We start from the raw sequence: 56896 nt of genomic DNA on the forward strand, positions 1-56896 counted from the left end.
TCCTTTTCCTGGACCGTGGGCGACATGGGCATGTCGCGGTTCACGGGCACATCGCGCCAGCCCAGCAGGACCTGGCCTTCGGCCTTGATGGCGCGTTCCATCTCCTGCTCGCAGGCCAGGCGCGAGGCGTGTTCCTTGGGCAGGAAGATCATGCCCACGCCGTACTCGCCCGCGGGCGGCAGGGCCACGCCCTGCTTTGCCATCTCTTCGCGGTAGAGCTGGTCGGGAATCTGGATCAGAATGCCCGCGCCATCGCCCATGAGCTTGTCGGCGCCCACGGCGCCGCGATGGTCGATGTTTTCGAGGATCTTGAGCGCGCCGGTGACGATGTCATGGCGCTTGACGCCCTTGATATGCGCAACAAAGCCGAGGCCGCAGGCGTCGTGCTCGTTGCTCTTGGAGTACAGACCGTGGTCTTGGAGATGCTTGATCTCGGCAGCCGTCGTCATGGCGGAATCCTCAAATTTTTCGCAGGGAACGCAAGATTAAGGCAAGGCATCACCTCATGCAATAAATTTATATAAGGGTCAGATCCCAATTAATTCCAGAACAAAAAAATCGGAAATTAATAAGGGACATATTTATTTCACAGAGGCCTGCGATGAGGAATCAAGCACTTGCAGGCCATCAGTGGGTACTAACGCACTGTTGTGGTGCGCTCATTGGTCCGTCCTGGCGGACGGCCGGCGCGCTGGCGGGTCACGCGGCGCTCGGTGCGCTGTTGTAAATCGGCAATGAATTGCTCATCGCCCAGCGCCCAGCCCCGCAGCGCCGACTGGCTGATGCGTTCGCCGTCATCGCTGCTGACGCCCTCTTCCACGGCCGACACATACGCCGCGTCGCGCGCAAACGGGGTGTTGCCCAGTTCCCAGAACACGGCATGCGGCTGGATCAGCGCGTCGCTGCGCAGGCCGGCGTTGTGCGCGTAGCTGGACCAGGGCCAGTCGGCTGGCCGCTGGACCAGGCCGGCGCGCACGGGGCTGTCGTCCATGAAGACCATGGTGGGCAGCAGCCAGCTGGGCTGCAGCACCGTGCCGCGATAGCGGCCTTCCCACAGCGTGCCGCTGCGGCCGTGGCGGTCGTTGAAGTAGCGCACATAGCGCCGGCCCACGGCCTGCATGAACCTGGGCAGGCCATCGTCGGTGCGCGGCGTGGCCAGCAGGTGGAACTGGCTGGGCAGGAGCACGTAGGCATGCACGGCCAGCTCGCAGCTGCGCGCCATCTCGCGCAGCAGCCCCAGCATGGTCTCCCGGTCCTGGGCATCGATGAAGATGTCCGCGCCGTTGTTGCCGAGCTGGATGATGTGGTGCGGCAGATCCGCAATGGTGAGTCTGGGCAGGCGGGCCATGGTGCTGGGTGCAGGCAAGCGGGTGCAGGGCGTGGAGCGGCAATTATGGAGCGCCCCGCCCCGCGCTGCCGCACTGCGCCACACTCCGTTTTACAGGGAAAGACGCGACGAGGCCCTCAGCAGCTGGCTCACCAGCTGCGTGGCGGCCAGCAGCCGGGGCAGCAGTTGCACGCGCATCATCTCGGCGCTGTTGCGGTTGGCCTGGCCGCTGATGTTGAGCGCGGCCACGGTGCGCCCTGCCGCGTTCTTCACGGGCGCCGCGATGGAGATCAGGCCTTCGGCCAGTTCCTGGTCCACCAGGGCCCAGCCCTGGGCGCGCACCTCCAGAATGCGCTGGCGCAGGCGCTCGTCGTTCTGCTCGGTCAGCGCCGTGAACTGGCGGCGCTCGCGTGCATCCAGCAGGGCCTGCAGGGATTCATCGCTCTCGCCGGCCAGCAGCACGCGCCCCATCGAGGTCCAGCAGGCCGGCAGGCGCGAGCCCACGCTGAGGTTGGTGCTCATGATCTTGTGGGTGTGCACGCGCAGCACATAGACGATGTCGCCCCCATCGAGCACGGCAGCCGAGCAGGACTCCTTGACCTCGTCGACCAGGTTTTCCATCACGGGCTCGGCCAGGTTCCAGACCGGGGTGGAGCTGAGGTAGGCAAAGCCCAGTTCCATGATGCGCGGCGTGAGCTGGAACAGCTTGCCGTCGCTCTTCACATAGCCCAGCGTCTGCAGCGTCAGCAGGATGCGCCGGGCCCCGGCGCGCGTGAGCCCCGTGCGCGCCGCCACCTCGCTGAGCGTCTGCGCGGGCGCCTCGGCGCTGAACGAGCGGATCACGCCCAGGCCGCGCGCAAAGGACTGCACATAGCTGTCGCCGGGGCGCGGCGTGCCGCCCTCTTCTTCAACCCCACCTGTGGAAATTACGGAAGCGGCTTTTTTTTCCATGGCTCTATAATTCTTTCTGCGAACTTTTGTTCTACATACGAACATTTTAGCGCAGCGCCAGCGGCCTGCATACCGGAGACAAGCAAGTGATCAACAAAATCACCGACACCATCGCCGAGGCGTTGTCGGGCGTCCAGGACGGCTCCACCGTGCTGATCGGGGGCTTCGGCACCTCGGGCAATCCCACCGAACTCATCGACGGCCTGATCGCCCAGGGCGCACGCGAGCTGACCGTGGTCAACAACAACGCGGGCAACGGCGACCAGGGCCTGGCCGCGCTGCTCAAGAGCGGCCAGGTGCGCAAGATCATCTGCAGCTTCCCCCGCCAGGTGGACAGCTGGGTGTTCGACGACCTGTACCGCAGCGGCAAGATCGAGCTGGAACTCGTGCCCCAGGGCAACCTGGCCGAGCGCCTGCGCGCCGCCGGCGCCGGCATCGGCGGCTTCTTCTGCCCCACGGCCTATGGCACGGAGCTGGCCAACGGCAAGGAAACGCGCGAGATCAACGGCAAGCACTATGTGCTGGAGCATCCCATCCACGGCGACGTGGCACTGGTCAAGGCCGAGAAGGGCGACCGCTGGGGCAACCTCACCTACCGCATGTCGGCCCGCAACTTCGGGCCCGTGATGGCCACGGCGGCCAAGCACACGATCGCCACCGTGCACGAGATCGTGGAGCTGGGCGCGCTGGACCCCGAGGCCGTGGTCACGCCCGGCATCTACGTGAGCCAGATCGTGAAGATCGACCGCGTGGCCACCCAGGCCGGCGGCTTCAAGAAAACCGCATGAGCGCCCCAACCGCCGAAAGCAAGAGCATGAGCAGCTACCAGAAACGCAGCAAGCAAGAGCTGGCCCGGCGCGTGGCCGAAGACATCTTCGACGGCGCCTACGTCAACCTGGGCATCGGCATGCCCACCCAGGTGGCCAACCACATCCCGGCCGGCCGCGAGGTCATCCTGCAAAGCGAGAACGGCATCCTGGGCATGGGCCCGGCGCCCGCCGAAGGCCAGGAGGACTATGACCTGACCAATGCCGGCAAGCAGCCCGTCACCCTGCTGCCGGGCGGCTGCTACTTCCACCATGCCGACAGCTTCGCCATGATGCGCGGCGGCCACCTGGACATCTGCGTGCTGGGCGCCTTCCAGGTCTCGGCCACGGGCGACCTGGCCAACTGGAGCACGGGCGAGGCCGGTGCCATTCCCGCCGTGGGCGGCGCCATGGACCTGGCCGTGGGTGCACGCCAGACCTGGGTGATGATGGACCTGCTGACCAAGACCGGCGAATGCAAGGTCGTCGAGGCCTGCAGCTATCCGCTCACGGGCCTGTCCTGCGTCAAGCGCATCTACACCGACCTGTGCACGCTGGAATGCACGCCCGAGGGCCTGCGCCTGATCGACACCGTGCCCGGCCTCTCGCACGCCGAGCTGCAGTCCATCGTGGGCCTGCCCATCAAGGACGCGACGGCCACGGCCTGATCCCTCCGCTCCCCCAGTGGGTGCGCTGCGGCGCACCCCGGCACCTCTTCATTCTTTTCCCAGGAGACACCATGAGCCAGTCCAACCAGGCCTTCATCTGCGACGCCATCCGCACCCCCTTCGGCCGCTACGGCGGCGCCCTGTCCCCGGTGCGTGCCGATGACCTCGGCGCCGTGCCGATCAAGGCGCTGATGGAGCGCAACCCCGGCGTGGACTGGACGGCCGTGGCCGACGTGCTCTACGGCTGCGCCAACCAGGCCGGCGAAGACAACCGCAACGTGGCGCGCATGTCCGCCCTGCTGGCCGGCCTGCCCATCGATGTGCCGGGCGCCACCATCAACCGCCTGTGCGGTTCGGGCCTGGACGCCGTGGGCACGGCCGCGCGCGCCATCAAGGCGGGCGAGGCCCGCCTGATGATCGCGGGCGGCGTGGAAAGCATGAGCCGCGCCCCCTTCGTCATGCCCAAGGCCGAAAGCGCCTTCAGCCGCAGCAACGCCGTGTACGACACCACCATCGGCTGGCGCTTCGTCAACAAGCTGATGAAGCAGCAGTACGGCGTGGACTCCATGCCCGAGACGGCCGAGAACGTGGCCGACGACTTCAGGATCGAGCGCGAAGCCCAGGACCGCATGGCCCTGGCCAGCCAGCAAAAGGCGGCCGCCGCCATCGCGGCCGGCTACCTGGCCAAGGAAATCGTGTCCGTGTCCATTGCCCAGAAGAAGGGCGACGCCATCGTGGTGAGCCAGGACGAACATCCGCGCGCCACCACCATCGAGGCGCTGGCCAAGCTCAAGGGCGTGGTGCGCCCGGATGGCACGGTGACGGCCGGCAATGCCAGCGGCGTGAACGACGGCGCCTGCGCCCTGCTGCTGGCCAACGAGGAAGCCGCCAGGCAATACAACCTGGTGCCCCGCGCCCGCGTGGTCGGCATGGCCGTGGCCGGCGTGGCCCCGCGCATCATGGGCTTCGGCCCCGCGCCTGCCGTGCGCAAGGTGCTGGCCCTGACCGGCCTGACGCTGGAGCAGATGGACGTGATCGAGCTGAACGAAGCCTTCGCCGCGCAGGGCCTGGCCGTGCTGCGCGATCTGGGTATTGCCGACGATGACCGCCGCGTTAACCAATGGGGCGGCGCCATTGCGCTGGGCCATCCGCTGGGCGCCTCCGGTGCCCGCCTGGCTACCACGGCCGTGAACCAGCTGCACACGCTGGGCGGCCGCTACGCGCTGTGCACCATGTGCATCGGCGTGGGCCAGGGCATTGCCGTGATCCTGGAAAAGGTCTGAGACAGCGATGAGCACCGTGGACAACAAGACACCCGTCACCGTGGTCAGCGGCGCCAGCAACGGCATCGGCCGCGCCATCGCCGAGGCCCTGCTGGCCCAGGGCCGCACCGTGGTCAACCTCGACTACGTGCTGCCCGAATGGAGCCATCCGCTGCTGGTGAGCTACCAGGCCGACCTGACCAGCGAGCAGGCCACCGCCGAGGCGGCGGCCCGCATTGCCGCCGCGCACAACGTGGTGGCCCTGGTCAACAACGCGGGCACCACGCGTCCCGGCACCATCGACAACGCCAGCACCCGGCATCTGGACGATGTGGTGGGACTGCACTTGCGCGCGCCCATGCTGCTGGTGCAGGCCTTCCTGCCCACGCTGCGTGCCTGCGGCGAGGGCCGTATCGTGAACATGTCCTCGCGCGCCGCGCTGGGCAAGCCCGACCGCATCGTCTACTCGGCGACCAAGGCCGGCCTGATCGGCCTGACGCGCACCCTGGCCATGGAGCTGGGCCGCGACCGCATCACGGTCAATGCCCTGGGCCCCGGCCCCATCGCCACCGAGCTGTTCACCAAGAGCAACCCCGAAGGCGCGCCGCAGACCCAGCGCATCCTCAACAGCATTGCCGTGGGCCGCATGGGCACACCGGAAGACGTGGCGCGCGCCGCGCTGTTCTTCCTGTCGCCCGACAACGGCTTCGTCACCGGCCAGGTGCTCTACATCTGTGGCGGCACCACGCTGGGCGTGGCGCCCGTCTGAACGAACGTCGGACCAACCGTTTGACCGAACGCCTTCCCAGGCACAACCCCCTTCAAGAAGAACCACTGGAAGCGCCCGCCTGCACAGGCGTGCGCCACACAGGGCATTGCCCTGGCCCAGCCCGGCGTTGCCGGGCCCGGCCATCCACCTTATTGCCGAATCAGGAGACCTCTCGATGTTTGATCAAACCACCCGTTTCACCCGCCGCCGTGGCCTGCAGGCGCTGGCCGCCGCATCCCTGACCGCGCTCGGCGCCCTGTCCGGCCCCGCCGCCCTGGCCCAGGACGGCTTCCCCAGCAAGCCCATCACCATCCTCGTGCCCTTCGCCGCTGGCGGCACCACCGACATCCTGGCGCGCATCGTCGCCCAGGCGCTGCAGCAGGAGCTGGGCCAGACCGTGATCGTGGACAACAAGCCCGGCGCGGGCGGCAACATCGGCGCCGTGGCCGCCGCACGTGCGCCGGCCGACGGCTACACGCTGTTCATGGGCACCGTGGGCACGCATGCCATCAATGCCGCGCTCTACGCCAAGCCCGGCTTCGACCCCATCAAGGACTTCTCGCCCCTGACGCGCGTGGCCAACGTGCCCAACCTGCTGGTAGCCCACCCCAGCCAGCCGTTCAAGACCGTCAAGGAAATGATCGCCTATGCGCGTGCCAACCCCGGCAAGCTGAACTACGGCTCCTCGGGCAGCGGCAGCTCCATCCACCTGTCGGGCGAGCTGTTCCGCTCCATGACGGGCCTGGACATGGTGCACGTGCCCTACAAGGGCAGCGCCCCGGCCATCACCGACCTGCTGGGCAACCAGATCGCCGTCATGTTCGACAACATGCCCTCGGCCATCCAGCATGTGCGCTCGGGCAAGCTGCGTCCCATCGCCGTGACCACGGCCAAGCGCTCGCCGGAACTGCCCGATGTGCCCACCGTGGCCGAAGCCGGCGTGCCAGGCTACGAGGCCACCTCCTGGTTCGGCCTGTGGACCCAGGCCAAGACGCCCGCCGCCGTGCAGCAGCGCCTGTACACGGCCATTGCCAAGGTGCTCAAGGATCCGGCCGTGGTCAAGAAGATCAACGACCAGGGAGGTGATGTCGTGATCGACACGCCGGCCGAATTCCTCGCCTACATCAAGGCCGAATCGACGAAGTGGAGCAAGGTCGTCAAGGACTCCGGGGCGCAAGTCTGACCTTCGTTTCCGTATAAAAGAGCTGCTGCGTGCAGCTCTTTTTCATTGGAGCACCGACCTATTGCTAAGCACCGCCCACATCGCACGAACGAGCGCGGCCCAACTCAGGGACACCGAGGAAGGGCCTGAGCCGGCCGCGCCGCCCCGCACCGAGGGTGTCGTCCCCCTTCAGGGGCGCCGTGCAACGGGGAAGGCGCGAAGCGACTCAGGGGGTAATCATTTCAATCCAGCAGATCGGAGTAGTCACCCTTGTCGTAGCCTTCGATGGCCTTCCAGGGCTGGGCCAGCGGTGCGGGCAGCTTGGTGGCGGTGACGACGATGCGCTCGGTGCCGTGGGAGTCGCTGCGCTCCACGCGGCGGGCGAACTGGTTGGCCACGTCCCAGTCGATGACAGTGGTCTGCTCGCCTGCCTTGCCGCGGTAGCGCTGCACGCCGTTGTGCGGCTTGCCCACGCGCTCCATGCCCTGCAGCGCGGTGGGAGGCACGATCCAGTACACGTTGTCGAAGGAGCCGCCGTAGCCCACGTTGCCGTGGTGGGCCAGGTCCACGCTGATGACGCGGCGCAGCTTGGCCAGGATGACTTCCACGCCCACCTTGCCGTCATCGGCGCGGCGGATGGACAGGGGTGCGGCGCGGGCTTCGTCATGGGCGTGGCCGGCGTGCGGGCCGTGGGCGTGGTCATGGCCGTGCTCCTGGCTCTGGCGCAGGGCGGCGGGCATTTCCCGCTCTATCCATAGCTGGGCCTTGCGGCGGTAGACGCGGTTGGTATAGACGCTGCTGCGCTGCACGCCGTCGCTGCCCACGCTCATGGCTTCGTAGGTGATGCGCAGGTCGGCCTCGGGCGTGGCCTGTACGGCGGCCGTGGTGCGCGCCACGGAATCCGCAGGGACTGCGGCCGTGGATACGGGTGCCGCCGCCTTGGCCGGCTCGGCGGCCCATGCTGCGGAGACGGAACAGGCCAGCAGCGCGGCCGCGTAGATGGGGCGCGCCGCGCGCGGCGCCGGAAGGGAAAGCGTCATGGAATCCAGCCAATGCGAAAAAACCGGGGCCGGGCACACGCATGCGCCACGGCTCCGGCCAGGGGTTGGCAAGCAGCCAACGAAGGAGAAAACAATTACAGGCCAGCGGCTTCGCGGACCTTGGAGAACACCTTGGTGTTGTCCATCGTGCCCTTGAAGATCCTGGCGCCCGCGCCGCCGGCGAACAGCATCACGTCGCCGCCGCCATGGGTCTCGGAGCCCGGCGTGCCCAGGTTCAGGCCCACCTCCTGCAGGTAGTTGTCGTCCGTGGTGTCCACGCCGCTGAGGTCCTGGCGCTCAGCGCCGCGCGTGGGCGCGATCCAGGGCTTGTTGCCATCTTCGGCATTGACCTGGCTGGAGGCCGTGGCGTTGGGACGTCCGCCATTGCCGAAGGCCAGCGTGGTGTAGGGCTTGCCGTCCTGGGCCTTGGCCATCTGGCCGCTCTGGTAGTCCTGCACCTTGCCCAGGATGGGGTTGCCGATCCTGGAGTAGCCGTTGAACACCATGTTGTGGTCGTGATCGGCGGTGACGACGATCAGCGTGTTCTTCAGGCCCGGATCCTTCTTTTCCATGTAGGCCATGGCGGTCTCGATGGCGCGGTCGAAGGCCAGCGTGTCTTCCAGCGCACGCTTGGCATTGGTGCCGTGCAGTGCGTGGTCGATGCGGCCGCCTTCCACCATCAGGAAGAAGCCCTTGTCATTGCGGCTGAGCACGTCCAGCGCCTTGCCGGTCATGTCGGACAGGCTGGGCTCATCCAGCCTTTGCTTGACGCGGTCCAGCTCGTAGGCCATTTCGCTTTGCGTGAACAGGCCCAGCAGCTTGGGCGCCTTGGTCGCGTCCAGGGCCGCCAGCTCGCTGCCCTTGGCAACATAGGCGTAGCCCTTGGCCTTCATCATGTCCACGAGGTTGGCCGTGTCCGTGCGCTTGCTGCTGGGGTTGACCGACTTGGGCAGGTAGTTGCGCTGGCCGCCACCCATGAGCACGTCGATGCCGTCGCCCAGCCTGGCGTTGTAGTTGGCATGGCCGGGCACGGACTGCTCGGCAATGCTGTTGTAGCCATTGCGGTTGCAGATATGGGCATAGGTGGCCGCAGGCGTGGCATGGCCCACGCGCGTGGTGGAGATGGCGCCCACGGCGCGGCCCTTGGCCTTGGACAGCTCCAGCAGGGTCTGCGCGGGCTGGCCGTTGCCGGCCGGGCAGGTGGTGTCCTCGCCGTTGATGTACTGCTGGCCGTTGGCCGCGTAGGCCATGGTCTCGGCCGACATGGAGATGACTTCGTTGTTCATCTTCACGCCGGTCATGTAGGCGGCCATCGAGGGCGCGCTGTCCGTGGTCTGGCCATCGCGCGAGAAGGTCTTGATGCGGCTGGCGTAGGGCAGGGACTGCATGGTCAGCGTGGCGCGTTCGCTGCTGGCCAGGGAGCCGGCCTTTTCGGCCAGCTGCTTTTCACCCTTGTAGATGCGCGCGGCGGTCACGGTGACCGGGCCCATGCCGTCGCCAAGGAAGAAGATGACGTTCTTGGCCTCGCCAGCCGCATGGGCTGCAGGCGCCAGCAGCGCCAGCGCGCCGGCCGCCGCCAGGGCGAGGGAGGTCTTTTGGAGGATCGGATGCATGTGGAATTCCTTGAGTGCCTTGAATGCAGCGTGCGGCATCACAAGCCGATGCTCTTCTTGATCAGGTTGAACACGGCCGTGTTGTCGATCACGCCCGAGAACGTATCGGCACCCATGCCTTGAGCCCCCAGGAACACGTCGCCGCCGCCGTGGGTTTCGGAGGCCAGGGGCACCACGGCCTCCTGCAGGTAGTCGGGGCTCTCCAGCGTGGCCGCGTCGATGGGACCCCGCGTGGCCAGGCGCTTGGGACCGTTGCCGAAGCCCAGGATGGTGTAGGGATTGCCGTCCACATCGGTGGAGGCCTTGCCGTCCACGTAGTTCTTGACCAGGCCCAGCACGCCGGGCTTGCCGGCCTCGGTCTTGCCGGTGCGCGCGGCATAGCCGTTCAGGTGCAGCGTGTGGTCATGGTCGGCTGTGACGACGATCAGCGTGTTCTTCAGGCCCGGATCGAGCTTGGCCATCTTGTCCAGCGCGGTCTGGATGGCGTTGTCGAAGGCCACGGTATCCTGCAGCGCGCGGCGCGCGTTGGTGGCGTGCAGTGCATGGTCGATGCGGCCGCCTTCCACCATCAGGAAGAAGCCCTTCTTCTTGGCCGACAGCGCGTCGATGGCCTTGCCCGTCATCTCGGCCAGGCTCGGTTCCTTGGTCGCATCGCGGTCCAGGTCATAGGCCATGTGGTCCTTGGTGAACAGGCCGGCGATCTTGCTGCCGTCCACGGGCAGCTTGTCGAACTCGCTCTTGTTGGCGGCGTAGCTGTACTTTTGCGTCTTGAACTCGGCGATCAGGTTGCGGCTGTCGTTGCGGCGGCCGCCGTCGGCCTTGGGCGTGAAGTAGTACGAGCCACCGCCCAGGATCACGTCCACGCCGTCGCCGAGCTTGCTGTTGTAGCCGGATCCGCCGGGCACCAGGGCCGCGGCGATGGTGTTCTCCGCATCGCGGTGGCAGACATGCGAATAGGTGGTTGCCGGCGTGGCATGCGTGATGCGCGCGGTGGAGACCACGCCCGTGCCGTAGCCGGCGGACTTCATCTGCTCGAGCAGCGTGGGAACGGCCTGGCCGTTGCCGCTGGGGCAGGTGCTGTCGTAGTTGGTGTGATAGGCCTTGCCGCTGGCATCCGTGGCCTTGGTGTCGGGCGTCATGGAGATGACTTCGTTGTTCATCTTCACGCCGGTCATGTAGGCGGCCATCGAGGGTGCGCTGTCCGTCACCTGGGCGTCGTTCGAGAAGGTGTGGACGAAGGCCGTCTCGGGCAGCTTGTCCATGGTCAGCTCACCGTCTTCGCCCACGCTGTAGATGCGCGCGGCGGTCATGGTGGTGATGCCCATGCCGTCACCCAGGAAGAACAGCACGTTCTTGGTCGGGGTGGCAGCGGACGATCCATCGCTGCCGCCACAGGCGCTCAACAGCAGCGACGCACCGGCCAGCGCGCTGCACAACATCTTCAGTTTCATGCGGATATCCCTCTGTAGGCAGGGGACCCCGCGGCAAGGCCGCGCCCTCCCCCTGTTGATTGATTTGTGCACTGTAGGAACAGCCCGTGACGAGCCAGTGACAGTCAGCCCAGGCCGGCAGGCGTATCGTTGCAGGCAAGGCGCTGAGGGCCGGATAGCATTGCGGCCAACCCAGCGACGGAACAAGGAACCCCATGAACCAGACAGCCCAAGACCCGATCGCCTCGCAGGCCCCGGAAGCGCCGCCCAGGCCGGTGCTCGACTACCCGTTCGAGGCGCCGCCGCAGCACGGGCAGACGCTGGAGGTGGCGCCCGGCGTGCTCTGGCTGCGCATGCCCCTGCCCTATGCGCTGGACCACATCAATCTCTGGGCCATCGATGACGGCCAGGGCTGGGCCATCGTCGATACGGGTGCGCGCACCGACGAAGGCGTGGCCACCTGGCGCGCGCTGTTCTCCCAATCCACCGATGGCCGCTCGCTGACGCGCGTCTTCGTCACCCACATGCACCCCGACCATGTGGGCCTGGCCGGATGGCTGACGCGCAAGTTCCATGTGCCCCTGTACATGACGCGCCTGGAGTACCTCAACTGTCGCGTCGTGGTCTCGGACTGCAGCCGCGAGGCCCCGCCCGACGCCATCGCCTTCTACCGCCGCGCAGGCTGGAGCGACAGCGCACTGGAGTCCTACCGCGCCCGCTTCGGCAACTTCGGCAAGCACATCCATGCCCTGCCCGACAGCTACCGCCGCCTGCACGATGGAGAGGAACTGCGCATAGGAAAACACCTGTGGCGCGTGGTGGTCGGCAGCGGCCACTCGCCCGAGCACGCCAGCCTGTACTGCCCCGATCTCAAGCTGCTGATCTCGGGCGACCAGGTGCTGCCGCGCATCTCGTCCAACGTCTCGGTCCACCCCATGGAACCCGACGCCAACCCCATGGCCGACTGGATGGAGTCTCTGGAAAAGGTCAGGCGCGAAGTGCCCGACGATGTGCTCGTCCTGCCCGCGCACGGCGATTGCTTTCGCGGCCTGCATGCGCGCATCGATTCGCTGGTGGCAGGCCAGGAGCGTGCCAGCGACCGGCTGCTGGCAGCCCTGGCCGAGCCGCGTCGCGCCGTCGATGTCTTCGGCGCCCTGTTCTCACGCCCCATCAGCGAATCCAGCCCAGCCCTGCTGGGCATGGCCACGGGCGAAAGCCTGGCCTGCCTGAATCATTTGATGCATGCAGGGCAGGTGGAGCGCAGCATTGATGCCGATGGCATCGCCTGGTACCACGCCGTGGCGGGGGTCTGAGACTGCTGCAGGCAGCCGGCTCAGGCCGCCTGCAGCAGCGGATAGCGCTGTGCCATCGCATCCTGCAGGCCGAACTCCGCCAGGATGGCGCGCATGCGCTCAACCGCACTGCGCTTTTTCTGCCCCGTGTAACGCGCAATGATCAGCTCGTTCTTCATGCTGTGCTCCCAGCCGACCAGCTCGGTCACGGTGACCTGGTAACCGCAGGCTTCCAGGTACAGGCAGCGCAGCACGTTGGTGAGCTGGCTGCCCATTTCGCGCGTGTGTATGGGATGGCGCCACAGTTCGGCCAGCGGCGTGCGCGTCAGGCTCAGCGCCTTGGTCTGGCGCAGGCAGGCAGCGACCTCGGCCTGGCAGCAGGGCACCAGCACCATGGCCTTGGCCTTTTTCTCCAGGCCGAAGGCGATGGCATCGTCGGTGGCGGTGTCGCAGGCATGCAGGGCCGTGACCACGTCGAATTGCGCAGGCATGAAGTCGGCATGCGTGGATTCGGCCACCGACATGTTGAGGAAGCCCATGCGGTCGAAGCCCAGCTCGGCGGCCAGCTTCTGCGAAGCCTCCACCAGCGGCGCGCGCGTTTCTATGCCGTAGATATGGCCGCGCCCCAGCGGCTTGAAATACAGGTCGTAGAGGATGAATCCCAGGTAGGACTTGCCGGCGCCGTGGTCGGCCAGGGTGACCGCATGGCCGTCGGCCGACAGTTCTTCGAGGATGGGCGCGATGAACTGGTAGAGGTGGTAGACCTGCTTGAGCTTGCGGCGCGAATCCTGGTTGATCTTGCCTTCGCGCGTGAGGATATGCAGTGCCTTGAGCAGTTCAATGGACTGGCCGGGCTTGAGGCCCAGCTGCGCGGTCACATCCTGCTCGGGCTTTGCGGCAGGCTTGCCCTGGCGCGCCTTCATTCGGCAGCGTCCGGCTTGGCTGCGTGCGCCATAGGGCAGCGCGCGCCCACACCCAGGTCCAGCCAGCCTTCGATGCCGATCTTCTCCAGCGTCTCCATGTTGCGCTCGTAGATGGATTCGGCTTCGGGGAACACCTCGACCGCCTTGTCTATGCTGTCCTCGCGCAGCAGGTGCAGCGTGGGATAGGGAGAGCGGTTGGTGCAGTTGGTGACGTCGTCGGCTTCGGTGCCCTCGAACTGGAACTGCGGGTGGAACGAGGCCACCTGCAGGATGCCGCCCAGGTCCAGCTCCTCGACCATGGCGTCGGCCACTTCGAGAAAGTCGTTGAAGTCCAGGAAGTCCTGCAATGCGTGCGGCAGGATCAGCAGCGTGGTGTCGCGCTTGTCCGGGGAGGCCTCGGCCAGGGCTTCCAGCTCGCGGTGCAGGTCTGCCGCCACGCCTTCGGCGTCGGTGGCCTGGCTGACCGTGTAGTGGATCTGGCCCTTGATGTGCACGCCCTTGGCGAAGGGGCACAGGTTCAGGCCGATCACGGCCTTTTCGAGCCAGTGCACCGTATCCTCGATCACGGTGACAGGCGGAAACTCGGCCGCGCGAATCTCGTGGTTGGTATCGGTCATGGCTGTGCCCTTCAAAAATGCGAACGGGGGCACTGCGCCCCCAGACATTGCGAAACCGTCCAGGAACCCTTCCCTGCCCTGTCACGCAGGGTCCGCATTCTAGCCGCGCCGCCCCGGCGACGCCGTTGCTCGGATTTCTCAGCCCAGCAGGCGCAGGCCTGTCAGCAGCTCATGCTCGCGGGCCGCGTAGCGGTCCGTCATCCCGGCGATGAAGTCGGCCACCACCCGCGCACGCGCCGATACGTCCTCGGCCAGCATGGCCCGCTGCACGAAGCGCGGCTTCATGCGGTCGGGCTCGACCATGTAGGCCGCAAACAGCTCGGCCACCACCTGCTGCGCGCCTTCCATGGTCTTCACCACCTGCTCATGGCGGTAGAGATTGCGGAACAGGAATTGCTTGAGCTGCTGCGACTGCTGCCTCATGGTATCGCTGAAGCCCACCAGAGGGCCAGGCTGGGCGCGCACCTCGTCCACCGAACAGGGCCGCGCCTGCGCAATGCGCTGCTGCGTGGCGGCGATCACGTCATAGACCTGATCGCTGAGCATGCGGCGGATGCTTTCGTACAGCAGGCGCCGCTCGGCCAGGGGCATGCCCAGTTGAGGATGCTCGGCCAGTGTTGCGTCGTGATAGCGCGCGAACAGGGGAACAGCCTCGCACAGCTGGGGCATGGTGATCAGGCCGGAGCGCACGCCATCGTCCACGTCATGGGCGTTGTAGGCAATGGCATCGGCCAGGTTGCACAGCTGGGCCTCCAGCGAAGGCTGCCGGCCCAGCAGAAAACGCTGCGCCACCCCGCCGGGCTCGCGCGCCTCCAGGTGCTCGGCATTGGTGCGCGAGCAGTGCTTGAGAACGCCCTCGCGCGTCTCGAAGCTCAGGTTCAGGCCGTCAAAGGCTGGATAGCGCTCTTCCAGCCGGTCCACCACGCGCAGGCTTTGCAGGTTGTGCTCGAAGCCGCCATGCGGCTGCATGCAGGCATTGAGCGCATCCTGGCCCGCATGGCCGAAGGGGGTGTGGCCCAGGTCGTGGGCCAGACAGATGGCCTCGACCAGATCTTCGTCAAGTTGCAGCGATCGGGCCACCGAGCGGCCCAGCTGGGCCACTTCCAGCGAGTGCGTCAGGCGGGTGCGGAACAGGTCGCCCTCATGGTTGACGAAGACCTGGGTCTTGTAGACCAGGCGCCGGAAGGCCGAGGAATGGACGATGCGGTCCCGGTCGCGCTGGAAGTCGCTGCGCGTGGGCGCAGGCGCCTCCGGGAAACGCCGCCCCCGGCTGAACGCCGGGTTGCAGGCATAGGGGGCCAGGGCCTGTTTCTGCATTCGATCGCCTCATCATGCTGACAAGGGCACTCTAGCAGTTCTGGCTTGCCCCCCAGCGCCGCGCGTCAGGCGCAGCAGGCGTCTATGACTTCGCGCACCAAGGCATCGGGCGCCGAGCGCATGACGGCCTTTCCCGGCCCGTCAATGAGAACGAAGCGGATCTCGCCCGCCTCGGACTTCTTGTCCACGCGCATCAGCTCCAGATAGCGGCCAGCGTTGTCACGCTCATCCAGCACGGCGCCGCGCACCGGCAGGCCCGCACGTTCGATCAGCACGCGCAGCCTTTGCACAAAGGCGGCATCCACCAGGCCAAGGCGCTGCGACAGCTCGGCCGCCATGACCATGCCGGCGCCCACGCCTTCGCCGTGCAGCCAGTTGCCGTAGCCCATGCCGGCTTCGATCGCATGCCCGAAGGTGTGGCCGAAATTGAGAATGGCGCGCAATCCGGCCTCTTTCTCGTCCTGCCCCACCACCCAGGCCTTGATCTCCACGCTGCGCTTGATCGCGTGCGCCAGTGCAGTGCGGTCGCGGGCAAGCAAGGCATCCATGTTCTCCTCCAGCCAGGCCAGGAAGTCCATGTCGGCGATGGGCCCGTACTTGATGACCTCGGCCAGGCCGGCGCTCAGCTCGCGCACGGGCAGCGTGTCCAGCGAGGCCAGATCGCAAACCACCAGCTGCGGCTGGTAGAAGGCGCCGATCATGTTCTTGCCCAGCGGATGGTTGATGGCGGTCTTGCCGCCCACCGACGAGTCCACCTGCGACAACAGCGTGGTGGGCACTTGCACGAAGGGCACGCCGCGCATGTAGCTGGCGGCAGCAAAGCCCGTCATGTCGCCGATGACGCCGCCGCCCAGCGCGAACAGCACGGTCTTGCGGTCGCAACCACCGGACAGCAGGTCATCGAAGATCAGATTCAGCGTCTGCCAGTCCTTGTGGGCCTCGCCATCGGGCAGCACCACGGTCCGCACGCTGCGGTAGCGCTGCTCCAGCACGCGGCGCAGTGCGGGCTCATAGAGCGGTGCGACCACATCGTTGCTGACGATGACGGCCTGTGCCGCAGAAGGCAGCGCGGCATAGGTGGCTGCCTGGTCCAGCAGGCCGGTGCCGATGGCAATCGGATAGGAGCGCTCACCCAGGTCAATGGTCACGACCTGGGCAGCAGGCGAGGAGGAGGCGTGGGGCAAGATGATGTCGCTCCAGGGGAGAAAGAATGAAAAGGTTTCCGCGACACGGCAGCGCGCCCGGCAACTGCCGATCTTAAAGAAAAAGGCCCCGGCAAGTGCCGAGGCCTTTGGTGTTCCAGCAGGCAGCGTTCAGGCCAGTTCCGCCTGCATGCGTATGCGCTGGGCGGCCTGCGCCACAGACAGGCCGGATGTCTGGATCACGAAGTGCGCCGTCTCCAGATACAGGGGCTCGCGCTGCAGCAGCAACTCGCGCAGGCGCAACGCCGGATCCTCCACCTGCAGCAAGGGCCGCGTCACATCGTTGCGCAGCCGTGCGGCGATATCCTCTGGCGTGCAATCCAGGTAGAAGACCTGGGTGCGCTCATGCAGATGGCGGCGGTTTTGCTCGCGCAGCACCACGCCACCGCCCGTGGACAGCAGCAGGCTGGATGTGGAGGCCGACAGCTCATCAATGACCTGCGACTCCATGTCTCGAAAAGCCTGCTCGCCCTCGCGCTCGAAAAACTCCCGGATGCTGCAGCCTATGCGCTGCTCGACCACATGATCCGCATCCACAAAACGCATCGACCACAGGCGCGCCAGCTGGCGCCCTATGGTCGATTTGCCGGAGCCGGGCAGGCCGATCAGGGCCACCCGGGTTACCAAGCCTGAAACATCCATTTGCTGTTACCGCACGGGCCATGGGAAATCAAAATTATCTCCCATGGCCGTGAACGGCATCGCCTTTACGGCGTCGTGGTTGCCGGCTTGGCCACCGTGATGGTCATGTTCCTCGTGATCGCCGTGTTGTCGGCATCCGTGACGCGCACAATCATGTTGAAGGTGCCATCCGCCGTCGGAGTACCCGACAAGATGCCGTCGCTGGACAACGCCAGCCCTTCGGGAGTGCCACCCAGACTCACCCACGTGTAGGGAGCGGTACCGCCGGTTGCCGACAGTGCGTACGCCAGGGCCACACCACGGACGCCAGAGATGGTCGGTGCAGTGAAGGCCAGAGGTGCCTTGGCCGCAATGGTCACGGTCACGGTCTTGTCGACCACGGTGCCCTGTGCGTCCTGCACACGTACCAGCATGTTGAAGGTTCCGACCACCGTCGGCGTACCGGAAAGCACGCCGTCGCTGCTCAGGCGCATACCGTCTGGAACACCGCCCAGTGTCGACCAGCGGTAAGGAGGAATGCCGCCTGTTGCTGCAAAGCCGTACACCAGAGGCTGGTCCTTGACACCCGTGATGCTCAAGCCATCAGGCAGGGCCAGAGGCGTCTTGGCGATCTCATGGTAGACACCCACAACGGTATAGGCCCTGATGGGATCCTGAATGCCATTGCTGACATCATTGTCCCGGCGGTCCACGGTCGTTTCCAGCACGATGGCGCCGCTATCGGGGCCACTGGAAAGCGACAGCTGTGCGATGCCGTTGAGCGAATTGACTTGCAACGAAGAGCCAGCCTTGGATCCAGAGATCAGGCGCGCACCTTCATAAGCCGAGCTGGGCAAAATCCGAACCTGCACATTGGGGCTGGTACCAGTGACCGGTTGATTGCGGTCGTCGACCACCTTCACTTCCAGTGCTACGTTATTTCGCAGATTGGAGAGGTTGTCGCGGGATCCCAGATAGCCAGGCGTCTGGGTCACGGCCAGCGTGCTGGCAGGAATGCCCTGCGCAGCGCCACCGACATTAACACTGGTCACAGCACTCACCTGGCGCTTATCGCGGGGATCGGTCACCGTGCAAGTCACGCTTGCTACACCAGCCTTGTCGATTGCGTGCAAGTGGAAAGTGGCACTACCAGAGTTGGAGCCCAGCACAATGGAACGACTGGCTGAGATATTTCCTTTATCGTCTTTTTTATCCGTTCCATCAAGATAATACAGAACTGCCGAATCAAGACCTGCAGTTACGGCGCATTGAAAAATGCCATCCCCACCAGGAATAGGCATATTTCCTTGACGAGCCTCGACATACATTGTTGTCGTATATGCCGCATCAGCACCAATACCAGGACCGGCATTTCCAATATTCACCGGCAGCTGCGTCTTATCTGCGCGCAGCGAAATGGTATACGGCTGATTTGTCTCACCAGCACTCCCTCCACCACCACCACACCCGGCCAGACCGAGTGCCAGCATGGCACCGAACATGATTTTTTGCATGATTATCTATCTCCTACTACATTCAACGAGCACTTCTGATGTCAGCCAACATCTTCGGTGTAATAAATACCAGCATTTCCCGCTTCTGGGACTCTCTCACGCGACTTTTGAAAAGATGCCCCAGAACAGGGACATCGCCCAATAGCGGAATCTTGTTTTCCGTATTGGTCTCCTCCATCTCGAAGATACCGCCGATCACTACAGTTCCACCATTCTGGACAAGAACCTGGGTACGCACATGCTTGGTATCGATGGCAACGCCTTGCAACGTGCTCTCACCACGTGAATCCTTGTTGACATCGAGGTCCAGAATGATATCGCCTTCGGGAGTGATTTGAGGCGTCACCTCCAGTTTCAGAACAGCCTTTTTGAAAGCAATGGTCGTCGCACCGTTAGGCGCAGTCACAGAGTAGGGGTACTCAGTACCCTGCTCAATCAATGCCTTGGTTTGATCAGCCGTTACCAACCTCGGGCTGGAAATGATCTTTCCCTGGCCATCGGACTCCATGGCAGAAAGCTCAAGAGTCAGGAATCGATTTGCAGCCGCATTGAAAATAGACATGGCAAACGTCCCGGAGTTCGCCACGTTTGACAGCTTCCCAGGCAGATTGACAAAATTTCCCGAGGTATTCACAGCCTGCCCGCTTGCCCCAGCTGAAGCATTGGCATTGTCAAAACCCGTACCGATGGCCACGCGGTTATCCCCACCAATGCTGTATCCCCCATCGCCACCGCGTTGAGCCCGCAAATCCCCGCCGCCTAGACGGACGCCCAGTGCACGGCCAAATGTGTCACGGGCTTCAACGATACGAGCTTCGATCAGCACTTGGCGAACAGGCACGTCCAGTGTCGCCAGCAGCACCTTCACTTCTTCCAGTTTCGTGGCTGTGTCGGTCACGAACAGCTGGTTGGTTCGGGGCTCCGAAATCGCAGATCCGCGCTCAGACAGAAATCTGGTGGAGGTTCCGCCAGTCCCGCCGCCACCACCGCTGCTTGCGCTGATCTGTTGAAGAATATCGGCTGCCTTCGCATAGTTCAGCTGAAAGCTCTGGGTCCGCAGCGGCTCCAGTTTCTGGATTTCCATGGCGGCTTCATAGTCACGCTTGGTGCGCGCATCGATCTCATCCTTGGGCGCAATCCAGAGCACCGAGCCCGACTTGCGCATGCCCAGGCCCTTGGCATCCATGATGATCTGCAGCGCCTGGTCCCAGGGAACATCCTTGAGACGCAGGGTCAGCGCCCCGGAAACCGTATCCGAGGTCACGATGTTGAAGTTCGTGAAGTCGGCAATCACCTGCAGCAGGGACCGCACTTCGATGTTCTGGAAATTCAGGGACAGCTTTTCACCGCTGTAGCCGGGGCCCTGCGTGAGCTTGCTCACATCCACCTTTTTCTGGCGGACCTCGATCACAAACTGGCTGTCGCTTTGGTAGGCACTGTGCTCCCAGTCACCGACGGGAGCGATACGCATGCGCACGGATTCCCCCTGCTGCACCGATGAGATTGTCTGCACCGGTGTTCCGAAATCCGCAACATCCAGCTTGCGGCGCAAGCCTTCAGGCAGGGAGGAACGCAGAAAATCGACGACCAGTTCCTTGCCTTCGCGGCGCAGGTCCACGCCGACCTGGCTATTGCTCAATCCCACGACGATGCGGCCCGAGCCATCGCTGCCACGACGGAAATCAACATCCCGAATGGGTTGGACATCGCTACCGACGGCTGTCTTGGCTTCGAACACACCCTGCTGTGCAGAAGGCTTCACCGCAGCAGACGCAGCTACAGGATCCAGCAGGATCAGCAACGCCTTGCCTTGGCGCTCAGTGCGGTAGGAAGTCGCCGTTTTCAAATTCAGCACCAGCCGGGAACGGCCCGAGGCCTCCACGATATTGATGGAACGCAGGTTGCCCTGGTTGAGCTCGACCATCGATTTGCCCGTCGCATTGGTTGCGCCAGGAAAATCCAGCGCGATCCGTGCAGGCGACTGGATCGCAAATCCGGTCGGGTCCGCAGCCAGCGCTTCGGAAAGCTCGATGCGCACCACCTCGGTGCTCCCCTGGAGGGAACCGGAGACCGACTCTATCGCGGACTGCGCCCATGCAAAAGAGCCCAGCAACCAACCGCCCAAGGCGATTCCCCAGCGAGCTTTATGAGACATGCTGCGATGTGTACCCATCATTTCCTTCCCTCCTGCAACTCCAGTGTGCTATTTCTTTCTATCCAGTCGCCGCTGCCATCCTGGACGATTTCCCGCAACTGGATGGAAGTCTCCGTGATCCGGGTGATCTTTCCGTAGTTCTGTCCCAGGTAATTTCCTGCACGAACCTGATATAGCAAGGCTCCTACCTTGATCAGCGCCGTAGGCACACCCTTCTTGTCCAGGCTGCCCACCATGGTCATTGCATCCAGGGGCTCTGCTTCCAGCGGCTCCTTGCGGCGGTTGAGTTCTGCGGCAATCAGGCTGGTATTCGCATTGGTCTGGGCCGATTCCTTGCGCAGCACCTGCATCAGTTTCAAGGGATTGAAGGGGTCCATGCCATCAGCCCCCAGGTAGGCTTGGGGCGTAAACGCTTTGGGCTCTTCCAAAGGCTTGACCCGAGGCTTTGCATTGGCTTTCTCCTGAGCCATCCAGGTTTGCAACTCCTCTTGATCAGAAGAAGTGCAGCCCGAGACGGCCAAACAGCCAGACAACATAAGCAAGACGCTGCAGCGCATGTGTCTCATTTCTTCTTGCCCTTCCCGGCAGCCGCGCGCTGCGCCTGCACTTCATCGGCATCCAGATAGCGGAAGGTTCGCGCCGTCGCCTCCATGCTCAGGACCTCGCTTCCGTCCTTGCCCACAGGGACAATCGACAAGTTGTTCAAGGTCACGATGCGAGACAGGTAGGCCACATCGGAAGCGAATGAACCGATGTCATGAAAGCGTCCTGTGACCTTCAAAGCAATGGGCAGCTCGGCGTAGTACTCCTTGACCACCATCGCCCCGGGGCGGAACGTTTCAAACTGAAGGCTGCGCCCCAGTCCGGCCTGGTTGATGTCCGAGAGCAGCGCAGCCATTTCCGCCTTGCTGGGCAACTGCTTTTCCAGCTGTGTCACATATTGCTGGACCTGTTCACGCTGCTTCTTCAGGCCATCCAGGCTGACCGCCTTGGACAGCTTCTGGCTGAAGTCCTGGCGCAGCGTGACTTCGGTGTTGCGCTCTTGCTCCAGCATGTCCTCATAGTCCTTGATCAGTACGTACCAGAGCAAGGCGGCAACGCCCAACGCAATGGCAACGCACAACAGAAAACGCGGCAGCAAGGGCCACCGCGAAGGATCATTGGGATCAAGACCACGGAATTGGCGCTGGATGTTCTCCTGCAGTGCGGAGAAGTCGATGTCGTTCTTTTTCTTCTTGGCCATCACTGGGACTTTCCTGGGTTGGCCGCCGTCGGAAGGCCTTTCTCCGCAACGCTGGCGCGCGTGAGCTGGAAGCGCAGATTGAACGCTGCAGCACGGCGCTGGTCCTTGGGCGTGACGTTGACCGTCTTGGCCACGATCTCCACCAGTTCCGGCTTGGAGATCCAGGGCGTTCCCTCGGACAGATTGCGCAGCATCTCGGACACCCGCTCATTGGACTGCGCCGTGCCCTGCATGGTCACGGCCAGACCTTCCTGCTTGATGCTGGTGATGTAGACGCCATCGGGCAGTTGGGACACCAGCTCGTTGAGCATGTGCACCGGCAGATTGCGATCGGACTGCAGGTCTTCCACGGCCTTCTGACGTGCACGCAGGGCAGTGATCTCATCCTCCAGCCCGGCGATTTCCTTGATCTGGGACTCCAGCACCGTGATCTCGGCGCGCAGCATGCTGTTCTTCGCCTGCTGGGCTTCGATCATCATCTGGTACCACCAGTAGACAGCACCAATGATCAAAAGCCCTATCAGGGCCGAAAGGACCATCGTGGCCTGGAATGCTTCCTTGCGTCGCTTGCGTGTGGCTTCTCTGTGAGGAAGCAGATTGATCAGGATCACGACACAAACCTCCGCATGGCCAGACCGCAGGCGGTCAGGTAGGCGGGGGCCTCGCGCGACATGCGCTTGAGGCGCACGCCGCTGCCGACTTCCATGCCATCGAAGGGATTGGCAAGGCTGCAGGCAAATCCGGTCTGCTGCGTGATGGCCTCGGACAGGCCGGAAAGCGGTGCCGAGCCGCCAGCCAGCAGGATGTGGTCTATGCGGTTGTGGGGCGTGCTGGTGAAAAAGAACTGCAGTGCGCGCGACACTTCCTGCGTCATGCTCTGCACGAAGGGCTTGAGCACGGCGGAAGCGTAGTCCTCCGGCAGTTCGCCGTTGCGCTTCTTGGACTCGGCCTCTTCGAGGGAAAAACCATATTGGCGCGCGATCAGCTGCGTCAGCTGGGCGCCGCCAAAGGCCTGGTCACGGTCGTACAGCACCTCGTCGTCACGCAGGATCTGCATGCTGGTCGTCATGGCGCCTACCTCGAACAGCGCCACCAAAGCGTTGTTGCCCTGATTGGGCAGGCGCTCGATCAACCGTCCGGCGGCCATGCGGGAGGCATGGGGCTCGATGTCGATGACCATCGGCTTGAGGCCGGCCGCCTCGGCCAGGCCCTGGCGGTCCTGCACCTTCTCGCGACGGGAGGCGGCAATGAGCACATCCACGTCGCCAGGCGAATTCGATGACGGGCCTATGACACAGAAGTCCAGACTCACTTCGTCGAGCGAAAAAGGAATGTACTGATTGGCCTCGGATTCGACCTGGACCTCCAGTTCCTGCTCGCTCATGCCGTCGGGCAGCGAAATCTTCTTGGTGATCACGGCCGAAGCCGGCAATGCCATGGCCACGTTCTTGGTCCGCGTGCCGCTTTTTTTGACCAGCCGCCGTACAGCCTCTGCCACTTCGTCGAACTTTTCGATGTTGCCATCCGTGATCCATCCCCGCTCCAGCGGCTCGATGGCACAGCGCTCCAGCAACAGTTCGCCCGACCTGGCACGAGACAGCTCAACGAGCTTGGCGCTCGAAGAACTGATGTCGATGCCTAGCAAAGGTGCGGGCTGGCGACTGAATAAGGATCCCATAGCAATCAACTTGCCCTCCCTCTTCTTGTGTATGTAAAGAACGCAACAAACCTTCACATATAGGTTGAATGCTATCAGCAAGACTGCGCGCAACTCACCATGCCTGCCGGAGCACGGTTGACGGTAGTGGCCAAAAACAGACATTGTTGCGGGCCATCAAATGCGACAGGAATGCACCCCTGCTTGCATGTCGGCCTGTACGCCTGGCTTAGGATGCGAGGCTTGCGGCCATGCTGGCAACCGTGTGCAGCCGCCTCCTACCGACCCCCTGGGGAACGCATTTTTATAATGCGGCACTCCTCAGCACTCCCTGCGACATGCCGTCCTCAGACTCCCGAGAACCCCAGGCTGGAAAGCCTCGCTCCGCTCCGTCCAAGCCCATGCATTGGTTTCCCAAGGCCTTGCTATGGCTGACGGGCATCGCCGTCGCCGGCGCGCTGGCCCTGATGCTGACCGTGGCCGTGGCCCTGGCCATGGCCTACCCCAACCTGCCCGACGTGTCCGAGCTGGCCGACTACCGGCCCAAGCTGCCGCTGCGCGTGTACTCCAGCGAAGGCGCCCTGCTGGGCGAGTTCGGCGAGGAGCGGCGCACGCTGACGCCCATCCAGGACATCCCCAAAGTGATGACCGACGCGGTGCTGGCCATTGAAGACACCCGCTTTTTCGAGCACGGTGGCGTCGACTACAAGGGCATGGCCCGCGCCGCGCTGGCCAATCTGGGCCGCGTGAAAAGCCAGGGCGCATCGACCATCACCATGCAGGTGGCACGCAATGTCTATCTGTCTTCCGAGAAAACTTTTACACGCAAAATTTACGAAGTCTTACTGACTTTCAAGCTAGAGCATCTGCTGAGCAAAAACCAGATTCTCGAGATCTACATGAACCAGATTTATCTGGGAAATCGGGCCTATGGCTTTGCCGCCGCCTGTGAAGCCTATTTCGGCAAGCCACTGAAGGACATCACCGTCGCCGAAGCGGCCATGCTGGCCGGCCTGCCCAAGGCGCCCTCGGCCTACAACCCGATCAGCAACCCCAAGCGCGCCCGCTCGCGCCAGCTCTACATCATCGAGCGCATGGAGGAAAACGGCTTCATCACGGCGGCCCAGGCCACTGAAGCCAAGGCCGAGCCGCTGAAGATCCGCACAGGCTCCTTCAACACCCGGGTGCATGCCGAGTACGTGGCCGAAATGGCGCGCCAGCTGATCTTTGCCCAGTACGGCAACGAGGCCTACACGCGCGGCCTGAACGTCTACACCACCATCAATGCCGGCGAACAGGAAGCCGCCTACGCCGCGCTGCGCCGCGGCATCATGGACTACGAGCGCCGCCAGAAGTACCGCGGCCCCGAGAAGTTCGTGGCCCTGCCCGCCGACGCCGAGGACCGTGAAGACGCCATTGACGACACCCTGGCCAACCACCCCGACAACGGAGACGTGCTCGCCGCCGTGGTGCTGGATGCCAACCCGCGCAAGATCCTGGCGGCCCGTGCCGACGGCGAGCAGATCGAGATCACGGGCGAAGGCCTCAAGCCTGCCGAATCGGGCCTGAACCCCAAGGCACCGCCCAACATCAAGATACGTCCCGGCGCCGTGATCCGCGTGGTCAAGACGCCCAAGAACACCTGGGAAATCACGCAGCTGCCCGAGGTGGAAGGCGCCTTCGTGGCCCTGGTTCCCCAGACGGGCGCCTTGCGCGCCCTGATCGGCGGCTTCGACTTCCAGAAGAACAAGTTCAATCATGTGACCCAGGCCTGGCGCCAGCCCGGCTCGGCCTTCAAGCCCTTCATCTACTCCGCGGCGCTGGAAAAGGGCTTCTCGCCCTCCACCATGATCAATGACGCGCCGCTGTTCTTCAGTGCGGGCGTGACGGGGGGGCAGCCCTGGGAGCCCAAGAACTACGACAGCCGCTACGACGGGCCGATGACCATGCGCACGGGCCTGAACAAGTCCAAGAACATGATCTCCATCCGGCTGCTGCAGGCCGTGGGACCCAAGCAGGGCCAGGAGTGGGTCACGCGCTTCGGCTTTGACGCCGCCAAGCACCCGGCCTACCTGACCATGGCTTTGGGCGCAGGTGCCGTCACGCCGCTGCAGCTGGCGGCAGGCTACTCCGTGTTCGCCAACGGCGGCCACCGCGTCAATCCCTGGCTGATTTCCCGCGTCACCGATCACAAGGGCCGCATCCTGTCCGAATTCACACCGCCCCCGGTGCAGGAACTGCCCCAGGCCATCGACGCGCGCAACGCCTTCATCATGGACAGCCTGCTGCAGGACGTGGCGCGCGTGGGCACTGCAGCGCGCGCGCAGTCCACGCTCAAGCGCCCCGACCTGTATGGCAAGACCGGCACGACCAACGATTCGGTGGATGCCTGGTTTGCGGGCTTCCAGCCCACGCTGGCCGCCGTATCCTGGATCGGCTACGACACGCCGCGCAACCTGGGCAGCCGCGAGACCGGCGGCGGCCTGAGCCTGCCGATCTGGATCAGCTTCATGCAGCACGCGCTCAAGGGCGTTCCCGTGGCCGAGATGCCCGTGCCGCCTGGCGTCGTGAACATGGGCGGCGAGTGGTACTACGAGGAAAACGCGCGCAACGGCGGCGTCAGCAGCCTGGGCATGGACAGTGCATCCACGGGCAGCGCCGCAGGCGCCACGCCCCCGCCCGCCACCGAGGAGCGCAACCGCATCCTCGACCTGTTCCGCAACTGAGGCGGTCGACCACGCAAGAAAGCCCGGCCATGCCGGGCTTTTCTTTTGGAGCCAGCCGAAAGCCGGGGTCTCAGCGTGCCGAGAACTGCAGCGCCAGGCCCGATTGCTCGGTGGCGTAGCGGCTCAGGTTGGCGAAGAACTCGCCCGCGCCCTTGGTATCGAGCCAGGCGCCCTGCGACGCGTCGTAGCGGTAGTGGAAGCCGCCGGCCTTGGCGGCCAGCCAGATCTCATGCAGCGGCTTTTGCTGGTTGATCACGATCTGGCTGCGGTTGGCAAAGACCAGGGTCACCATGCCTCCCACGCGCTGGGCATCGAGGTCGGCATCGGTTTCATCGTTGATGCGATCGCAGTCTTGCTCCACCGCCAGCAGCAGTCGTTCGGCAAGGTCCAGAAATTCTTGGTCGGTCATTACAATTCGCTTATGTTGAAAGCCTCGCAAATTCTAGTCAGGTGCATTGCCCTTGGGGCCTGTGCGGCGTCCCTTGCGGCCTGTGGGCAGAAGGGGCCTCTGTTCCTGCCCAGCTCGCCAGCCGCCAGCCACCGCGCCACGCTGCCGCAGACCCTGGGCATCTCCAGCCCGGCCGAGCGGGCAACGCCCGCACCGGCGCCCACCACCTTGCCGACCGGCCCCTCCAATGCAGCCGTCGAGGAAAGCTCCACGCCCACGGGCGCCTCGGACTCCCGCAGGCCACAGGCCGACTGACGCGGCAGCCGCACTGCGGCTTGATGCACGTCAACCCCGCTGCATGGCATGGCGCTTAGAGTGACCGCATCTTGTCCCTCGACAACCCGCCATGCCCGTAGAGCTTTACCGAGACAAAAACCACGCCTGCCTGATGTTCACCGACCTCATCGAGGAAGATGGACAGGCCATCCAGGCCAACCAGTTCCTCATCGTCGATGACGACACGGGCGCCATCATCGATCCGGGCGGCAATCTCGCGTTCAACGAGCTGTTCATGGGCATGTCTCGGCATTTCGCGCCGCACAAGCTTTCCTATCTGATTGCCTCCCACGCCGATCCCGACATCATTGCCTCGCTGGATCGCTGGATGACCAGCACCAAGGCCCAGTTGGTGATCTCGCGCATCTGGGAGCGCTTTGCGCCCCACTTCACCAAGGTCGGCAAGACCGAGAACCGCGTGATCGGCGTGCCGGACGCCGGCGGCCGGCTGCCGCTGGGCCGCCATGAGCTGCACCTGCTGCCCGCCCACTTCCTGCATGCCGAGGGCAACTTCCACTTCTACGACCCGGTCAGCCGCATCCTTTTTACGGGCGACCTCGGCGTGTCCCTGATGAACGGCATCGAGGCACAGGTGCCGGTGACCGATCTGGTGCCGCACATCGCGCGCATGGAAGGCTTTCACCGCCGCTACATGGTCTCCAACAAGATCCTGCGGCTGTGGGTGCAGATGGCGCGCCAGCTGCCCATCGACATGATCGTGCCCCAGCACGGCGCGCCCATCATGGGCGCCAAGGCGATTGCCGACCTGTTCAACTGGCTGGAAGGCCTGCAGTGCGGCATTGATCTGTTCGACCAGCGCAACTACCAGTTGCCCATGGCGGACATCGACCCCGTCACCCGCCAGCTGCGCCCTGCCCTGCGCGCCGTCGCCGGCTAGCTTCTGGCGCGCCGGCGGCGCAGTGCATGGGCCACACGCCAGCCCAGCAGCAGCGCAAGAATGGCGGCGTATACGCCGACCTCGGCGAAGTTGTTCTTGCCCGCGCGCATCCAGAAGAAATGCAGCAGGGCCAGCGGCGCCACCGCATAAATGCAGCGGTGCAGCCATTGCCAGCGCTTTGCGCCCATGGCCCGGAGCACACGGTGCGGCGATGTGGCGGCAAGCGCGGTCAGCAAGAGCAGGGCCGCAAAGCCCACGAGGATGAACGGGCGTTTGGGGATGTCGAGCACGATCTCGCCCCAGTCCAGCCCCATGTCGAACCACGCATAGCACAGCAGGTGCAGCACGGCGTAGAAGAACACATACAGGCCCAGCATGCGCCGAAAGCGCGCCAGCGCCGTCAGCCCCAGCGCCTGGCGCAGCGGTGTCACGGCCAGCACCACGCAAAGAAAGCGCAGCGTCCAGTCGCCCGTGGAGCGCAGCAGGGCCTCGGCCGGATTGGCGCCAAGAGTGTTCAGGATGGCTCCGGCCAGCAGCCACGCAAACGGCAACAGGCACACAAGAAACACCAGCGGCTTGGCCGCCCGGTGCAGCAAAAGGCGCTGTAACACCGTCATTGCATGGGCCGCATCAATAGAACTTCTTCAGATCCATGCCCGTGTAGAGCTGGCCGACCTGGGCTTCGTAGCCGTTGAACAGCAGCGTCTTGCGCTTCTTGGCGAACAGGCCATCCTCGCCAATGCGCCGCTCCGTGGCCTGGCTCCAGCGCGGGTGCGGCACGTCCGGATTCACATTGGAATAAAAGCCGTACTCGTTGCGCGCCGCCTTGTTCCAGGCCGTGCCCGGCTCCTTGTCGGTCAGGCGGATGGCGACGATGCTCTTGGCGCTCTTGAAGCCGTATTTCCACGGCACGACCAGCCGCACGGGCGCGCCATTCTGGTTGGGAAGCACTTCGCCATACATGCCGAAGGCCAGCAGCGTCAGCGGGTGCATGGCTTCATCAAGGCGCAGCCCCTCGGTGTAAGGCCAGTCCAGCACGCCGCTGCGCAGGCCCGGCATCTGCGCCTTGTCGGCCAGGGTCACGAATTCCACGTACTTGGCACTGCCCAGCGGCTGCACCTTGCGCAGCAGCTCGGCCAGGGAATAGCCGACCCAGGGAATCACCATGGACCAGCCTTCCACGCAGCGCAGCCGGTAGATGCGCTCTTCCAGCGGTGCGAGCTTGAGCAGCGCATCCAGGTCCAGTGTCTGCGGCTGCTGGACCAGGCCTTCGATCTTCACTGTCCACGGCCGCGTCTTGAGCGTGTGGGCGTTCTTGGCAGGATCGTCCTTGTCCAGGCCGAATTCGTAGAAGTTGTTGTACTGCGACGCATCGGCATAGGCGGTGACGCGCTCCATGGAGTTCGCACCCGGCACCTGCGAAGGCACGGAAGCCAGCGCCGCCAGCTTGCCGGGGCGCTGCACGCCTGCCGCCCAGCCTGGCAAGGCGGCACCGGCCGAACCTGCGGCCAGGTACTGCAGCCAGGCCCGGCGCTGCAGGTAGCTCGCCCGGGGCGTGATTTCGCTGCCTTGCGGATGTTGGAAGCCGTTGTCGTGGGAGCGGATCAGCATGGGAATCTCCGAAAGTGCCTGCTGCGGCAGGGGTGCCGGGCGGCATGACGATTGGGAGCCTTGCAGGCCCGCGCAAGTTCCATGCTACGCCCCAGCCTCAACTGCCATGAAAAAGAGCCGGATACAAAAAGGGCTGCATGCGCGCCGGCGCATGCAGCCCTTTGTTCGGCGGCGGTCCGAATCAGCAGCGGATCACAGCTCGCCGTAGCTGTGCAGTCCCGACAGGAACATGTTCACGCCCAGGAAGGCGAAGGTGGTGATGGCCAGCCCGCCCAGCGCCCACCAGGCGGACACGGTGCCGCGCAGCCCCTTGACCAGGCGCATGTGCAGCCAGGCCGCGTAGTTGAGCCAGACGATCAGCGCCCAGGTCTCCTTGGGGTCCCAGCTCCAGTAGCCGCCCCAGGCCTCGGCCGCCCACAGCGCGCCCAGCACGGTGGCGATGGTGAAGAAGGCAAAGCCCACGGCGATGGACTTGTACATCACATCGTCCAGCAGCTCGAAGCTGGGCAGCCGCTCGGCGATGCGCTTGCGCGCCAGCAGGATGCCGGCCACGATCAGCGCCGAGACGCCGAAGTACACCATCCAGTAGCTGCCGCCGTTGTCGGTCGCACCCTTGCGGAAAACGATGGGCTCGAAGCACAGCACCACGCCCAGCATCCACAGCGGGGCGAGCTTGTACCAGCGCGTCTCCGCGGCCTGCTGCTTGATGAGGTAGGCGAAGGAGACCATGGCAGCCAGCGCGAAGGTGCCGTAGCCGATGAAGTTGGCCGGCACATGCAGCTTCATCCACCAGCTCTTGAGCGCCGGCACCAGGGGCTGGATCTCGTGCGCCTCGCGCACCAGCGTATACCACAGCAAAAAGCCCACGGCCGCGCTGACCACCAGCATCACGAAGCCACCCAGGGCGCGCGTGTCGTAGTGCTGTTCGTAGTACAGATAGAACAGCGCCGTCATCCAGCAGAACATGACGAACACTTCATAGAGGTTGCTGACCGGGATGTGCCCCACGTCAGGGCCGATCAGATAGCTCTCGTACCAGCGCACCATGGTGCCCACCAGCGCCAGCGTCACGGCCAGCCAGGCCAGGCGCGAGCCCAGCAGCGACAGCGCCGTGCCCTCGCCCCGCGCAAACATGCCGATCCAGTAGAAGACGGTGCTGATGAAGAACACCATGCTCATCCAGAGGATGGCCGACTGGCTGGACAGGAAGTACTTGAGGCCGAACACCGTGTCCGAGCGCGCCAGCTGCGCCCCCTCCGGCCCCTGGTACAGCGCAATGGCCAGCAGCGACAGCCCGGCCACCACCAGCATCAGCGCCCGCAGCGAGCGCCAGAACCAGCCCAGCCAGATGGCCGCGGGAATGGTGCCGACCAGGATGCACTTCTCGTAGACATCCATGTACTCGCCATAGCGCTGCAGCGCATAGAGCAGCCCCGCCGCCACGAGGGCCGCAAACACCCAGTCGAACCAGTTGCGGCGGGCGAAGAAGCCCTCGTTGAGCGTCAAAGTCGTCGTGGTGGCGGTGTTCATGCGGAACCTCCGGGGGGTTTCTTGTGGATGGGCTCGGCGCCTATCAGCTTGCCGGCCAGCATGGCGAATTCTCTATCACCATCGAGCGTTTTGCGATTGGTGGACAAGGCCATTTCGGCATGGCTTTGACCATCGCGGGGCGTGAGCCAGATCCAGATGCGGCGGTCGCGCACGTACAGCATGCAGAACACGCCGATGATGAGGAACAGGCAGCCCAGATAAACCACGTTCTTGCCCGGCGCACGCGCCACCTGGAACACGCTGGCCTGCACCTGCTTGAAGTCCTGCAGCATGAAGACCATGGGCACGGGGTAGAACTGCGCGTCGCTGAGCGAGAACACGGCCTGTGTCATGAAGGACTGTGTCTGCTCGCTGGGCTCCAGCGGTGCCTGGCCGGCCTGGGCCCGCACGATCTGGGCCATCTCGAACAGCACGCCATTGAGAATGCGCACCAGCACCTCGCCCGCGCGTTCACGCTCGGCCGCGGGCACATTGCTTTCCATGAAATCGGAGATGGCCTGCAGCCCGCCCAGCGGCTTGCCATCGGGACCCTTCTTGTCGGTCTGTCCCGCGAACAGCTCCAGCGCCTTGGTGGCCGACTGCGCCAGCGCACCGCTCAGCTCGGAGCGCGAGGAATCGATGGCCTTGGCCACATAGGCCCGGGCCGCCTGCTCGCGCAGTTTGGGATCCTGCAGCGCGCTGCGCAGGCGCAGGAAGGTGTCCATTTCGCTTTCTGGGTCGGCGGGAATGCGCAGATAGCGCATGGCGTCGGCCTGGTTGTCGCGCACGCCCAGCAGGAACACGCGCTGGCCGTCGCCCGTGTCCACGGGCAGCATGTAGTTCTGGAACTCGCGCGCCTGGCCCGCGGCATCGCGCAGCTTGTAGCGGATGCTGGGGCCGATGTTGCGCAGCTCCTTCTTGGTCACGGTCTTGTGGGCCGCGCCCAGGCGCTCGTCGATGGCCTGCTTCAGGTCCACCTTGCGCACATCGGTGGCGCTGCCACTGGCGCCGCCCGCACCGCCGAAGTTCTCGACGTTGATGGTGCGCAGCTCGGCAAACTCCAGCGTCAGCGCCTCGTCCTTGCCGTCGGCGAGCTTGCGCGTGAACTGGCTGGAGCCGCCAATCACGCCTTCGACATCGAAGGGCTTGGTCCCGGCCTCCAGCGGCACGGCATGCAGCTTCACCGACGAGCCGCCGTCATCAAAGCTGGACTGGTAGATCTCGATGCCGCGGTAGCTGGCCGGGTGGTTGACCTCGATGCGCTTTTCCAGCTTCTCGCCCGTGGCCTTGTCGTGGATGACGACCTCGCTGGCAAACAGCTTGGGCATGCCCGTGGAGTAGTACTCGACGATGAACTTCTTGAGCTCCACCGCAAAGGGCAGCTCCTGCAGCAGCACGCCATCGGACTGCGACAGGATGGCCGTGCCCGCCGTGCCGCCCTCGGTCACCAGCAGGTTGCCGCGGAAGGTGGGGTTGCGTTCGCTCAGCCGGTGCTGCTCGGACACCTCGGAGATCAGGCCACCGCCGGTATAAGGTGTTTTGCCTCCCAGCCACATCTGCGCACGCACGATAAGGTCACCGTCGAACAGCCCCCCCAGGCAGATCAGCACGATGGCGCCATGGGCGGCGATGTAGCCCAGCTTGTGGGCCGCGCCCGCCTTGGCCGCCAGCATCCAGCCCGTGCCGGGACCGGCCGCCGTATCGCGCTGCTGCAGCCGCACCTTCCAGCCGCCCGACACCAGCTGCTGGCCCAGGCGCCTGGCGGCTTCCTCGGTGCTGCCGGGCACCACATTCTGCGCACGGTGGCTGAAGGCCTTGAGGCTTTGCTCGCGAACGTTTTCCTTGAAATTGCGCAGATCGGCCAGGTACTTGGGCGCATGGCGTGCCACGCACAGCGAGGTGCTGATCACCAGAAAGGCCAGGATCAACAGGAACCACCAGGCGCTGTAGACCGCATTGAGCTTGAGCGCAAGAAACAGCTGGGCCCAGAACGGTCCGAACTGGTTGACGTAGTTGCCCACCGGCTCATGCTGCTTGAGCACGGTGCCGATCACCGAGGCAATGCAGATGACCGTCAGCAGCGAGATCGCAAAGCGCATCGATGCCAGCAGCTCCAGCATCGCGCGCGCGGCCTGCGGGCGGGGGGAGGCAAGAGCGGCACCGGAAGAGTTGTCTGACATGAAGAGCGAAAAACCAAAACCCGAATGAAAAAAGCGGGACCATCTGCATTCATGCGATGGACCCGCCTGGCTTGGGGCGTCTATAGGGCAATAGGTTCCCGGTGATTACCCTGGGAACCGCATCGGTTCCGGGAGCACATCAACGCAGGCCAGCGATGTAGTCTGCCACGGCCTTGATTTCGCGATCGTTAAGCTTGGCAGCAACCTGCGTCATCTGAATGCTATTGCCGCGCTTGCCGTCACGGAAGGCCGTGAGCTGGGTGGTGGTGTAGTCGGCGTGCTGGCCGGCCAGACGCGGGTACTGGGCCGGGATGCCGGCGCCGTTGGGGCTGTGGCAGCCTGCGCAGGCGGCGATGTTGCGCTCCTGGATGCCACCACGGTAGATGCGCTCGCCCATGGCCACCAGGTCCTTGTCCTTGGCAAAGCCGTCCTTGGGCTTTTGCGCATGCAGCCAGGCGGCGATGTTCTTCATGTCAGGTTCGCTGAGCATGCTGGCAAAGCCCTTCATCACCGGGTCCTTGCGCTTGTCGTCCTTGAACTCCAGCAACTGCTTGACCAGGTACTCGGGATGCTGGCCGGCCAGCTTGGGCTGGATGGGCACCGTCGAATTGCCGTCAGCCGCATGGCATGCCGCGCAGACGGCGGTGTAGCTGGCCTCGCCCTTCGCCAGATCGGCCTTGGCCGCCTTCGGCTGAGCCGGGGCAGCAGGTGCCTCGCCAGCGGAGAAAGCGGGAAAGGCGGGGGCTGCAGCAAGAATGGCAGCCGTCAGCAAAGAGGCAAGCAACTTCATATCGAGGGCGTGGTTCTGTTGTTGAAAGCGCAAAATTCGGCGGATTCTACAATGGGGCCCCCTGTGATTGATATCGTCAGGAACCCTGCTTTCGCCCCTGCGCGCAGAGGAAGACACATTCCTTGATCGTGGTCACAAACTGGCCACGGATCCGGTGCGGAACATGTGTTTTTCGCAACCCAGCATATCGATCTGTGCCAGGGCGGCAATAAGGGCTCTACCCATGTGGCGCGCAATACCACACCCCTTCTTTCCCGGATTCCAGGTCCCTCGCCCGCCTCAGCCCGCGCCGAAGCGGCTTTCGGCCTGCCTGCGGAATTCCGAGGGCGTCATCCCCTTGATTTCAAGGAAGCGCCGGTTGAAGTTGGCCAGATTGCTGAAGCCGACCTGAAAACAGATATCGGCGATGAAGCAATCGGTCTGCATGAGCAGATGGCAGGCACTGTTGATGCGCACGCGGCTGACAAAGTCGGTGAAGCTGTTGCCTGTGGCACGGCGAAAGAAACGGCTGAAGCGGCTTTCGCTCATGCCCAGTTCGGCCGCCACGTCCGCCAGGCTCAGCGGCTCGTTCACGCGCGCCATGATGCGGTTGACCACCTCGTTGATCTGGTCCACCTGGGCCTCGGCCTGCACGCCCTGCATCTGCACGGCCGACAGCAGCCGGTAGTCGGTGCATTCGGAAAGATCAGACAGCAGATCACAAAAGGCCGCGAAGCGGCGCATGCCGCGCGCACCCCGGACCGCCTCCCAGTGCACGCGCGCTGCCTCGGCCATGCCGAAGAACTCGATGCCGTGGCGCGCGCGGTCCAGCAGCTGCAGCACCTCGCGCATCTCGGGGATCTGCTCGGCCGCACGGGCAATGGGATCGTGGTTGAACAGGATGACGAGATCGCGTTCGGGCGCGCCGGCCTCGGGCACGTCGAACGATATCCAGTTGTGCGGCAGGCGCGGCCCGCACAGCACGAGATGGCCCGGCTCGAACGGCCCTATCCAGTCACCCACGAAGGCACGGCCCGAGGTGTGGGTGATGAGGTGCAGTTCGTACTCGTCATGGAAATGCCAGCGCACCAGCGGACTCGGGAAACCATGCGCCAGGCAGCGCACCAGGCCACTGCCCTCCACGTCTTCATAGCCCAGGGCAGGCGTGCGGACAAAGTCGCGCTCCAGTTCGGGATGGCGCTGGCGCGGCGGTCGGCGGCGTGTGCTGGGCATGGCAGTCGGTCAATCAGGGACGATGGAGACGGGCACAGGGCGCACGGTAACACCGGCGGCCGCTACGCCCTGTGGTGCTGCTGCGCCTGCGCAGCATCCAGGCCCGCAAGCGCGGCATCCAGCTCCGCACGCCAGGGCGGCTGGGCGCCGGCGCGCGTGCAGTTGAGCGCGGCAGCCGTGGCCGCAAAGCGCAGCACCTCGCGCCACGCGGCATCTGGCAGGGACTGCAACTGCTGCGCCTGCTCCACGCCGCGCTCAAGCAACGCCACGGACAGTGCCGCGCCAAAGGTGTCGCCCGCGCCGATGGTGTCCGCCAGCGGCACTGCAGGCGGGCGCACCGACAGCGGAGCGCGACCTGCGCGCAGCAAGGTGGCGCCCTCGGCCCCCTGCGTGAGCACCACGGCCCTGGGCCCGCGCGACAGCCAGCTCCCGGCAGCCTCCAGCACCGGCTGACCGGGCGCGATGAAGGCCGCATCCTCGTCGCTGAGCTTGACCAGGTCGGCCAGGGCCAGCCAGGCCAGGCAGTCGCGCCGGAAGGCCTGCGCATCGCGGATCAGCGTGGGACGCACATTGGGGTCGAAGACGATGAGGCGCCGACCGCGCTGCGCGGCCACCAGATCCAGGATGCGCGGCCCCGCCGGCGCATGCAGCAGCGCGATGGAGCCGAACTGCAGGATGCGGCATTCGTCCGGCAACTTCGGCAGCTCGGCAGGCGCCCACAGCGTGTCGGCCGTGCCCTGCATGTAGAAGGCATAGCGGTTGGTGTGTTCGCCGCGCTCCACAAAGGCCAGCGTGCTGGGCGCGCTGCAGCGCTGCACCAGGCGCATGTCCACGCCGTTGCGCTGCAGGTGCGCGAACAGGCGCTCGCCAAAGAGGTCCTCCGAGAGCTGCGAGACAAGGCCCGTGGCCTGCCCCAGCCGCGCCGCCGCGATGGCGCCATTGGCGGGCGCCCCGCCCTCATGGCCCTGGAAGGCCAGGCCACCCGTGGCGGTGAAATCGATCAGGGCCTCGCCCACGATGGCTATGCGCATGTCAGCTCCGCCTTGTGCATGTTTCGGTTCTGTCCACAAATGCCCGTACCCGCTCCGAGGCCCGGCGCACCGACTCCACCAACAGCGGATGGCCTGCCACCTCGCCCCACAGCAGCGGCTCGGCGCACAGCGAGGCCACGGGATCGGGCGCCACGCAGATGGCATGCGCCACCGCCGGGTCCATGGCCTGGTCCTGATACGCATAGGGCAGTGTGCCCTGGTGCCAGCGCTGCAGGAAGGCCAGGAACAGCGCTGGCAGCATGGCCGCGGCATCGATGGCGGCGTTGTCCGCCAGCCGCTCGCGCAGCGTAGGCGCGATGAAGCCGGGGATCTTGGCAAACCCATCGGCCGCCACGCGCTGGTTGGTGTCGCGCAGGGCCGCATTGCCAAAGCGCTCCAGCACCGTGTCACGGTAGGCCGGCAGGTCCAGCGGGCTGGGCCGGCCCGGTGCGCAAAGGCAGGCGATCACATCCCGGGTCACGTAGTCCCAGGCCATCTGGCGTATCGCGGGCACGGCGCAGCCTTCGTGGATATGCTCCAGGCCCGCCAGCGTCCCGGCCCAGGCGATGCAGCTGTGGCTGGCGTTGAGGATGCGGATCTTGGCCTCTTCGTAAGGCGCCACCGAGGGTACCAGCTCCACGCCCACGGTCTGCCAGGCGGGGCGCCCGGCAATGAAGCGGTCCTCGATCACCCATTGCGTGAAGCGCTCGGCCATCACCGCGGCCTCGTCGTCGCGGCCGGTGGCGGCCAGCACGCGCGCGCGCAGCTCCGGTGGCGGGCGGGGAGTGATGCGATCGACCATGGCGTTGGGGCAGCTGGTATGCCGCTGTGCCCAGTCGGCCAGCCCATGCAGCTGTGCCTGGCGCATGAAGGCCAGCAGGCCGGCGCGCAGGCGGTCGCCGTTGTGGCGCAGGTTGTCGCAGCTCAGCAGCGTGACGGGGCCGGCATCGGTGGCGCGGCGCGCCTGCAGGATGGCGCAGAGCACGCCATAGATGGTGGTCCCCGCCTCGCCCCGGCGTGCGCGCTCCAGGTCCTGCGCCAGATCGGGATGCGCGGCGTCGAGCGCTCCCTGGCCATCCAGGCAGTAACCGGCCTCGGTGACCGTGAAGGAGATGATGCGGGTGGCCGGCCGGGCGCCCCGCTGCACGACGGCGGCCAGCCCGGGCGCGTACGGAATCACCTCGCTCAAGGCATCCATCCACTGGTAGTGCACCGTGCCGTTGGGCGCAATCGTCTCCAGCGTGTAGGCACCGCCTTGTCGCACCAGGGCGTCCAGCGTCTGCGCCATGTCAGGGCGCAGGTTGGCGCCCACCAGCGCCCACTGCGTGTCGCCCGCATCCATCAATCGCTGCTGGTAGGCAGCCTGGTGCGCGCGATGGAAAGAGCCCAGCCCCAGGTGCAGCACCGTGGGGCGGGAAAGGGAGGGGGCAGTCGCGTTCATGGTGTCCCGGACAAAGGGATGGGAAGAGACGGAAAGAAGAAGGCAGGGCTCGGCCGCCAGGCTCAGCAGGCCGCCAGCGCACGGCCATCGCGGTCGAACAGATGGAGCATGCAGCCCGGGTCGAGGGACACCCTCACCCCATCGCCCACGGCCAGCGGCATGCGCTCGGTCTGGCGCGCCACCAGCGGCACGCCGGCCACATCCACATGGACCAGCGTGTCGGCACCCAAGGCTTCGATCAGGTCCACGCGCCCCTGGACGCCAGCCCCATCACTGGGACCTGCATCTGCCCGGGACAGGCGCAGCGCCTCGGGGCGTATGCCCAGCGTGCCGGCCCGCGGCAAGCGCCCCTGCGTGCTGGCCGACAGGCCCGGCACGGCATGGGCCGCCAGCAGGTTCATCGGCGGCATGCCGATGAACTGCGCGACAAAGCGGTTGGCCGGGCGGTCATAGAGCTCCAGAGGAGAGCCCACCTGCTCGATGGCGCCGTCGCGCATCACCACCACGCGGTCGGCCAGGGTCATGGCCTCCACCTGGTCGTGCGTCACATAGATGGTGGTGGCGCCCAATGCACGGTGCAGCTTGAGGATTTCCACGCGCGTGTTGCCGCGCAGCGCCGCATCCAGATTGGACAGCGGCTCGTCGAACAGGAAGACCTTGGGCTCGCGCACGATGGCGCGTCCGATGGCCACGCGCTGGCGCTGCCCGCCCGACAGCTCGCCCGGGCGGCGCTCCAGGCAGGCCGTGAGATTGAGCGTTTCTGCCGCCCGGCCGACCTTGCGCAGTATCTCCTTGCGCGGCACGCCCGCCAGGCGCAGCGCAAAGGACATGTTGTCGTACACGCTCATGTGCGGGTACAGCGCATAGCTCTGGAACACCATGGCCAGATCGCGCCGGCCCGAGGGCGCGTGCGTGATGTCGCGCCCATCGAGCAGCAGATGGCCCGCGCTGACGGACTCCAGCCCCGCGATCAGGCGCAGCAGCGTGGATTTTCCGCAGCCCGAGGGGCCGACGAAGACGATGAACTCGCCGCGCTCGATGGCGAGGTCCACGCCACGGATGATGTGCGCCTCGCCAAAGCTCTTGCGCATGTCTTGCAGTTGCAGATAGGCCATGGTTTTCTTGGTTTGAAGAGCGGCTACTTGACGGCGCCGAAGGTCATGCCCTGCACCAGTTGCTTCTGGCTGAACCAGCCGAACACCACGATGGGCGCGATGGCCAAAAGCGATGCCGCCGAGAGCCGGGCCCAGAACAGCCCCTCGGGGCTGGAGTAGGAGGCGATCAGCGTGGCCAGCGTGCCGGCGCGCGCGCTGCTGAGGTTGAGCGACCAGAAGGCCTCGTTCCAGCTCAGCACCAGACACAGCAGGCCCGTGGAGGCAATGCCGCCCAGCGCCAGCGGCAGCACCACATGGCGGAACTCGGCCCACAGGCCGGCGCCATCCATGCGCGCGGCTTCGAGGATCTCGTGCGGGATGTCCTTGAACGCGCTGTAGAGCATCCACACCATGATGGGCAGGTTGGACAGCGTGAAGACCACGGTCAGCACCGTGAGCGTGTCCAGCAGGCCGGCGCCCTGGGCCAGCACGTAGATGGGCAGCAATGCGCCCACGGCGGGCATCATCTTGGTGGACAGCATCCACATCAGCACATCGCGTGTGCGCCGCGTGCGAAAGAAGGCCATCGAATAGGCTGCGGGCACGGCGATGGCCAGGCCCGCCAGGGTGGACCCCAGGCTGGTGACCAAGGAGTTGCGTGCGTGCAGCAGGTAGTTGCTGCGCTGCTGCACCTCGCCGAAGTTGGCCAGCGTGGGCTCGAACACGAACAGCGGCGGCACGGCAATGGCCTGCAGCTCGGTCTTGAACGCGGTCAGGAACAGCCAGCCCAGCGGAAAGAACAGCAGCAGCGCCAGCGCCCAGGCCGCGGCGGCACGCAAGGCGGTGGAAAGTGAAGGGGCCGTCATGCGCTCAGTCCAGGCTCTTGCCGACGATGCGGATCAGGAAGACGGCAACGATGTTGGCCAGCACCACGGCGAACAATGCCCCCGCAGAGGCCACGCCCGCGTCGAAATGCATCAGCGACTGCTTGTAGATGAGATAGGTGAGGTTGGTGCTCTCGTTGCCCGGGCCGCCCGCCGTGGTGATGGCGATCTCCGCAAACACGCCCAGCAGGAAGATCATCTCGATCATCACCACCACCGCCATCGGTCGGGCCAGATGGGGCAGCGTGAGGTGGTGGAAACGTTGCAGGGCATTGGCGCCGTCCATGCGCGCCGCCTCCATCTGCTCGCGGTCCAGCGACTGCAGCGAGGTGATGAAGATCAGGCAGGCAAAAGGCAGCCACTGCCAGGACACCATGATGACCACGGACAGCAGCGGCACCTCGGTCAGCCAGTCCACAGGCTCCAGGCCCAGCGCCCTGCACAGGCTGGCCAGCACGCCGTAGATGGGATTCATCATCATGTGCTTCCACAGCAGCGCGTTGACGGCGGGCATCACGAAGAAGGGCGAGATCAGCAGCACGCGCACCATGCCGCGGCCCGGAAATGGCTCGTTGACCAGCAGTGCCAGCAGCACGCCCAGCACCACGGTGATCGACACCACGCTGGCCAGGAACACCAGGGTCTGGCGCACGGCGGGCATGAAGTCCGGGTCGGTGACGAAGAACTCGTAGTTGCGCAGGCCCACGAAGGGGTGGCCGCCCGGCTGCATGAGGTTGTAGTCGACGAACGAGAAATACACCGTCATCAGCAGCGGCACCAGCATCCAGCACAGCAGCACGGCCACGGCGGGAGCCATGAGCGCGCGGGGCAGCAGGCGCGTCATGGGCGCGGGGCTTGGTCGAAGCATCGAGGCAGCCATCACTTGTAGTAGCCGCTTTTCCTCATCTCGCGGTCCGCCAGGGTCTGCGAGGTCTTGAGCGCCTGCTCCACCGTGGCTTTGCCCGACAGCGCCGCACTGACTTGCTGCCCCACGGCAATGCCTATGGCCTGGAACTCGGGGATGGCCACGTACTGCACGCCGATGTAGGGTGAGCGCGGCTCGGTCGCATCGCTCAGGCTCACGCTGTCGATGGCGCTTTTCTCGGCGCCGGCAAAGTCCGCGACCTTCTGGAACTCGGCGCTCGCATAGGTGGACTGCCGCGTGCCCGTGGGAACGGCGCGCCAGCCATGCTCGCGCGCCACCAGCTGCACATACTCCTTGGAAGTGGCCCATTTGATGAAGGCCTGGGCCGCATCCACCTTCCTGGAGCTGGCGGGAATGGCCAGGTTCCAGGTCCACAGCCACGTCGCCCCCTTGGGCGTGGAGGCCACGGGAGCGGCCGCATACGCCACCTTGCCGGCCACCTTGGACTGCCGTGGATCGCCCACGAACGAGGCCGCAATGCTGGCATCGACCCAGGCCGCGCACTTGCCCTCGTTGAACAGCGCCAGGTTCTCGTTGAAGCTGTTGGCCGATGCGCCGGGCGGCCCGTAGGACTTCAGCAGCTCCACATAGAAACCCACCGCCTTCTTCCAGGCCGGTGTGTCCAGCTGCGGCTTCCATTGCATGTCGAACCACTGGCCACCGTGGGTGTTGACCATGGTGGTGACCAGGGCCATGTTGTCACCCCAGCCCGGCTTGCCGCGCAGGCAGATGCCGTAGACGCCAGCCTTGGGATCATGGGCCTTGGCGGCAAATTCCCGCACCTGCTCCCAGCTCGGCTGCGCGGGCATGGTGAAACCCGCCTTTTCGGCCAGATCACGGCGGTACATGAGCATCGATGCCTCGCCATAGAACGGCAGGGCGTGGAGCCTGCCCTCGTGCGACAGGCCCTTGCGGATGGAAGGCAGCAAGTCGTCTGCGTCATAGGCGGCATCGGTGGCAATCGGCAGCAGCCAACCATTCCTTGACCAGATCGGCACCTCGTACAGGCCCACCGTCATCACGTCGAACTGGCCGCCCTTGGTGGCGATGTCGGTGGTCACGCGCTGGCGCAGCATGCCCTCTTCCAGCGTGACCCATTTGAGCGTGATGCCGGGGTGGGCCTGCTCGAAGCGGGCAGAGAGTTTCTGCATCTCGATCATGTGGCCGTTGTTCACGGTCGCAATCACGAGTTCGGTGTCGGCCTGTGCGCCGGCGGCCGATGCGGCCACGGCCAGCGCCGCGCCCACCCTGAGCAAGCTGTGCATGTCTGTCTCCTTCGCAATGAATGCTGTGGTCTTCGCGGTCCATCCCTGCCGCTGGTGACCGATTGTGGGGACAGGCCTGCGGGTGCATTGGTACGGGCAGCCCGGCCGCTGATACTTCTATGCACATGCCTGGCTAGAGATATCCCTGATCTGCGCAACACACTATCTGCGAGCAGCGGTCTGGCGGGAGCCGCTCCTAGAATGCTGGCCATGACTTCCAGCGAGCAGACCATGGCCATGCAGATCGCCCCGGTTCCTCCCAGCGCCCTGGGCGAATCGCCCTTCTGGCACCCCGCTGATCGCCGGCTCTACTGGTGCGATATCCAGGGCCTGCGCATCCATGCCTGGGACCCGGCCAGCGGCCAGCAGCAAAGCTGGGCCACGCCCAGCGAGCCCGGCTGCTGCGCGCCCACGGACCAGGGCCGCATCGTCATCGGCCTGCGAGACGGCTTCGGCCTGCTGGATCCGGCCACCGGCCACATCACCATGCTGGCCGGCCTGGACCACGATCCACGCCAGTTCCGCCTCAACGACGGCCGCTGCGACCGAGCCGGCCGCTTCTGGGCCGGCTCCCTGTTCGCACCCAAGACCGCGCCCGAGGCGGCACTGTGGTGCCTGCGCGCGGTGGACAACGGCGGCTACGCGGTCCAGCGCATGGCAGGCGACTGCACCACGGCCAACGGGCTGGCCTTCAGCCCCGACGACGCATGGCTGTACTGGGCCGACACGCCCGCACACCGCATAGACCGCTTTGCCTTCGACCTGGATACCGGCACGCTGGGGGCCCGCGCACTGTGGAAGGCCTTCGCGCCCCGCACGCAAGGGCGCCTGTACGGCGGCCGGCCCGATGGTGCCTGCGTCGACACCCGGGGCCACTACTGGGTGGCCATGTACGAAGGCGGCTGCGTGCTGCGGCTGGACCCGCAGGGCGAAGTCGTGCAGCGCATCGAGACGCCCGTGTGCTGCCCCACCATGGTCTGCCTGGGCGGAGAAGACCTGCGCACGCTCTACATCACCTCCGCCGCGCACGGCCGCCCCGAGGAAGAACGCCGGGCCGCCGTGCCTGCCGGGGCGCTGATGCATTGCCGCGTCGAGGTGCCAGGGCTGCCGGTCAACTGCTTCCGGGAGGCGTAGAGCGGGGCCAGGCCCTCAGGCCATCAGGCCCGCAGCCGCTGCAGCAGGCCGGCGGTGGAGGCGTCCAGCCCCGCCATGTCGCCATTGCCCAGGCGCAGCTGAAGGTCACGCGCCAGCAGCTTGCCCAGCTCCACCCCCCATTGGTCGAAGCTGTTGATGCCCCACAGCGCGCCGGCCACGAACACGCGGTGTTCCTGCAGCGCAACCAGCGCGCCCAGCGCCGCAGGCGTGAGCGCGTCCAGCAGCAGGAAGCTGCTGGGACGGTTGCCGGGGAAATGGCGGTGCCCGTCCTCGCTGGCGCGCCCCTGCATCAGGGCCTGGGCCTGGGCCAGCGCGTTGGCCAGCAACTGTTCCTGGTGGCCTGGCAAGGTGTGCGAAGCCTGCTTCACCGCAATGATCTCCAGCGGCACGATGTCGCTGCCCTGGTGCAGCATCTGGAAGAAGGCATGCTGCCCATCCGTGCCGGGCTCACCCCAGAGCACGGGTGCCGAGCCCAGCGCCAGCGGCCGGCCCTGCCGGTCCACGCGCTTGCCGTTGCTCTCCATCTCCAGTTGCTGCAGATAGGCCGGCAGGCGCCGCAGGCCTGCGTGGTAGGGCGCGATGCAGCGGCTGCCAAAGCCCAGCAGATTGCGGTACCAGACGTCGAGCAGGCCCAGGCGCACGGGCAGATTGGCCTGCAGCGGCGACGTGCGGAAATGCATGTCCATGGCGTGCGCACCGGCCAGCATGGCGCGAAACGCGGCAGCGCCTACGGCAACGGCCACCGGCAGTCCGATGGACGACCACAGCGAATAGCGCCCGCCCACCCAGTCCCAGAAGCCGAAGGTGGTGGTGATGCCCATCTGCGCCGCCGCAGCGGCATGGGTGGTCAGCGCGACGAAATGGCGGGACACCTCGCTGCCGCCGTTTGCGTGGAACCAGTCGAGTGCGCTGCGCGCATTGGTCAGCGTCTCCTGCGTGTTGAACACCTTGGAGGCCACGATGAACAGCGTGCTGCGCGGCTGCAGGCCCACGAGCACGGCCTGCAGCGCGTGGCCATCCACGTTCGAGACGAAGTGCATGCGCCGGCGCGCATCGCCCAGGCCTTGCAGCGCCTGGACCGCCATCTGCGGCCCCAGACCCGATCCGCCTATGCCCATGCACACCACGTCGGTGATGTCCGCATCCGCACGCACGCGCTCGGCATAGGCCAGCATGGCATCCAGCGTCTCGTGCACCTGGGCCAGCGCCCAGGCCAGACCCGGCGGCGCATTGCCGGGCGGATGGCGCAGCAGCGTGTGCAGCGCCGCACGCCCCTCGGTGGAGTTGACGGCCTCGCCCGCGAACATGGCGTCGCGCTGGCGCTCCACCTCGCAATCGCGGGCCAGCTGCAGCAGCAGGTCTTCGGCCTGCGCGTCCCACAGATTCTTGGACAGGTCCGCAAAGCAGTGCGGAGCCTCCTGGCTGAAGCGCGCGAACCGGGCGGGGTCAGAGGCGAAGGCACCGCGCAGGTCGAAATCGGGCATCACGGCCCGGGCGTGGTTTTGCAAAAGGGGCCAGGCGAGGGCGTGATCGCAACGGATAAGCATGGGGTTCACCGACAGGGCTGCTTGCAGAGAAGTAATCAAATTACAACAATCATCATCTGAAGCTTCAATCAAATGACGTGGTGCCTATATAATTTATTCGATTTCCTCAAAAATTGGTAACTCAGTTACCAAAATATTCACCTCGGGAGGCAACATGGGTTTCGATCTGGTCTTGTTTGGCGGCACGGGCGATCTGGCATGGCGCAAGCTCATGCCGGCGCTGTTCCAGGCGTTTCGCCACGGCACCCTGCCCGAGGGCGGCCGCATCCTGTGCGTGGCCCGCGATGACCTGAGCGACGACCAGTACCGCGCCCTCATCCAGTCGCGCTTTGACGGCGTCGAGCTGTCCAAGCGCCCCAGCCCCGAGGAATTCGCCCGCTTCGCAGACCTGCTGCACTACCTGCGCATGGACCTGTCGCGGCCCGCCGACTACGGGAAGCTGGCACAGGCGCTGGCCGCGCGCGACGCAGAAACGGTGGTGATGTACGTGGCCACCGCCCCCAGCCTGTTCACCACGGTCTGCGAGCAGATCGCCGCCGTGGGCCTGAACGGCCCGCGCACCCGCGTGGTGCTGGAAAAGCCGCTGGGCCACGACCTGGCCTCCAACCAGGCCATCAATGCCACGCTGCGCAAGGTGCTGCGCGAAGAGCAGGTGTTCCGCATAGACCACTACCTGGGCAAGCCCTCTGTGCAGAACCTTCTGGCGCTGCGCTTTGGCAATGCGCTGTTCGAGCCGCTGTGGCGGCGCGAGACCATTGCCAACATCCAGATCACCATCGCCGAGGAACTGGGCGTGGAAAGCCGGGGCGCGTTCTACGACCAGACCGGCGCGCTGCGCGACATGGTGCAAAACCATGCGCTGCAGCTGCTGTGCGCCATCGGCATGGAGCCGCCGATCAACGCATCGGCCCATGCCATCCGCGACGAAAAGCTCAAGGTGCTGCAGTCGCTCAGGCCCTGGACGCCGGAAACCCTGAGCCAGCACGTGGTGCGCGGCCAGTACCTGGCCGGCGCCAGCCAGGGCCAGCCCGTATCCGCCTACCAGCAGGAAAAAGGCGTGGCGGCGGGCAGCCAGACCGAGACCTTCGTCGCCCTGCGCACCGAGATCTGCAACTGGCGCTGGGCCGGCGTGCCCTTCTACATCCGCACCGGCAAGCGGCTGGCAGGAAGGGACGCGCGCATCGTCGTGAACTTCCGGCCCGTGCCCCACCCGATCTTCCGCTCACCCCTGTCCGAAGCCAATCGCCTGGTGATCAATCTGCAGCCCAAGGACGGGCTGGAGCTGCACCTGCTGGCACAGGGCGCCACCCAGCAGCAGGCCGAGCCTTCGCTGGCCCCCGTGCACCTGAACCTGGACTTCGACCAGCGCTTCGGTGCCAAGCGCGTGGGCGCCTACGAGCGCCTGCTGCTGGACGTGATCGCCGGCAGGCTGAACCTCTTTGTGCGCAGCGACGAGCAGGAGCAGGCCTGGCGCTGGGTGGAACCCATCCTCCAGCACTGGCGCAGCGACACCTCGGGGCCGCGCGGCTATGCGGCGGGCAGCTGGGGGCCCAGCGCAGCCAGCGCCATGATTGCGAGGGATGGTTTTTGCTGGAGCGAAGAGGTTTAGGCTCCCCCTGAGGCGCTTCGCGCCTTCCCCCTCTCTGCCCGCTTCGCGGGGGAGGGGGACGACAGCTTCGCGGCGGGGCGGCCCTTGCTCGCTGTCTCCGACTTTGGAGTGCGCCAGTTTCGTGCGCCACGCTTTGTCAGCACCGTTGCCTATAGCCCGCTGGGCGCGCCGGTTCCATGGGGGAACCTACAATGAGGCCCCGAGAGACTGACCACACCATGAATCCTGCTGCGCCGGCTGGCGATGCCGCCCCCACTTCCTCCCTGATCGATCCCAAGCTGGCCATGGGCTGGATGCACACGGCGCGCTTTTTGACGACAGCTGCGCAATTGCACCATCTTCCCAAGGTCGATGTGCCCGAGATCGCGTTCGTGGGCCGCTCCAACGCCGGCAAGTCCACCTGCATCAATACGCTGACGCAGCAAAAGCAGCTGGCCTTCGCCTCCAAGAAGCCTGGCCGCACGCAGCACATCAACCTGTTTTCCCTGGGCAAGCAGGGCGTGACCGACGCCGTGCTGGCCGACCTGCCCGGCTACGGCTATGCCGCCGTCTCGCGCACGGACAAGCAGCGCTGGCAGCGCGTGATGCTGAACTATCTGGTCAGCCGCGAGAGCCTGTCGGCCATCGTGCTGCTGTGCGATCCGCGCCTGGGCCTGACGGAGCTGGACGAAGCCCTGCTCGACGCCATGCGCCCGCGCGTGCAGGAAGGCCTGAAATTCCTCGTGCTGCTGACCAAGGCCGACAAGCTCACGCGCGCCGAGCAGGCCAAGGTGCTGTCCATCACGCGGCTCAACGCCGGTGGTGGCGAAGTGCGCATGTTCTCCGCGCTCAAGAAGCAGGGCGTGGACGAGGTGGCCCAGCTGCTGTGGCACTGGAGCCATCCCGAAGGCCTGAATCCGCCGGCGGCCACGGACGAGCCCGCCGACGTCGCGAACGTCGCAACTGCGACGCCCGCCGCGACCGACAGCCCCCAAGATTAGCGCCTGGAGGCGCTCGTGTAGCCAGCGCCCCGCAAGGAGCGCAACATGGTGAACACCTGCATTCGCGAGCTGCCTCACGGCATCCATCTGCACTGCCGCGTCAGCGGCGAACCCGGCCAGCCACTGCTGCTGTTCCTGCACGGCTTTCCTGAAGGCAGCTTCATCTGGGAAGGCATGCTGGAGCAGTTCGGCACGCAATGGCGTTGCGTCGCACCCGATCTGCGGGGCTTTGGCCGTTCCAGCCAGCCGGCCGGTGTGGAGCAGTACAAGGCCAAGCACCTGCTGCAGGATCTGGCGGCGCTGATCGCCATCGAAAGCCCTGGCGCACCCGCAGCCTGCGTGATCGCCCACGACTGGGGCGGTGCCCTGGCCTGGGGCCTGGCCAACCGCCATCCCGGGCTGATGCAACGGCTGATGATCCTCAACGCCCCGCATCCGGGCGCCTTTCTGCGCGAACTGCTGCACAACCCCGTGCAGCAGGCCGCAAGCCAGTACATGCATTTTCTGCGCCGACCTGATGCGCCCACCCTGCTGGCCGAGAACGACTGGCAGCGCATGCTGGGCTTTTTCCGCACGCCGCAGGGCGAGTTGCCCGGATGGCTCACGCCGCAGTTGCAGCAGCGCTACCGCGAGCACTGGGACCTGGGCGTGCAAGGCTCCTGCCACTACTACGGCGCCAGTCCCCTGGTGCCGCCCCGGCCCGAAGATCCGGACTCAGCCGACGTACTGCGCAACCTGAGGCTGCCGCCCGAGATGCTGGACATCGGCGTGCCCACGCATGTGCTCTGGGGCGACAGCGACCCGGCGCTGCAGCCTGCCCTGGTCGAAGGCCTGGAGCCGTGGGTGCCGCGCCTGACCGTGCAGCACCTGGCCGGCACCTCGCACTGGGTCGTGCACGAGCAGCCCGATGCGGTGCGGCAAGCGCTGGAGCAGTTCCTGTCCCGCCCCGTTCAGTAGACCGAGGGCTCGCCCTCGGGCCGGGTCTTGAAGCGCCTGTGCACCCAGTAGTACTGGTCGGGCATGGTGCGGATGGCCGCCTCCAGCTCACGGTTCATGCGGGCCGTATCGGCCTCGACATCGTCGGTGGGGAAATCCGTCCAGGCCGGCGTGATCTCGGCCACATAGCCCGTGGGCGTCATGCGCGTGTACATGCCCAGCACCTTGGCCCGGCCCAGGCGCGCGAAGCGCGACAGCGAGGGAATGGTGGCCGCATTCACGCCGAAGAAAGGCACGAAGACCGAGTCGTTGCGACCGAAGTCCATGTCGGGCAAAAGGTACAGCAAACCGCCCTTGCGCAGGCTGGAGATGATGGGCTTGACCCCGTCGGCGCGGTTGAGCATGCGCACGTCGCCAAAGCGCTGCCGCCCCGACATGAACCACTCATCGACCGCCGGGTCCGGATGGGTGGAGAAGATCGAGGTGAAGGGCCGCGTGGTGTGCAGCGGCAAGGCCAGCCCGCCCGCGTCCATGCTGTAGAAATGCGGCGCGAACAGGATGGTCGGGGTGTCGCCATCGAGCTCATGCACGGCGCCCTGCAGCTTCACGCGCTCGGCCACCACCTCGCGCGGCGCCGCCCACAGCCAGCTGCGGTCCAGCCAGGTCTGGCAAAAGACGATGAAGTTGCGGCGCGCCAGATCCACGCGCTGCGCCTCGGTCAGCTCGGGAAAGCACATCGCCAGATTGCGCAGCGCCACCTTACGGCGCGGCGCTGCCAGCACGAACAGCAGCCGCCCCAGAAACGCACCCAGCCCCCGCAGCCACGGCAGCGGCATCCACGCCAGCGACCGCATCAGCCACACGCCGATGCGCCCGCTCATGCACCCACCTCGCCGGCAGCTGCTTCACGGCGCGGCTGCTTGTAGCGCGCATAGCCCCACAGGTACTGCTGCGGGCATTGGCGGATGGTGTGTTCCATCGCCTCGTTGATCTGCTGCACCGCAGCTTCCAGATTCTCGGACAAGGGCACGGGCAACTCCTCAAGATACAGCGCATAGCCCCGCCCCCAGGACAAGCGCTCACAACGGGCCACGATCACCGCGGCCCCCGTCTGCAACGCCAGGCGCGCCGCCAGCGTCATCGTATAGGCATCACGGCCGAAGAACGGCGACCAGACGCCCTGCCCCTCGGGCGGAACCTGGTCGGGCAGCAGCCCCACGGCCATGCCCTTGCGCAACGCCTTGATCATCTGGCGCACGCCAGCCAGCGTGGTCGGCACGGCCTGCACGCCGGGGCGGTTGCGCGCCGTCTCCATGACGCGGGCCAGCCAGGGCTGGCGCGCGGGCCGGTAGAGAATGGTGATCGCGCCATGCTCGGCCGACCATTGCCGTGCCGCATGCTGCACCGACAGCTCGAAGCAGCCCAGGTGGGGCGTCAGAAAGATGATGCCGCGCCCGGCAGCGTAGGCCCGGTGCACGCATTCCTCGTTGTGCATCTGGCAGCTCGGCTGCCTGCCCATCCACATGCGCGGCAGCTCCGCCACCATGCGCCCCGCGTGCCCCACGGCCGGCGCCACGGCGCCGAAGCCGTAGCCGGCCTGGCGGGCATTGGCCAGAAAGCGGCGCCGGTACGTGCCGGAGGCCACGAAAGCCACCCAGCCCATGAGCGCGCCAAGGGGGTGCAATAGCCACAAAGGCAGTGCAGCAAACAGTCGGAACAAGGAAGGCATTAAAATGTGCGGGTCGCTGAGTTAACTGAGCAACTTGCAGAGCGACGTAAAACAAGTCTGCTAAAGCGTTCGCCAGGGCTCCTGCAGCTTGGGCAACGCCCATCAAAAAAAGCTGCAACCAAGGAGTTTATTCACATGGCGAACGATTTTCTTTTCACCTCGGAATCCGTCTCTGAAGGCCATCCGGACAAGGTGGCCGACCAGATCTCTGACGCGATCCTGGACGCCATTTTCGCCCAAGACCCGTACAGCCGCGTGGCGGCCGAGACGCTGACCAACACGGGCCTGGTGGTTTTGGCAGGTGAGATCACCACGGGCGCCAACGTCGACTACATCCAGGTCGCACGCGACACCATCAAGCGCATCGGCTACGACAACACCGACTACGGCATCGATTACAAGGGCTGCGCCGTGCTCGTGGCCTACGACAAGCAGAGCCAGGACATCGCCCAGGGCGTGGACAAGGCCAGCGATGACGAGCTCAACACCGGCGCCGGCGACCAGGGCCTGATGTTCGGCTACGCCTGCGACGAGACACCCGAGCTGATGCCCGCGCCCATCTACTACGCGCACCGCCTCGTCGAGCGCCAGGCCCAGCTGCGCAAGGACGGCCGCCTGCCCTTCCTGCGTCCTGACGCCAAGAGCCAGGTGACCATGCGCTACGTGGACGGCAAGCCCCACAGCATCGACACAGTGGTGCTGTCCACCCAGCACAGCCCCGACCAGTCGGAATCGGCCACCAGGATGAAGTCCAGCTTCACCGAAGCCATCATCGAGGAAATCATCAAGCCCGTGCTGCCCTCCGAGTGGCTGCAGGACACCAAGTACCTGATCAACCCCACGGGCCGCTTCGTCGTGGGCGGCCCCCAGGGTGACTGCGGCCTGACCGGCCGCAAGATCATCGTCGACACCTACGGCGGTGCCTGCCCCCACGGCGGCGGCGCCTTCAGCGGCAAAGACCCAACCAAGGTGGACCGCAGCGCCGCCTACGCCGCGCGCTACGTGGCCAAGAACATCGTGGCCGCCGGCCTGGCGCGCCAGTGCCAGATCCAGGTGGCCTACGCCATCGGCGTGGCACGCCCGATGAACATCACGGTCTACACCGAAGGCACAGGCGTCATCCCCGACGCCGAGATTGCCAAGCTGGTGGCCGCCCACTTCGACCTGCGTCCCAAGGGCATCATCCAGATGCTGGACCTGCTGCGCCCGATCTACAGCAAGACCGCTGCCTATGGCCACTTCGGCCGTGAAGAGCCCGAGTTCACCTGGGAGCGGACGGACAAGGCAGCGGCGCTGCGTGCTGCGGCTGGCCTGTAAGCAAAATGCCAGGGGCGTTCACGCCCATCTGATGGCCTCCCGGCCCCATGCCGCGCCTGACGCAGCATGGGGCTTTTTTCATCTCGGGCCTTCTCACAACACTCACGTCAAACCGGCGCAGCAGGCTGCGGTAGCGGGTTGCTCGGCTGGTAAACTGCCTGCGCTCTTCCCGAGAGCGGCCATTTCCCGGCCCACCATTCCAAGTTCCGCCACATCCGAGACAAGACAAGAAGCAATGGCTGCCCCCTCCAAAGCGATTTACTGGTTCAGTGCCCTTCTTTTGCTGGCCGTATTGGGGGTATATCTGCCCGGCCTGAACAACGGGCTGCTGTTCGACGATATGCGTCTGACGGATGGAACGATCTTCGGCAACTATGGCAGCCTGCTGGACTTCAAGCAGCGCACGCTGTCGTATGGCAGCTTCGTCTGGATCGAACAGATTTTCGGAGATGGCTGGTGGAAGCAGCGCGTCTTCAATATCGCCTTGCATCTCGCGACCGTGGCGGCTCTCTATGCATTGTTCAAGGCACTGCTGACACAGACGCGCTTTCCGCACGACATCGAGGAGCAACCCCACTTCCACGCGTCGCGCGATGCAGCCCTGCAACTGGGCCTGGTCCTTTTCGCGCTCAACCCTGTCGCGGTCTACGCCGTTGGATACCTGGTGCAGCGATCCATCGTCATGGCAACGCTCTTTGCCGTTCTGGCATGCTGGGCCTTTGTGCGCGGGCTTCAGAGCGGGCGAGCCCTCTGGCATATCGCGGCATTGATCTGCTATGTGCTCGCCATCCTGTCCAAGGAGCATGCCTTTCTGACGGTCGCCATGGTGGTGCCGCTCTATATCTTTGTGCGGCGCCCCGGCCTGAAGGCTGCCATGGTCATTGTGGGAATGGCCTTGCTGCTGCTGGCCGTTGCCTCGGCGGCAGTCTTTCATTTCTTCGGCAGTCTGGTGGGCCAGATTTTCGATGAGCAATCCCAGGGCTATGCAAGGCAATTGGAAGCCCTTCGGCCCGGGATCACCTCTCGGATCTATCCCCTGAGCATCCTTAACGAGGCAGCCCTTTTCTTTGCCTATGGTTTCCTGTGGATCGTTCCCTATGTGGGCTGGATGTCCATCGATCTGCGACCGGCATTTCCTCTCGGCTTCGGATCGATCTGGCATCTGGCCGGCGCGCTGGGCTACCTGGCCCTGCTGGCCTGCTCCATCTGGGCCTTGCTCAAGCGCCCCGGTGTCATCGGCCTGGTCGCGCTCTGCCTCCTGTTTCCCCTGCTCTGGTATGCGACCGAATTCGCCACGGTCTGGCTGCAGGACCCCTTCGTGCTGTATCGCAGCTACCTGTGGGCTGTGGCCATCCCGGGATTGGTGGCCATTGCGCTGACGGGGGTCAAGCCACGCACCCTCTACATCGTCGGCATCGTCATCGGCGTGGTGTTCGGAGCCCTCGCTTTCGAACGCGTGCTCTCTCTGCAGGATGCAGGCACATCCTGGGCCGATGCCGCTGAAAAAATCGACAAAAAAGCCCCCGCCAATGCCGTGGGACGTGGCCGTGCCTTCCTGAACGTAGGAACAGCACACGCAGACAAGGGCATGCTCGACCAGGCGCTGCAAGACTTCGCCACGGCCAACGCACTTGGAGACTTGGGCGGTAATGCGCTGTTCAATATGGGTGCCGTTCTGTCCCAGCAAAAGAAATTCCCCGAAGCCCTCAATGCCTTTGCCGCAGCCCAGGCCAAAGGCTTCAATGGCCAAGCCCTGTACTACCAGAAAGCCGAAGCGTTGATGGCCACAGGCCAGTTGCGCGCAGCATTCGAGGAATACTCGCGCGCCCTGGGCGAGCCCACTGAAGACAGTGCCAACGCCAAGCAAATGGAGCAGACCCTGCGCCTGAAACGCGCAGAGGCGGCCATAGGTGCGCAGCAATACAAAGTTGCAGCCGACGACTTCCGAACTCTGCTGCAGACCTCGCCAAACGCCCCTCGCCTGATCGTCGGATTGGGGCTGGCCCTTGTCGGCCAGGGTGATAGTGCGCAAGCCAAAGAGCTGCTGGAACCACTGGTTGCTCGCAGCCCCAGCGCGCCCGCTTTTTACGGGCGTGCAATGGCCTATCACGGCCTGGGCAACCTGCCGGAGGCGCTGAAGAACCTGGACCAGGCCATACGCCTGGAGCCGCAGAATCCGCAGTACCGGCAGGTCCGCAATCAGCTGAGCCCGGCTACCGCAAAGCCTCAGGCGGCGAAGTAGGCGCTGTCCGCCATGGCCCTGCGCATACTTCACGTCGGCAAATTCTTCCCGCCCTACCGAGGCGGCATGGAAGTCTTTCTGGCCGACCTGATACATGAGCAACGACGCCAGGGTGTCGATGCCCATGCCCTGGTCCATGGTGATCCGGAGCCGGATGATCCCGCCTGGCTGGAACGCGTGCCCGTTCAATTCAATCTGGTCTATGCCCCCATGGCCATGGGATTCCGGCGCGCACTGGGCCGCGCCATCGAACGCATTCAGCCCGACGTACTGCATCTGCACCTGCCCAACAACTCGGCGCTTTGGGCACTTACCCTGCCCATCGCGCGGCGCGTGCCCTGGGTCATCCACTGGCACTCCGATGTCGTGGTGTCCAATATCAAGTGGTCCGTGGCATTGGCCTACATGCTGTACCGGCCGTTCGAGCAGGCATTGCTGGAACGCGCCCAACAGGTATTCGCAACGTCGCCGCCCTATCTTGAGGCCAGCAATGCCCTGCGCACCTGGCGCAGCAAGTGCGAGATCGTTCCGCTGGGCCTGAACCTCGAAACCATTCCCGCACCAGCACCGCTGCAGCACGGCCAAGGCTGGCGCCCCGACACCCGGCTGCGCCTGTTGTCCATCGGGCGGCTGACCTACTACAAAGGCTTCGAGACCTTGATCCGAGCCGTCTCGGCCATGCCTGGCGTGGAGTTGCTGATTGCGGGAGAAGGCGAGCTGCGAGCATCCCTGCAAGAGCTGATACGCCAATGCACTCCAGAGGGCAAACAGGCCAGTGTGCGACTGGTGGGCTCGGTATCGGACGAGGAAAAACATGCCTTGTTCGCAGGGTGCGACATCTTCTGCCTTGCCTCGCGCGAACGTACGGAAGCTTTCGGAATCGTATTGCTGGAGGCCATGCTGCACGGCAAGCCCTGCCTGGTCACCGACCTTCCCGGTTCGGGCATGCCCTGGGTGGTCGCCCACTCACACGCCGGCCTGCATGTACCGTTTGAAGACATTGATGCCTGGCGCAGCAGCATTGCTCGCCTGCAGCACGACACGGCCCTCAGGCAACGACTGGGCCAATCGGGCCACAAGGCCTTGCATCGGTTTTTCAGCATCGGTCCCTGCGAACGCAGCGTGGCACGCCACTACCGCAGCCTGGCACCCGACACCCGCCCGGCAAGAGCCCGCCAGGACTTGCTGGTTGTCATTTCCACGCGCAACAACGAAGCCGAGATTGCGCACCTGATACGTCGCGTGCATGCATTGGTCGAGGCCAGCGTGCTCGTCGTGGACAACCGCAGCACGGATGCTACCTGCCATGAAGCCGAGCAATGCGGTGCCAGGGTGCTGCGCCCCTTGCTGGCAATGACCAATTGGGGCAGCCTGCAGACCGGCCTGCGCTACGCGCAGACCCATGGGTTCCAGACCGTCGTCACCATCGACGCTGAAGGTCGCTATGAGGTGGAGGAGCTGCCCACGCTGCTGGCACAACGCCAGCAGGCGGACATGGTCGTAGCCTACTTCGCGGAGCGCAACAGCCTGGTGCGCCGCATCGCGTGGCAATGGTTCCGCTGGTTGACAGGTTTTGGCCTGCGGGATTTTGTGTCCGGTTTCCGGTTGTACAACCGCCAAGCATTGGAGGTGGCAGCCTCTACGGAGGCCACAATGCTTGACTATCAAGACATCGGCACGCTGCTGCTTATGCGCAGGCAGGGACTACAAGTTACAGAGATCGCTCTGCCACTACATACTGCGAAAGTCAATCGATCGAAAATCTTCAGATCATGGGGCAATGCAGTGAGATATGTAGCTGTATCTTCATTACTGAGTATTGCACATGGCAGAGATAGGCGAAATCCACTTCAAACCTCCCGCTGATTTATCGAACCAATTGAGCTACTTTGGCATAGATTTCTATTGTTCGCTCGGAGCATTGATCCCAAGACATTTGACCAGATCGCACCAACCCTAAGGTTCGCGCCTGCCTTTGCCAATGCTCATCAGTCAGGCAGGTCTGAAGGCCATACGAGATTTCCTCCAGATTCAAGGGATTCACCAGCCTAGCGGCACCTCCGGCAATCTCTGGCATGCAGGAAACGTTGGATGTGAGCACAGGAGTGCCACTCGCCATTGCTTCTACAATAGGTAATCCAAAACCTTCATAAAGTGATGGATAGGCCATCAGCCGCGCCCCCGCATACAATGCCGGAAGCCAGCTTTGGTCGACATAGGATATATATTGCAACCAGCCTTGGGCTTGTGCTTTTGCAAGGCACAAGTGAATCGCACTAGAGTTCCAGCCATTTCCCCCGGCAATCACCAAAGGCCAATTGTGCCGCACCTCTTTGGGTAGCATTCCATATGCCTCAACAAGGCGTTGGATATTTTTCCGTGGCTCTATGGTACCGACAAATAGGCTATACCTCCCAGACTTAAGCCCCAAAGCATTAAGTACAGAGTCTAGCATCTCTGATGTATGAGGTCGGAAATCATTACCCGCCGCCAAATGTATAGCGGTCACTTGTTCTGGCGACATCAATCCATGAGCCAGCACTTCCTGGCGAACAGTCTCTGATACCGTAATTACATGATCTGTCCTCGCCAAACTTTCACCCAAAGCCATATTCATATATTCAACACGGGCCTGGGGATGAAAATTCGGATAAACGATATGAGAGAGATCGTGTATTGTGCTTACAGTCCTACCACTGAAATTCGGAACAATATAATTAGGTGAATGATATACACACCCGTCATTTCCACGCAGCCGCCATCCAAAAAGAGCAGGGGTGATCCTTTTGTATAAACGAACAGCCAATCTACTCCCCGCAACCCTATCCCGCAAAGCCGCTTTGGTCTTAGTTACGGATAATTTCAAAGGGGCGGTGGTTTCCAAAGCAGCCATGGGATCATCAACCCATCGCCCGGAAGAAAAATACCGCAATCTATCAATACGCTCATGACAACCCAGCCGCTTCGCCAGCTCATAGGTATATCGCCCGATACCAGTCAGTGGTGGGCGAAGCGCATCAGCGGCAAAAATTACATCAAGTCTCATAAGAGCATTATCTGACACCAGAATATATTAAAAATCTATTACCCTATCAGAGCGATCAGTGTCAATGCAATATTTCTTTCAACAGCTCCTTACAAGTACGAGCTCGATGACTCCAAGAATGAGCCTTAATAACATCCTCTTTTCTTCCATCAGTCAGTTGCTCTGGATTATCTGCCCATTGCCTATACATATCTCTTAGCACAGCCTCAATTTGTCTGCTGCAATTTTTCACAACAATCCCTGAACCTGTCTCTTCCAAAAGTTCGACACTTGGGTCAAAACCTTCAGCAGTCTTTATGTGTAGTATGGCCTTCTCAGCACCAAGATATTCATATATTTTTCCTGGAATCTGGTAGCTTTGGACATTTCCAATATTCACTAGCACATCTGCCTTTCTTTGCAACTCAAGGCACTCAAAATGACTTTTTTTCCCAGCAAACTCAACACCAAAAATC

General features: G+C 64.7%; 51 protein-coding genes (2 of these 51 cut by a window edge). 16 read left to right on the forward strand and 35 right to left on the reverse strand.

Translation table 11 applies throughout. The features are described from left to right. The 3 genes from ACF8O7_RS12515 to ACF8O7_RS12525 all read right to left on the reverse strand — a co-directional run. Positions 1-449 carry the 5' portion of a glutamate synthase-related protein gene (locus ACF8O7_RS12515; RefSeq protein ID WP_392443433.1) on the reverse strand. Its footprint begins 4282 nt before the window's first position, so 449 of the gene's 4731 nt are visible here — the first part of the coding sequence; it begins with the start codon at positions 447-449; the stop codon falls past the left edge of the window. A gap of 188 nt (positions 450-637) precedes the next feature. Next, entirely contained in the window at positions 638-1348 is a 711-nt protein-coding gene (locus ACF8O7_RS12520) for a transposase (RefSeq protein WP_016445555.1), read from the reverse strand. A 90-nt stretch (positions 1349-1438) separates the two neighbouring features. Next, a complete protein-coding gene (locus ACF8O7_RS12525; RefSeq protein WP_016445554.1) occupies positions 1439-2278 on the reverse strand; it encodes an IclR family transcriptional regulator C-terminal domain-containing protein in 840 nt (279 codons plus the stop codon). A gap of 86 nt (positions 2279-2364) precedes the next feature. Here ACF8O7_RS12525 and ACF8O7_RS12530 point away from each other — a divergent pair, with 86 nt between their 5' ends. From ACF8O7_RS12530 to ACF8O7_RS12550, 5 genes are all read left to right on the forward strand, one after another. After that, positions 2365-3066, forward strand: coding sequence for a 3-oxoacid CoA-transferase subunit A (locus ACF8O7_RS12530; protein ID WP_012207359.1), 702 nt, complete (start codon positions 2365-2367; stop codon positions 3064-3066). Positions 3067-3092: 26 nt separating this feature from the next. Next, positions 3093-3752: a 3-oxoacid CoA-transferase subunit B gene (locus ACF8O7_RS12535; RefSeq protein WP_026062883.1), complete on the forward strand. Its 660-nt coding sequence runs from the start codon at positions 3093-3095 to the stop codon at positions 3750-3752. A 71-nt stretch (positions 3753-3823) separates the two neighbouring features. Further along, on the forward strand, positions 3824-5035 hold the full coding sequence (gene pcaF / locus ACF8O7_RS12540; protein WP_126310915.1) for a 3-oxoadipyl-CoA thiolase: 1212 nt from the start codon (positions 3824-3826) through the stop codon (positions 5033-5035). Positions 5036-5042: 7 nt separating this feature from the next. Continuing rightward, entirely contained in the window at positions 5043-5783 is a 741-nt protein-coding gene (locus tag ACF8O7_RS12545) for an SDR family NAD(P)-dependent oxidoreductase (RefSeq protein ID WP_392443436.1), read from the forward strand. Positions 5784-5958: 175 nt separating this feature from the next. Next, complete coding sequence (locus tag ACF8O7_RS12550) at positions 5959-6966, forward strand: tripartite tricarboxylate transporter substrate binding protein (RefSeq protein WP_126310917.1); 1008 nt, start codon at positions 5959-5961, stop codon at positions 6964-6966. A 221-nt stretch (positions 6967-7187) separates the two neighbouring features. On the opposite strand, the gene ACF8O7_RS12555 is transcribed toward ACF8O7_RS12550, so the two are convergent. The 3 genes from ACF8O7_RS12555 to ACF8O7_RS12565 all read right to left on the reverse strand — a co-directional run bounded on the left by ACF8O7_RS12555 (position 7188) and on the right by ACF8O7_RS12565 (position 11049). Next, positions 7188-7985 (reverse strand): hypothetical protein, encoded by a 798-nt coding sequence (locus ACF8O7_RS12555; RefSeq protein ID WP_126310918.1) that lies wholly within the window; start codon positions 7983-7985, stop codon positions 7188-7190. 95 nt (positions 7986-8080) lie between these two features. Next, entirely contained in the window at positions 8081-9598 is a 1518-nt protein-coding gene (locus ACF8O7_RS12560) for an alkaline phosphatase (protein WP_016445550.1), read from the reverse strand. Positions 9599-9636: 38 nt separating this feature from the next. Further along, positions 9637-11049, reverse strand: coding sequence for an alkaline phosphatase (locus tag ACF8O7_RS12565; RefSeq protein WP_126310919.1), 1413 nt, complete (start codon positions 11047-11049; stop codon positions 9637-9639). Between the two features lie 194 nt (positions 11050-11243). Between ACF8O7_RS12565 and ACF8O7_RS12570 the strand changes: the two genes are divergently transcribed. Further along, complete coding sequence (locus tag ACF8O7_RS12570; protein ID WP_126310920.1) at positions 11244-12341, forward strand: MBL fold metallo-hydrolase; 1098 nt, start codon at positions 11244-11246, stop codon at positions 12339-12341. A 20-nt stretch (positions 12342-12361) separates the two neighbouring features. Here ACF8O7_RS12570 and ACF8O7_RS12575 read toward each other — a convergent pair whose 3' ends face one another. The 11 genes from ACF8O7_RS12575 to ACF8O7_RS12625 all read right to left on the reverse strand — a co-directional run bounded on the left by ACF8O7_RS12575 (position 12362) and on the right by ACF8O7_RS12625 (position 23599). Then, positions 12362-13243: an SAM-dependent methyltransferase gene (locus tag ACF8O7_RS12575; RefSeq protein WP_034364807.1), complete on the reverse strand. Its 882-nt coding sequence runs from the start codon at positions 13241-13243 to the stop codon at positions 12362-12364. Continuing rightward, positions 13240-13860, reverse strand: coding sequence for a DUF1415 domain-containing protein (locus ACF8O7_RS12580; RefSeq protein ID WP_017406652.1), 621 nt, complete (start codon positions 13858-13860; stop codon positions 13240-13242). Before ACF8O7_RS12580 ends, ACF8O7_RS12575 begins: the two co-directional genes overlap by 4 nt. Before the next feature lie 138 nt (positions 13861-13998). Next, a complete protein-coding gene (locus ACF8O7_RS12585; RefSeq protein ID WP_034364810.1) occupies positions 13999-15177 on the reverse strand; it encodes a deoxyguanosinetriphosphate triphosphohydrolase in 1179 nt (392 codons plus the stop codon). 65 nt (positions 15178-15242) lie between these two features. After that, positions 15243-16361 (reverse strand): 3-dehydroquinate synthase, encoded by a 1119-nt coding sequence (gene aroB / locus ACF8O7_RS12590; protein WP_047473592.1) that lies wholly within the window; start codon positions 16359-16361, stop codon positions 15243-15245. A 129-nt stretch (positions 16362-16490) separates the two neighbouring features. After that, entirely contained in the window at positions 16491-17021 is a 531-nt protein-coding gene (locus tag ACF8O7_RS12595; protein ID WP_126310921.1) for a shikimate kinase, read from the reverse strand. A gap of 65 nt (positions 17022-17086) precedes the next feature. Continuing rightward, positions 17087-18514: an Ig domain-containing protein gene (locus ACF8O7_RS12600; RefSeq protein WP_126310922.1), complete on the reverse strand. Its 1428-nt coding sequence runs from the start codon at positions 18512-18514 to the stop codon at positions 17087-17089. Positions 18515-18536: 22 nt separating this feature from the next. Next, a complete protein-coding gene (pilQ, locus tag ACF8O7_RS12605) occupies positions 18537-20690 on the reverse strand; it encodes a type IV pilus secretin PilQ (RefSeq protein WP_016445541.1) in 2154 nt (717 codons plus the stop codon). Continuing rightward, positions 20687-21235 (reverse strand): pilus assembly protein PilP, encoded by a 549-nt coding sequence (locus tag ACF8O7_RS12610; RefSeq protein WP_034364816.1) that lies wholly within the window; start codon positions 21233-21235, stop codon positions 20687-20689. Before ACF8O7_RS12610 ends, pilQ begins: the two co-directional genes overlap by 4 nt. Continuing rightward, positions 21232-21912: a type 4a pilus biogenesis protein PilO gene (locus ACF8O7_RS12615; RefSeq protein WP_016445539.1), complete on the reverse strand. Its 681-nt coding sequence runs from the start codon at positions 21910-21912 to the stop codon at positions 21232-21234. Before ACF8O7_RS12615 ends, ACF8O7_RS12610 begins: the two co-directional genes overlap by 4 nt. Further along, positions 21912-22523, reverse strand: coding sequence for a PilN domain-containing protein (locus tag ACF8O7_RS12620; protein ID WP_043789993.1), 612 nt, complete (start codon positions 22521-22523; stop codon positions 21912-21914). The genes ACF8O7_RS12615 and ACF8O7_RS12620 overlap by 1 nt, the downstream gene beginning before the upstream one ends. Continuing rightward, positions 22520-23599, reverse strand: a complete 1080-nt coding sequence (locus tag ACF8O7_RS12625; RefSeq protein WP_026062715.1) for a pilus assembly protein PilM — start codon at positions 23597-23599, stop codon at positions 22520-22522. Before ACF8O7_RS12625 ends, ACF8O7_RS12620 begins: the two co-directional genes overlap by 4 nt. Before the next feature lie 371 nt (positions 23600-23970). Here ACF8O7_RS12625 and ACF8O7_RS12630 point away from each other — a divergent pair, with 371 nt between their 5' ends. Next, entirely contained in the window at positions 23971-26295 is a 2325-nt protein-coding gene (locus ACF8O7_RS12630; protein ID WP_046238459.1) for a penicillin-binding protein 1A, read from the forward strand. Between the two features lie 70 nt (positions 26296-26365). Here the strand turns inward: ACF8O7_RS12630 and cyaY are convergent, their stop codons facing one another. Further along, positions 26366-26704 carry an iron donor protein CyaY gene (gene cyaY, locus ACF8O7_RS12635; protein WP_017406663.1) on the reverse strand — a complete coding sequence of 113 codons (339 nt, stop codon included), beginning with the start codon at positions 26702-26704 and terminating at the stop codon, positions 26366-26368. A 12-nt stretch (positions 26705-26716) separates the two neighbouring features. On the opposite strand from cyaY, the gene ACF8O7_RS12640 reads away from it, so the two are divergent. After that, positions 26717-26998: a lipoprotein gene (locus tag ACF8O7_RS12640; protein WP_082254145.1), complete on the forward strand. Its 282-nt coding sequence runs from the start codon at positions 26717-26719 to the stop codon at positions 26996-26998. A gap of 91 nt (positions 26999-27089) precedes the next feature. Further along, positions 27090-27917 (forward strand): MBL fold metallo-hydrolase, encoded by an 828-nt coding sequence (locus ACF8O7_RS12645; RefSeq protein WP_012207382.1) that lies wholly within the window; start codon positions 27090-27092, stop codon positions 27915-27917. Here ACF8O7_RS12645 and ACF8O7_RS12650 read toward each other — a convergent pair. From ACF8O7_RS12650 to ACF8O7_RS12705, 12 genes are all read right to left on the reverse strand, one after another. Further along, positions 27914-28534, reverse strand: a complete 621-nt coding sequence (locus tag ACF8O7_RS12650) for a sulfite oxidase heme-binding subunit YedZ (protein WP_026062808.1) — start codon at positions 28532-28534, stop codon at positions 27914-27916. The two genes, ACF8O7_RS12645 and ACF8O7_RS12650, sit on opposite strands and share 4 nt — an antisense overlap. Positions 28535-28547: 13 nt before the next feature. After that, complete coding sequence (gene msrP, locus ACF8O7_RS12655) at positions 28548-29528, reverse strand: protein-methionine-sulfoxide reductase catalytic subunit MsrP (protein ID WP_016445533.1); 981 nt, start codon at positions 29526-29528, stop codon at positions 28548-28550. A 192-nt stretch (positions 29529-29720) separates the two neighbouring features. Further along, the gene (gene ccsB, locus ACF8O7_RS12660; protein ID WP_126310923.1) at positions 29721-31058 is read right to left on the reverse strand and encodes a c-type cytochrome biogenesis protein CcsB; all 1338 of its coding nucleotides are present in this window, start codon (positions 31056-31058) and stop codon (positions 29721-29723) included. Then, the gene (locus ACF8O7_RS12665) at positions 31055-33238 is read right to left on the reverse strand and encodes a cytochrome c biogenesis protein ResB (protein WP_047326511.1); all 2184 of its coding nucleotides are present in this window, start codon (positions 33236-33238) and stop codon (positions 31055-31057) included. The genes ccsB and ACF8O7_RS12665 overlap by 4 nt, the downstream gene beginning before the upstream one ends. Positions 33239-33377: 139 nt before the next feature. Beyond that, a complete protein-coding gene (locus ACF8O7_RS12670) occupies positions 33378-34028 on the reverse strand; it encodes a cytochrome c (RefSeq protein ID WP_016445530.1) in 651 nt (216 codons plus the stop codon). A gap of 279 nt (positions 34029-34307) precedes the next feature. After that, entirely contained in the window at positions 34308-35240 is a 933-nt protein-coding gene (locus ACF8O7_RS12675; protein WP_016445529.1) for an AraC family transcriptional regulator, read from the reverse strand. Between the two features lie 62 nt (positions 35241-35302). After that, complete coding sequence (locus ACF8O7_RS12680; protein WP_016445528.1) at positions 35303-36271, reverse strand: carbohydrate kinase; 969 nt, start codon at positions 36269-36271, stop codon at positions 35303-35305. Between the two features lies 1 nt (position 36272). Then, positions 36273-37712 carry a D-arabinitol 4-dehydrogenase gene (gene dalD, locus ACF8O7_RS12685; RefSeq protein ID WP_280047515.1) on the reverse strand — a complete coding sequence of 480 codons (1440 nt, stop codon included), beginning with the start codon at positions 37710-37712 and terminating at the stop codon, positions 36273-36275. 62 nt (positions 37713-37774) lie between these two features. After that, on the reverse strand, positions 37775-38827 hold the full coding sequence (locus ACF8O7_RS12690) for an ABC transporter ATP-binding protein (RefSeq protein WP_034364836.1): 1053 nt from the start codon (positions 38825-38827) through the stop codon (positions 37775-37777). A 23-nt stretch (positions 38828-38850) separates the two neighbouring features. Then, positions 38851-39672: a carbohydrate ABC transporter permease gene (locus ACF8O7_RS12695; protein WP_026062016.1), complete on the reverse strand. Its 822-nt coding sequence runs from the start codon at positions 39670-39672 to the stop codon at positions 38851-38853. Positions 39673-39676: 4 nt separating this feature from the next. Further along, the gene (locus tag ACF8O7_RS12700) at positions 39677-40534 is read right to left on the reverse strand and encodes a carbohydrate ABC transporter permease (RefSeq protein ID WP_034364838.1); all 858 of its coding nucleotides are present in this window, start codon (positions 40532-40534) and stop codon (positions 39677-39679) included. Between the two features lie 35 nt (positions 40535-40569). Further along, positions 40570-41880: a sugar ABC transporter substrate-binding protein gene (locus tag ACF8O7_RS12705; RefSeq protein WP_046238830.1), complete on the reverse strand. Its 1311-nt coding sequence runs from the start codon at positions 41878-41880 to the stop codon at positions 40570-40572. A gap of 231 nt (positions 41881-42111) precedes the next feature. On the opposite strand from ACF8O7_RS12705, the gene ACF8O7_RS12710 reads away from it, so the two are divergent. Beyond that, a complete protein-coding gene (locus ACF8O7_RS12710) occupies positions 42112-43014 on the forward strand; it encodes an SMP-30/gluconolactonase/LRE family protein (protein WP_205626946.1) in 903 nt (300 codons plus the stop codon). 23 nt (positions 43015-43037) lie between these two features. On the opposite strand, the gene pgi is transcribed toward ACF8O7_RS12710, so the two are convergent. Next, positions 43038-44582, reverse strand: coding sequence for a glucose-6-phosphate isomerase (gene pgi / locus ACF8O7_RS12715; RefSeq protein ID WP_034364876.1), 1545 nt, complete (start codon positions 44580-44582; stop codon positions 43038-43040). Positions 44583-44736: 154 nt separating this feature from the next. On the opposite strand from pgi, the gene zwf reads away from it, so the two are divergent. The 3 genes from zwf to ACF8O7_RS12730 all read left to right on the forward strand — a co-directional run bounded on the left by zwf (position 44737) and on the right by ACF8O7_RS12730 (position 48128). Continuing rightward, positions 44737-46191, forward strand: a complete 1455-nt coding sequence (gene zwf, locus ACF8O7_RS12720; protein ID WP_046238833.1) for a glucose-6-phosphate dehydrogenase — start codon at positions 44737-44739, stop codon at positions 46189-46191. Positions 46192-46409: 218 nt separating this feature from the next. After that, positions 46410-47171, forward strand: coding sequence for a ribosome biogenesis GTP-binding protein YihA/YsxC (yihA, locus tag ACF8O7_RS12725; RefSeq protein ID WP_047326503.1), 762 nt, complete (start codon positions 46410-46412; stop codon positions 47169-47171). Between the two features lie 45 nt (positions 47172-47216). Beyond that, positions 47217-48128: an alpha/beta fold hydrolase gene (locus ACF8O7_RS12730; protein ID WP_126310931.1), complete on the forward strand. Its 912-nt coding sequence runs from the start codon at positions 47217-47219 to the stop codon at positions 48126-48128. On the opposite strand, the gene ACF8O7_RS12735 is transcribed toward ACF8O7_RS12730, so the two are convergent. Beyond that, complete coding sequence (locus ACF8O7_RS12735; protein ID WP_017403955.1) at positions 48122-48988, reverse strand: lysophospholipid acyltransferase family protein; 867 nt, start codon at positions 48986-48988, stop codon at positions 48122-48124. The two genes, ACF8O7_RS12730 and ACF8O7_RS12735, sit on opposite strands and share 7 nt — an antisense overlap. Further along, positions 48985-49836, reverse strand: a complete 852-nt coding sequence (locus tag ACF8O7_RS12740; protein WP_126310932.1) for a lysophospholipid acyltransferase family protein — start codon at positions 49834-49836, stop codon at positions 48985-48987. The genes ACF8O7_RS12735 and ACF8O7_RS12740 overlap by 4 nt, the downstream gene beginning before the upstream one ends. A 135-nt stretch (positions 49837-49971) precedes the next feature. Here ACF8O7_RS12740 and metK point away from each other — a divergent pair, with 135 nt between their 5' ends. The 3 genes from metK to ACF8O7_RS12755 all read left to right on the forward strand — a co-directional run bounded on the left by metK (position 49972) and on the right by ACF8O7_RS12755 (position 55261). Next, positions 49972-51153 (forward strand): methionine adenosyltransferase, encoded by a 1182-nt coding sequence (metK, locus tag ACF8O7_RS12745; protein WP_017403953.1) that lies wholly within the window; start codon positions 49972-49974, stop codon positions 51151-51153. Between the two features lie 235 nt (positions 51154-51388). Next, on the forward strand, positions 51389-53395 hold the full coding sequence (locus ACF8O7_RS12750; protein ID WP_043789990.1) for a lipopolysaccharide assembly protein LapB: 2007 nt from the start codon (positions 51389-51391) through the stop codon (positions 53393-53395). Between the two features lie 12 nt (positions 53396-53407). Then, positions 53408-55261: a glycosyltransferase gene (locus ACF8O7_RS12755; protein WP_126310933.1), complete on the forward strand. Its 1854-nt coding sequence runs from the start codon at positions 53408-53410 to the stop codon at positions 55259-55261. 1 nt (position 55262) lies between these two features. On the opposite strand, the gene ACF8O7_RS12760 is transcribed toward ACF8O7_RS12755, so the two are convergent. Continuing rightward, on the reverse strand, positions 55263-56441 hold the full coding sequence (locus tag ACF8O7_RS12760; protein WP_047473536.1) for a glycosyltransferase family 1 protein: 1179 nt from the start codon (positions 56439-56441) through the stop codon (positions 55263-55265). A gap of 61 nt (positions 56442-56502) precedes the next feature. Further along, positions 56503-56896, reverse strand: partial view of a glycosyltransferase gene (locus ACF8O7_RS12765; RefSeq protein ID WP_126310934.1) — the 3' portion only. Its footprint extends 866 nt past the window's final position; the window shows 394 of its 1260 coding nt (coding positions 867-1260); its start codon lies off the right edge, out of view; its stop codon occupies positions 56503-56505.

Origin of the sequence: Delftia sp. WSY_16, from assembly GCF_043104415.1 — a bacterium.
GTDB lineage: Bacteria > Pseudomonadota > Gammaproteobacteria > Burkholderiales > Burkholderiaceae_C > Comamonas > Comamonas tsuruhatensis.

Excerpts from the sequence above, each read along its gene's own strand:
- ACF8O7_RS12520 (WP_016445555.1), bottom strand. The coding sequence starts at position 1,348 with ATGGCCCGCCTGCCCAGACTCACCATTGCGGATCTGCCGCACCACATC.
- ACF8O7_RS12525 (WP_016445554.1), bottom strand. The coding sequence starts at position 2,278 with ATGGAAAAAAAAGCCGCTTCCGTAATTTCCACAGGTGGGGTTGAAGAA.
- ACF8O7_RS12535 (WP_026062883.1), top strand. The coding sequence starts at position 3,093 with ATGAGCAGCTACCAGAAACGCAGCAAGCAAGAGCTGGCCCGGCGCGTG.
- pcaF (WP_126310915.1), top strand. The coding sequence starts at position 3,824 with ATGAGCCAGTCCAACCAGGCCTTCATCTGCGACGCCATCCGCACCCCC.
- ACF8O7_RS12545 (WP_392443436.1), top strand. The coding sequence starts at position 5,043 with ATGAGCACCGTGGACAACAAGACACCCGTCACCGTGGTCAGCGGCGCC.
- ACF8O7_RS12550 (WP_126310917.1), top strand. The coding sequence starts at position 5,959 with ATGTTTGATCAAACCACCCGTTTCACCCGCCGCCGTGGCCTGCAGGCG.
- ACF8O7_RS12555 (WP_126310918.1), bottom strand. The coding sequence starts at position 7,985 with ATGACGCTTTCCCTTCCGGCGCCGCGCGCGGCGCGCCCCATCTACGCG.
- ACF8O7_RS12560 (WP_016445550.1), bottom strand. The coding sequence starts at position 9,598 with ATGCATCCGATCCTCCAAAAGACCTCCCTCGCCCTGGCGGCGGCCGGC.
- ACF8O7_RS12565 (WP_126310919.1), bottom strand. The coding sequence starts at position 11,049 with ATGAAACTGAAGATGTTGTGCAGCGCGCTGGCCGGTGCGTCGCTGCTG.
- ACF8O7_RS12570 (WP_126310920.1), top strand. The coding sequence starts at position 11,244 with ATGAACCAGACAGCCCAAGACCCGATCGCCTCGCAGGCCCCGGAAGCG.
- ACF8O7_RS12575 (WP_034364807.1), bottom strand. The coding sequence starts at position 13,243 with ATGAAGGCGCGCCAGGGCAAGCCTGCCGCAAAGCCCGAGCAGGATGTG.
- ACF8O7_RS12580 (WP_017406652.1), bottom strand. The coding sequence starts at position 13,860 with ATGACCGATACCAACCACGAGATTCGCGCGGCCGAGTTTCCGCCTGTC.
- ACF8O7_RS12585 (WP_034364810.1), bottom strand. The coding sequence starts at position 15,177 with ATGCAGAAACAGGCCCTGGCCCCCTATGCCTGCAACCCGGCGTTCAGC.
- ACF8O7_RS12595 (WP_126310921.1), bottom strand. The coding sequence starts at position 17,021 with ATGGATGTTTCAGGCTTGGTAACCCGGGTGGCCCTGATCGGCCTGCCC.
- ACF8O7_RS12600 (WP_126310922.1), bottom strand. The coding sequence starts at position 18,514 with ATGCAAAAAATCATGTTCGGTGCCATGCTGGCACTCGGTCTGGCCGGG.
- pilQ (WP_016445541.1), bottom strand. The coding sequence starts at position 20,690 with ATGATGGGTACACATCGCAGCATGTCTCATAAAGCTCGCTGGGGAATC.
- ACF8O7_RS12610 (WP_034364816.1), bottom strand. The coding sequence starts at position 21,235 with ATGAGACACATGCGCTGCAGCGTCTTGCTTATGTTGTCTGGCTGTTTG.
- ACF8O7_RS12615 (WP_016445539.1), bottom strand. The coding sequence starts at position 21,912 with ATGGCCAAGAAGAAAAAGAACGACATCGACTTCTCCGCACTGCAGGAG.
- ACF8O7_RS12630 (WP_046238459.1), top strand. The coding sequence starts at position 23,971 with ATGCATTGGTTTCCCAAGGCCTTGCTATGGCTGACGGGCATCGCCGTC.
- cyaY (WP_017406663.1), bottom strand. The coding sequence starts at position 26,704 with ATGACCGACCAAGAATTTCTGGACCTTGCCGAACGACTGCTGCTGGCG.
- ACF8O7_RS12640 (WP_082254145.1), top strand. The coding sequence starts at position 26,717 with ATGTTGAAAGCCTCGCAAATTCTAGTCAGGTGCATTGCCCTTGGGGCC.
- ACF8O7_RS12645 (WP_012207382.1), top strand. The coding sequence starts at position 27,090 with ATGCCCGTAGAGCTTTACCGAGACAAAAACCACGCCTGCCTGATGTTC.
- ACF8O7_RS12650 (WP_026062808.1), bottom strand. The coding sequence starts at position 28,534 with ATGACGGTGTTACAGCGCCTTTTGCTGCACCGGGCGGCCAAGCCGCTG.
- msrP (WP_016445533.1), bottom strand. The coding sequence starts at position 29,528 with ATGCTGATCCGCTCCCACGACAACGGCTTCCAACATCCGCAAGGCAGC.
- ccsB (WP_126310923.1), bottom strand. The coding sequence starts at position 31,058 with ATGAACACCGCCACCACGACGACTTTGACGCTCAACGAGGGCTTCTTC.
- ACF8O7_RS12665 (WP_047326511.1), bottom strand. The coding sequence starts at position 33,238 with ATGTCAGACAACTCTTCCGGTGCCGCTCTTGCCTCCCCCCGCCCGCAG.
- ACF8O7_RS12670 (WP_016445530.1), bottom strand. The coding sequence starts at position 34,028 with ATGAAGTTGCTTGCCTCTTTGCTGACGGCTGCCATTCTTGCTGCAGCC.
- ACF8O7_RS12675 (WP_016445529.1), bottom strand. The coding sequence starts at position 35,240 with ATGCCCAGCACACGCCGCCGACCGCCGCGCCAGCGCCATCCCGAACTG.
- ACF8O7_RS12680 (WP_016445528.1), bottom strand. The coding sequence starts at position 36,271 with ATGCGCATAGCCATCGTGGGCGAGGCCCTGATCGATTTCACCGCCACG.
- dalD (WP_280047515.1), bottom strand. The coding sequence starts at position 37,712 with ATGAACGCGACTGCCCCCTCCCTTTCCCGCCCCACGGTGCTGCACCTG.
- ACF8O7_RS12690 (WP_034364836.1), bottom strand. The coding sequence starts at position 38,827 with ATGGCCTATCTGCAACTGCAAGACATGCGCAAGAGCTTTGGCGAGGCG.
- ACF8O7_RS12695 (WP_026062016.1), bottom strand. The coding sequence starts at position 39,672 with ATGACGGCCCCTTCACTTTCCACCGCCTTGCGTGCCGCCGCGGCCTGG.
- ACF8O7_RS12700 (WP_034364838.1), bottom strand. The coding sequence starts at position 40,534 with ATGACGCGCCTGCTGCCCCGCGCGCTCATGGCTCCCGCCGTGGCCGTG.
- ACF8O7_RS12705 (WP_046238830.1), bottom strand. The coding sequence starts at position 41,880 with ATGCACAGCTTGCTCAGGGTGGGCGCGGCGCTGGCCGTGGCCGCATCG.
- ACF8O7_RS12710 (WP_205626946.1), top strand. The coding sequence starts at position 42,112 with ATGGCCATGCAGATCGCCCCGGTTCCTCCCAGCGCCCTGGGCGAATCG.
- pgi (WP_034364876.1), bottom strand. The coding sequence starts at position 44,582 with ATGCTTATCCGTTGCGATCACGCCCTCGCCTGGCCCCTTTTGCAAAAC.
- zwf (WP_046238833.1), top strand. The coding sequence starts at position 44,737 with ATGGGTTTCGATCTGGTCTTGTTTGGCGGCACGGGCGATCTGGCATGG.
- yihA (WP_047326503.1), top strand. The coding sequence starts at position 46,410 with ATGAATCCTGCTGCGCCGGCTGGCGATGCCGCCCCCACTTCCTCCCTG.
- ACF8O7_RS12730 (WP_126310931.1), top strand. The coding sequence starts at position 47,217 with ATGGTGAACACCTGCATTCGCGAGCTGCCTCACGGCATCCATCTGCAC.
- ACF8O7_RS12735 (WP_017403955.1), bottom strand. The coding sequence starts at position 48,988 with ATGAGCGGGCGCATCGGCGTGTGGCTGATGCGGTCGCTGGCGTGGATG.
- ACF8O7_RS12740 (WP_126310932.1), bottom strand. The coding sequence starts at position 49,836 with ATGCCTTCCTTGTTCCGACTGTTTGCTGCACTGCCTTTGTGGCTATTG.
- metK (WP_017403953.1), top strand. The coding sequence starts at position 49,972 with ATGGCGAACGATTTTCTTTTCACCTCGGAATCCGTCTCTGAAGGCCAT.
- ACF8O7_RS12750 (WP_043789990.1), top strand. The coding sequence starts at position 51,389 with ATGGCTGCCCCCTCCAAAGCGATTTACTGGTTCAGTGCCCTTCTTTTG.
- ACF8O7_RS12755 (WP_126310933.1), top strand. The coding sequence starts at position 53,408 with ATGGCCCTGCGCATACTTCACGTCGGCAAATTCTTCCCGCCCTACCGA.
- ACF8O7_RS12760 (WP_047473536.1), bottom strand. The coding sequence starts at position 56,441 with ATGAGACTTGATGTAATTTTTGCCGCTGATGCGCTTCGCCCACCACTG.